We start from the raw sequence: 57,671 nt of genomic DNA on the forward strand, positions 1-57,671 counted from the left end.
TATGAAAAGATGGCAAGGTTTAGTTGAAGAGTTTAAAGAATATTTACCAGTTAACAGCGACACACCAAAGTTAACATTAAATGAAGGACATACTCCATTAATTCATTGTGAGAACTTGTCTAAGATGTTGGATATTGATTTATATGTAAAATATGAAGGTGCAAATCCTACAGGTTCTTTTAAAGATAGAGGTATGGTCATGGCAGTTACTAAAGCAAAAGAACAAGGGAAAAAAGTTGTTATCTGTGCATCTACTGGTAATACATCAGCTTCAGCAGCTGCATATGCTGCACGAGCTGGATTAAAAGCAATTGTAGTTATTCCAGAGGGTAAGATTGCACTCGGTAAATTATCGCAAGCTGTTATGTATGGTGCTGAAATTGTTTCTATTGAAGGAAACTTTGATGAGGCTTTAGAAATTGTTAAGGAAATTGCTGAAAATGATGAAGAAATTGAGTTAGTTAATTCAGTGAATCCGTATCGTATTGAAGGACAAAAAACGGGTGCATTTGAAATTGTTGAACAATTGGAACAAGCTCCAGACGTACTCGCAATTCCAGTTGGAAACGCAGGCAATATTACTGCTTATTGGAAAGGTTTTAAAGAATACCATGAGAAAAAAGGTAGTCAATTACCTCGATTATTTGGCTTCCAAGCAGAAGGTGCGTCACCAATTGTTCAAAATAAAGTGATTAAAAACCCTGAAACAATTGCTACAGCTATTCGAATTGGTAATCCAGCTAGTTGGACTAAAGCTACGAATGCGTTAGACGAATCTAATGGATTGATTGATAGCGTTACTGATGAAGAAATTTTAGAAGCTTATCAATTAATGACTTCTAAAGAAGGTGTATTTAGCGAACCAGCTAGTAACGCCTCAATTGCAGGTCTGATTAAATTACATCGAGCAGGACAATTACCTAAAGGCAAAAAAATAGTAGCTATTTTAACTGGTAATGGATTAAAAGATCCTGATACTGCTATTTCAATATTAGATAACCCTATTCAACCGCTTCCTAACGATAAATCAAGTATTATTGATTACATTAAAGGAGCTTTGTAAAAATGACTGAACAGTTGCACTTAAAGATACCAGCGTCTACTGCTAATTTAGGCGTTGGTTTCGATTCGATAGGTATGGCTATAGATAAATATTTACATCTTTATGTGAAACGAATTGAAGAGGAAGAATGGGAATTTACATATTTAAATTCTGAATTAGATTCACTTCCTAAGAACAAAGACAATTATGTTTTTAAAGTGGCTCAGCAAGTCGCATCTAAATATAATGTAAAATTACCTAGTTTAAGTGTTGAAATGCGAAGTGATATACCATTAGCTAGAGGTTTAGGCTCATCGGCGTCTGCATTGGTAGGCGCTTTATACATTGCAAATTATTTTGGCAATATTCAGCTTTCTAAATATGAATTACTTCAATTAGCTACAGAAATAGAAGGTCATCCAGATAATGTTGCGCCTACAATTTATGGTGGCTTATTAGCAGGCTTTTATAATCCAGATACAAAAGAAACGAATGTAGCACATATTGATGTGCCAGATGTTGATATAATTCTAACTATACCTCCATATGAATTAAAGACTGAAGATTCTCGTAACGTTTTACCTGATCAATTTTCTCATAAGCGCGCGGTTCAAAGTAGTGCAATAAGTAATACGATGCTGTGTGCATTAATTCAACATAATTATGGACTTGCTGGGAAAATGATGTCACAGGATGGCTTCCATGAGCCATATCGCCAACATTTAATATCTGAATTTAAAGAGGTTAAAGCTATAGCTCAACAATATGATGCATATGCGACAGTTATTAGTGGTGCAGGACCTACCATATTAACAATGAGTTCTAAGGAGAAGAGTGGTCAATTAGTTAGAGCGTTAAGAAAAGCCGTTACAACATGTCATTCAGAATTAGCAACAATCAATGAAATTGGCGTTGTTGAAGAAATTGTGTATCCTTCATAAAATTTATTGTAAAATATAAACGAGTAAATTTCGAAAGGAGTACACTTCAGATATGAGTAATTATAAAATGATCGTTATGGACATGGACGATACTTTAATTAATAGTGAGAATAAAGTAAGTAAAGAAACTAAAAATTACTTGATAGATATTCAAAACCAAGGCTATAAAGTAGTGTTAGCTTCAGGAAGACCAACTGAAGGTATGCTACCAATTGCAAAAGAATTAGAATTAGATGTTCATGATAGTTATATCATCAGTTACAACGGCGGTAAAACAATCAAAGTAGCAACAGAAGAAGTAGAAGTGAGTCAAAGTGTATCTAAGAAGAATTTTGACCTTATTGTGGATTTTTGTCGTGAACATAACTTTTTAATCCTGACATATCAAGATGGTCATATTATCCATGATGGTGATCATGAATATAGAGATATTGAATCAGAACTTACCGGGCTACCTATGAAACGTGTAAATGATATTAAAGCTTATATTAACGATAGCGTTCCAAAAGCGATGGGCGTTGATTACGCAATAAATATTGCTAAAGTACGTGATGATATGCATGGAAGTTTTAATTCAGAAATTGATGTAACAACAAGTAAACCATTCTTTTTAGAATTTATGGCAAAGGATGTTTCAAAAGGTAATGCGATTAAAGCATTATGTGAAAAATTAAATGTATCATTATCTGAAGTAATTTGTTTTGGTGATAGTTTAAATGATCAATCAATGTTTGAAGTAGTGGGTTGTGCTATCGCGATGGGAAATGCAAATGAGGAACTGAAGGCTATTGCAGACAAAATAACGTTAGATAACGATTCTAATGGTATTCCCGCAGCTTTAAAAACACTTTTGTAATACAAAATAAGGCATGAGTATACGAATGTAGTTTATTTCATCATAATTACCATGATGAATGATCCATTCGATCTCATGCCTTTTTTATTATTTAGCAGTATGTGTCCATTCGTGCTTCCCTTTTGATCGCTTTACATAAGCGTAAACTTGATCAGCAGCATAATCTAAATTTGTATACACTGTAATTGTAAATGCAGACTGGTTTTCTCTGAAAGGTTCAGTACTAAATACATCTTTTAAATGTGTAAATAAATTTTCCATTTGGTCATGTTCAAGACTAGGGTACTCTCTTAATGTACGTTTTAGTAATTGACCATTTTTTTCTTCTAGTGATTGTACTACTATAACGAAACGTTCTTCACTCTTAATGACATCATCAAATAAGTTTGTTTGACCAACCATCTTGCTTTCACCTCTAAGTCATTATCTTTACTACTATTATACTAGATAACTGTTTTTTCGAAAATATCAATATGTTGAAACAAAAAAATGCGAGTCACTAAAAAGGATTTACTATACTTTTAGTGCTCGCATTTTATTATTTAATTTTCTTTATGATAATGATGTGGTGTGATATCCATATCATTTAATTTAACGAACTTCGTTTTTCTTATTAATTTATGAGCTAAGAAAATGAGTCCTAAAATAATAATAGGTAAGATGTTAACGAAAAATTTACCTATATTACCATCGAATAAATCTCCAATTGAATTACCAAAGTATAAGAAAATTAAAGTTGCAAATACTAAAATTGGTCCAAGAGGGTACAATGGTGATTTATAAGGTAAAAGTTGATTGATATCTTGTCCTTGACGTTTAATAGCTTTACGCAATCTCACTTGTGCCCATGAACTAGCTGCCCAAACAATGATTACCAATGAACCTATAATGTTTAATAAACTAAATACAGCATTTGAATAAAAATTAGCAATAATGATAATTGCAACGATTAGAATATATGTTGTAACTAATGCTCTTAAAGGTAATTTGGATTTTTCATTAAGCTTACTTAAGAACTTTGGTGCTTGTTTTTCATCACTTAAAGAGAATAACATTCTACTAGTGGTGTAAACACCTGAATTTGTCGCAGATAATAATGATGTCAATATAACAGCGTTAATAACTGAAGCGGCAAAAGCAACACCAATTCTGTCAAATACAATTGTGAAAGGGCTTTGTGTTACTGATTCATTTTCATTTAATAATAATGGATCTGTATAAGGAATGATAGCTGCAATAACACCAATTGATAATACATAGAATAATAAAATTCTCCAAAAAACTTGTTTAACAGCTTTAGGCATTGTTTTTTCTGGATTATCAGATTCGCCAGCAGTTACTGCTACAACTTCAGTACCACCAACTGAGAATCCGGCTACTAGTAAAACGCCTAAGAAACCAGATAAACCACCTACGAATGGTGCCTCGCCTTTAGTATAGTTTTCAAAACCGTAAGTATGGCCACCTAATATACCGAAGATCATCAAGAAACCAACAATAATAAATATAATAATAGTTACTACTTTAACTAAAGATAACCAAAATTCAGTTTCCCCAAAAGCTTTTACCGTGAAGATGTTTAATAAAAATACAATTGTGATAAAGATTAAACTCCAAGTAAGTGGACTAAAGAATTTAAATATATCCCAATAATATAAAACGTTTGAAGCTACCATAACATCTACACTGGATACTAATGCCCACATGATGTAGTATAACCATCCCATAGTAAAACCTAGAGAAGGGTCTACGAATCGCGTTGCGTATGAACTGAACGATCCTGAAACAGGATAAAATGTTGCCAATTCACCAATTGACGACATTAAAAAGTAAAGCATTATGCCAATTAATAAATAAGCTAATATAGCGCCACCAGGACCGGCTTGAGCAACAACACTACCTGTTGCTACAAAGAGCCCCGTACCAATTGCGCCACCTATAGCAATCATAGATATGTGTCTTGAGTTAAGACCTCTTTTCATATTGTTATCTTCCATATGATGTCTCCTAATTCTAAATTTAAAATATACAAACCATTTTAATCCTTTTAAGGACAGTATTCAATAACTTTTCAACAAATCAGCTTAAAAATTTTAAATTTTCTGAAATTTTATAGGTTATTAAAAATGTTTTAATTATAGGGGGTATGGGTTTATTATTAGTAGATTCTACATTATAATTATTATAAATAAGTGAAAGGGGAATTAACTATGGCGAAAGATGATAAAAGATTAACTGGTTTGTTTGGGCACCCAGTTTCAGATAGAGAAAACAGTATGACAGCTGGTCCTAGAGGTCCGTTGTTAATGCAAGATGCATATTTCTTAGAACAAATGTCACATTTTGATCGTGAAGTAATTCCAGAACGACGTATGCACGCGAAAGGTTCAGGTGCATTCGGTACGTTTACAGTAACAAATGATATTACGAAATATACAAATGCTAAAATCTTTTCAGAAGTAGGAAAACAAACAGAAATGTTTGCACGTTTCTCAACAGTTGCGGGTGAACGTGGCGCTGCTGATTTAGAAAGAGATATCCGAGGATTTGCACTTAAATTCTATACTGAAGACGGTAACTGGGATTTAGTAGGTAACAACACACCTGTATTCTTCTTTAGAGATCCAAAATTATTTGTGAGCTTAAACCGTGCCGTAAAAAGAGATCCACGAACAAATATGAGAAGCCCTCAAAATAACTGGGACTTCTGGACTGGCGTACCGGAAGCACTACACCAAGTTACAATTTTAATGTCAGATAGAGGTATGCCTAAAGACTTCCGTCATATGCACGGCTTCGGTTCACATACGTATTCTATGTACAATGATGAGGGTGAACGTGTTTGGGTTAAATATCATTTTAGAACACAACAAGGCATTGAAAACTATACAGATGATGAAGCGGCTGAAATTGTAGGTCAAGATAGAGAGTCATCACAACGTGACTTATACGATGCAATCGAAAATGGCGATTATCCAAAATGGAAAATGTACATTCAAGTTATGACAGAGGAACAAGCTAAAAATCATCCAGATAATCCATTTGATTTAACTAAAGTTTGGTATAAAGGTGATTACCCATTAATTGAAGTGGGTGAATTTGAGCTAAATAGAAATCCTGAGAATTATTTCATGGATGTTGAACAAGCTGCTTTTGCTCCAACAAACATTATTCCTGGTCTAGATTTCTCACCAGATAAAATGTTACAAGGACGTCTATTCTCATATGGTGATGCGCAACGTTATAGATTAGGTGTCAATCATTGGCAAATTCCTGTTAACCAACCTAAAGGTGTTGGCATTGAAAATATGTGTCCATTTAGTCGTGATGGTCAAATGAGATTCCTTGATGGAAATCAAGGTGGTGGACCTCATTATTATCCAAATAATAAAGGTGTTTACCAATCACAACCTGAATATAAAAAACCAGCATTCCCAGTAGATGGAGACGGTTATGAGTACAATCAAAGACAAGATGATGATAATTACTTTGAACAACCTGGTAAATTGTTCCGTTTACAATCTGATGATGCTAAAGAAAGAATCTTTACTAACACAGCAAATGCAATGGATGGTGTGAGTGAAGACGTTAAACATAGACATATTCGTCATTGTTATAAAGCTGATCCAGAATATGGTAAAGGTGTTGCCAAAGCATTAGAAATCGATATTAATGATGTTGATTTAGAAGGTACTAACGACGAAACTTACGAGAATTTTTAATAGTACTAAAAAATTAGATTGCGTAGAGCATTTTAATATGGTAAAATTTTAAATCGTAAGTATTCCTATTTAAATGAGAAAGGATGTTAATTATGCGCGTTAATGTAACATTAGCTTGCACAGAATGTGGCGATCGTAATTATATTACTACTAAAAATAAACGTAATAATCCTGAGCGTATTGAAATGAAAAAATATTGCCCAAGATTAAATAAATACACGCTACACCGTGAAACTAAATAATCTCTTATCTTTTAAATACGACATTAAAGATAAACTTAGAGCTTGCCGAAGTATAATAATCTTATACTTCGGTTTTTTAATTATTTAAATGAAATTAAGTCATCAGTCTTGTAAATTTAAAATCATGTGTTATTATATAAAACGTAATAATTACGATTTAAAAAACAGGAGTGAAATATATGGCAAAAAAATCTAAAATTGCTAAAGAAATGAAAAGAGAAAAATTAGTTAATCAATATTATGAATTACGTAAAGAATTAAAAGCTAAAGGAGATTATGAAGCATTACGTAAGTTGCCACGTGATTCTTCACCAACGCGTTTAACTCGAAGATGTAAAGTAACAGGACGTCCAAGAGGTGTATTAAGAAAATTTGAAATGTCTAGAATTGCTTTTAGAGAACATGCACACAAAGGACAAATACCTGGTGTCAAAAAATCAAGTTGGTAAAATGCAAATCTAGTACTTTAGTCCATTTACAAGACAATTAAAAAATTGTAAAGTATATAAGGGTGAGAAAATGAATGATTTTTATATTTAATATACTAAACGTTCGTTTTTACTTAATAAATAAGATTGTATAGGGGCTAAAAAGTATGAAAATTTTTGATTATGAAGATATTCAATTAATTCCAAATAAATGTATAGTTGAAAGTCGTTCAGAATGTGATACAACTGTCCAATTTGGACCGAAAGCATTTAAATTACCTGTTGTTCCAGCGAATATGCAAACTGTTATGAGTGAAGAATTAGCTCATTGGTTCGCAAAAAATGATTATTTTTATATTATGCATCGATTTGACGAAGCAGCTCGTATTCCATTTATTCAAAAAATGCAAAAAGACGGATTGTTTGCTTCTATTTCTGTAGGTGTTAAAGCAAATGAATTTAAGTTTATAGAAGAATTAGCTGACAAACAATTAGTTCCTGAATATATTACGATTGATATAGCTCATGGTCATTCAGATTCAGTTATTAAAATGATTAAACACATAAAAAAATATATTCCAAAAACATTTGTAATTGCTGGAAATGTTGGTACGCCAGAAGGTGTTAGAGAACTTGAAAATGCAGGTGCAGATGCAACTAAAGTTGGTATCGGACCAGGTAGAGTTTGTATCACAAAAATAAAAACTGGTTTTGGCACTGGTGGTTGGCAATTAGCAGCATTAAATATTTGTAGTAAAGCAGCGCGTAAACCTATAATCGCTGATGGTGGCTTAAGAACACATGGCGATATTGCTAAATCAATTCGATTTGGTGCAAGCATGGTAATGATAGGATCTCTATTTGCGGCTCACGAAGAATCGCCAGGTGAAACAGTTGAATTAGACGGCAAACGTTATAAAGAGTATTTTGGTAGTGCATCTGAATTCCAAAAAGGTGAACACAAGAATGTTGAAGGTAAAAAAATGTTTGTTGAACATAAAGGATCATTAAAAGATACTTTAGTTGAAATGCAACAAGACTTACAAAGCTCGATTTCATATGCAGGTGGAAAAGATTTAAAATCATTAACAACTGTCGATTATGTTATAGTGCGAAATTCAATTTTTAATGGGGACAAGGATTAAAACTTGAGTGGTAGGTGTATGTTATTAAAAAATTTCTTTTGTTTTCTTTGGTGTTATTAGTTGTAGCTTTATTCATACCATTAAAGGAAAATCAAACACTAGTAAAATTACAGAATGACGTAAGAAGTAAAGTTCAGCAAGTTATGAATCAAGATTCGAGTTTAAAAAACAATACGCTCAAAACACCTACAGAACAGGACTTTGCTATTAATAATATTCAGATGAATATGTCTAAAGACAAAGTTGAAAATCAATTGGGGAAACCTAAAAGAGTAACATCTAATGAATATGGCGCTAAATGGTATACCTATTACAATAATGATTACGATAATTTCATAATGGTTAGCTATTTAGGAAATAAAGTCAATGCTTTATATAGTAATCAAAATGTCATTACATCTAAATCTAAGGTAAAATATAACACCCCTAAAAATGTTGTTGAGGATAGACTTGGTAAACCTTTAAAGGAAATTGTTAAAGGTAGATACCGTGTTGATATAAGTAGCGATGAGTATGATGTTTTCCATGAAGATAATATTTATACAACTGTTTTTTATGATAAACATAATGACAATGGTGTTACTGCATTACTTCAAGTTAGTGATGCCATGGAAAAAAGGTTGACTCAACATTACGGTGCGCCATCTTCAACATTAGAACAAAGCTTTGAATATCAAAATTATGATTTAGTTAATTCTGAGCGTAAACAGCATGGGTTGAATACACTTAGTTACTCAAAAGATGTCTCCAATACAGCAAGAAATCATAGTGAAGACATGGTAAAACAAAATTACTTTGATCATAACAATTTAGATGGTGAATCTCCTTTTGATCGATTAAAAGATGATGACATTGATTTCAATGTGGCAGGTGAAAATTTAGCGTATGGGCAACAAAATAGTATATTTGCTCATGAGGGGTTAATGATTTCACTTGGTCATAGAAAGAATATATTGAATACAAATTTCAGTACTCTAGGCGTAGGCGTTGATTTTAATGAAAAACGACAACCATATTGGACAGAAAATTATACGGGCTAAGTGTTTTAACGAGACTTATTAAGGGTATCTTTTTGTTGATAAGGAAGTTGATATTATGACAACTAAAGATGTTAATAAACTAGATATTCTAGATAAGGTTAAAGAAATTTTGAATAAAAAAGAAAATGAAAAGCAAAAGAACTAGCGAAGTTTACATTGTAGACTTTGCTAGTTCTTTTTATATAGAAATATATAAGAGAGAGGTTAACGTAAATTTTAGAAATTAAAACTACAGTTCTCTGTATAAACCAATAACTTTACCGATAACAGTAACGTTATCAAGATAAATAGGACTCATTGTACTATTTTCAGGTTGTAATCTATAACGTGTTTTTTCTTTATAGAAGCGTTTAACTGTTGCTTCATCATCTTCAGTCATCGCAACAATGATGTCTCCATTTTCAGCAATGGTTTGGCTTCTAACTATAACTTTATCTCCATCTAAAATACCTGCCTCAATCATACTTTCACCCACAACATTTAAAATAAAAATATCACTATTGTGAGTTGATGTTAAATGTTCTGGTAAAGGGAAATATTCCTCAATATTTTCAACTGCAGTAATCGGAATTCCGGCAGTAACTTTACCAATTACAGGAACATAAATTGTTTCCTCCATATTAACTGCATCGTTAGTTTGTTCGCTAACAATTTCAATGGCTCTCGGTTTCGTAGGGTCTCGTTTAATATATCCTTTTTCTTCCAGTCTAGATAAATGACCATGAACAGTTGAACTCGACGCTAACCCTACTGCTTCACCAATTTCTCGTACGCTTGGTGGATATCCTTTAGTTTGTACTACATGTTTAATATAATCGTATATTTCACTTTGACGTTTAGTTAATTCTCTCATATATAGGCACTCCCTAATTTTATTTAACTATATTATAGCACTGATTTTAATATTGAACAAACATTTGTTCGTTTTTATGTTGACTAAGAACAGATGTTCTGTTAAAGTATTTATACAAACAAATGTTCTAGAGGTGAAAGTAATGTTTAATAAATATAAAAATAAATTATTAACTAATATAGCTGTTGTATCAATATCTTGTGTTGTTTTTATAGTATTTTTCATGAATTTATATCATAACGCTCAAATGGAACAAACGTACGAAATAACTGACCATACTATTTCTAAAAAGGCAATTATTAAAGATGATAATAAGAACGTAAATACTACAAATGGGGAACAAAATAACTACAAAGTGTTCGCATTTGTAAGATGATTATAAATTTGAGGTCTGTCAAAGCTATTTAAATGTCAATAGCTTTTGTCCAGACCTCTTTTTTGTTATATTTTATGAAGTAAAAGAGAAAATATTAATGGGAATATAGAAAGAGTGATAGTTATGTCTAATGATAATTTAAATATAGATAGAATTAATGAGCTTGCTAAAAAGAAAAAGGAACAAGGTTTAACTGAAGCTGAAGCTAAAGAGCAATCGAAATTACGTAAGAAATACCTCGAAGCATTTAGAAAAGGGTTTAAACAACAAATTGAGAGTACAAAGGTGATAGATCCTGAAGGTAATGATGTGACACCTGAAAAATTAAAAAAGATACAAGAACAAAATAAAAATTAATAAATATTAGATTATAGTTCGTTGAGTTTAAACAATTATCAATTTCAATATTTTTAAGTTATAATATACGAAAGATGATTAAAGTCGAAGGGAAGTATTAAAGATGTTTAACGAGAAAGATCAACTAGCGATTGATACGATTAGAGCTTTAAGTATTGATGCAATCGAAGAAGCTAATTCAGGTCACCCTGGATTACCTATGGGAGCTGCACCAATGGCTTATACCTTATGGACACGCCACTTAAATTTTAATCCTCAATCTAAAGACTATTTTAATAGAGACCGTTTTGTATTGTCGGCTGGACATGGCTCTGCGCTATTATACAGCTTGTTACATGTTTCAGGCAGTCTTGAATTAGAAGAGTTGAAGCAATTTAGACAATGGGGTTCTAAAACACCTGGACACCCAGAATTCAGACATACTGATGGTGTTGAAGTTACTACTGGCCCACTTGGACAAGGCTTTGCTATGTCTGTAGGTATGGCTTTAGCTGAAGACCATTTAGCAGGTAAATTTAATAAAGATGATTTCAATATTGTTGACCATTATACTTATGTGCTAGCTTCTGATGGTGATTTAATGGAAGGTATTTCTCATGAAGCTGCTTCATTTGCTGGCCATAACCAATTAGATAAGCTAATTGTTTTATATGATTCAAACGATATTTCATTAGATGGCGAATTAAATAAAGCCTTCTCTGAAGATGTTAAGAAACGATTTGAAAGTTACGGTTGGAATCACATATTAGTAAAAGATGGTAATGATTTAGACGCTATCGATAAAGCAATAACTAAAGCCAAATCTCAAAATGGTCCAACCATGATTGAAGTTAAAACAATTATCGGTTATGGTGCTCCAAACGTGAGTGGTACTAATGGTGTTCATGGTGCACCACTAGGTTCAGATGAGAGAAAATTAACTTTTGAGGCATATGGTTTAGACCCTGAAAAACGTTTCAATGTGCCAGAAGAAGTATATGAAATTTTCCAAACAACTATGTTAAAACGTGCAAATGAGCATGAAGATGCATGGAAAGCATTACTAGAAAATTATTCTAAACAATATCCAGAATTAGCAGATGAATTTAAATTAGCTATTAGTGGTAAACTACCTAAAAACTATAGAGATGAATTACCACGCTTTGATAGCGATCATAATGCAGCAACACGTGCTGATTCAGGTGAAGTAATTCAAGCATTAAGTAAATCAGTTCCGTCATTCTTTGGTGGTTCTGCTGACTTAGCTGGTTCTAACAAATCTAACGTTAAAGAAGCGACTGATTATGATAGAAATACACCTGAAGGTAAAAATATATGGTTTGGTGTACGTGAGTTCGCAATGGGTGCAGCTGTAAATGGTATGGCAGCACATGGTGGATTACACCCTTATGGTGCAACATTCTTTGTATTTAGTGACTACTTAAAACCAGCGTTGCGTTTATCAGCTATCATGGGATTAAATTCAACATTCATCTTCACACATGATTCAATCGCTGTAGGTGAAGATGGACCTACTCATGAGCCTATTGAACAATTAGCGGGCTTAAGATCAATACCAAATATGAATGTCATTCGTCCAGCTGATGGAAATGAAACAAGAGTAGCATGGGAAGTAGCTCTTGAATCAGAACAAACACCAACTTCTTTAGTATTAACTCGTCAAAATCTACCATATTTAGATGTAGATGAAGAGACAGTTGAACAAGGTGTTCGTAAAGGTGCTTATGTTGTTTTCGAAACTGAAACTAAACCTGAGTATCTATTACTTGCTACTGGTTCAGAAGTTAGCTTAGCAATTGAAGCAGCTAAAGATTTAGATAAACAAGGTAAAGGTGTACGTGTAGTATCAATGCCTAACTGGTTTGCTTTTGAACAACAACCAGAAGAATATAAAGAGTCTGTAATTCCTAAAGAAATTACTAAACGTGTTGCAATTGAAATGGCATCACCATTAGGTTGGCACAAATATGTAGGCACTGAAGGTAAAGTGATAGGTATTGACCAATTTGGTGCAAGTGCCCCTGGCGACTTAGTCGTAGAAAAATATGGTTTCACTAAAGAAAATGTATTAAATCAAATTCGCACATTTTAATATTAGATAAGAAATTAGAGAACTGAGAAGGCTTTCATTGGAAAGTCTTCTTTAATTTGAATGAGCAATACAAAATAATTTTTAAGTTAACTAAAAATAAGTATTACATTTGTTTAAGTATTTGTTATGATAACAAATGGATGCAGAATTACTAACTAGCTCTTGAAAATAGAATAGTAATTTAGTAAAATTCAGTAGGATATAGAAAGTGGGTGAAACAATGGCAACATGGTTAGCAATTTTATTAATCATTGTAGCGCTTATCGGTGGACTAGTTGGTGGTTTCTTTTTAGCACGTAAATATATGATGGATTATTTGAAAAAAAACCCACCTATTAATGAAGAAATGTTACGTATGATGATGATGCAAATGGGTCAAAAACCATCGCAAAAGAAAATCAATCAAATGATGACAATGATGAATAAAAACATGGATCAAAACATGAAAAGTTCAAAAAAATAATTTTTAAATGGATTGTAGTACCTTTAAGGTTTACAATCCTTTATTTTTGTAGTAAAACAACTTTAGTGTTATTTAAAAAGAAAAATATTTAAAAATCTAAATAAATTACAATGAGTAATAAAGAGTAAGGGTTTATGAATATATAAGAAGGTGTAACGTTGGCGTATTTAATTTTTTCTGTTGTATTTGCTTTATTTATGGGTATAGTAGTAATTTTTATTCGAATGAAAGCTCAAAACTTTCCTGTTAATGAAAAGAAAATTATATTACCTCCATTTTTCATGGCTACAGGCGCATTGATGTATGTGATTCCGTACTTTAGATTGACTGGTACTGAAATTTTAGAGTCAATTATTCTAGGTGTCTTATTCTCATCTGTTCTTATATGGACAAGTCACTTTGAGGTACACGGTACTGAAATTTATATGAAGCGCTCAAAAGCATTTCCAATCATTTTAATTTCTTTATTAATTATACGTACTGTAATTAAAATATTTATCAGTAGTAAAATTGATCCAGGTGAAATTGGCGGCATGTTCTTCTTACTTGCGTTTAGCATGATTGTTCCTTGGAGATTAGCTATGTTATATAAATATAAAAAGTTGAAAAGAGCAACTGTCAAATAATTGAATAATGATTAAAAAATGATGTATTTTAAATTACTTTGAAAATTTTAGTATAGCCTGGGACATAAATCAATATCTCAGGCTATAATTACATATTGGAAGTAGTTGACTGAATTAAAAATACACCTGTAACTAACTTTTTTAATTCTAGTCAACCTTGCGGGGTTGAGCGGGGCCCAACAAAGAGAATTTCAAATTAGAAATTCTACAAGTGATGCAAGTTGGGGTTATTAATAGCTGCTTAATAACATAGGTGGGACAATGAATTTAAATTAATCATTGTTCCATCTTTTTTAGTTTGAACAATAGTGTGATTCAAGATATAATATACACGAACAAATGTTCTAAAGGGAGGCCATTATGAAGGTTATTCACACTGCTGATTGGCATTTAGGTAAGATTTTAAATGGTAAGCAATTTTTAGAAGATCAACATTATATATTGAACAAACTTATTGATAATTTGAAGGAAGAGAAACCAGATGTTCTGGTTATTTCGGGTGATATATATGATACGTCTTATCCTAGTAAGGAGACCATTAGACTTTTTGAAGAAACGATTAAAATTATAAATGTAAATATGAAAATTCCTACAATTATAACCAATGGGAATCATGATGGTAGAGAAAGATTAAATTATGGGTCAACATGGTTTGAGTTTTCACAATTATATATTAGAACGCAACTAGAATTAATGTCTACACCTATAACTATTAATAATATTAACTTTTACACACTTCCTTTTGCCACTATTAGTGAAATTAAGGCTTACTTCGATGATGATGATATCAAGACATATGAGCAAGCAACTCAAAAGTGTATTAACCACATTTCGAAGATTATAGACCCGAATCAAATTAATATTTTAATTGGCCATTTAACTATAAAAGGTGGTAAAACATCAGAATCTGAAAGGCCACTTACAATTGGAACAGTTGAAAGTGTAGAAAGCGCTAACTTCAATATTTTTGACAAAGTACTATTAGGACATCTTCATCATCCATTTAGTATTACAGATAATATTGTTGATTATAGTGGTTCGTTATTACAATACTCATTTTCTGAAGTGAACCAGGCCAAAGGATACAAAAAATTAATGATTAATTCAAAAGGTGACATAAATACTAAGTTTGTACAATTAAAACCTTTAAGAGAGTTAGAGGAAATTGAAGGTGACTACTCGGCTGTTATACAAGGCGACGTTCCTGTGAAAAATAAAGATAATTATTTTCACTTCAAACTTAAAAATATGTCTCATGTTACCGACCCTATCATCCACCTTAAACAGATATACCCAAATACACTTTCGCTTAGTAATATCACTTTTGAAAATCATAATAAATCAACGTACGCAGATTTTAAAACTACAGATGACCCTACAATAATTAAAAATTTCTACAAAACAATTACGGATGAAGATTTAACAAACTATCAAGAGAAGAAAATACATCAATTATTAAATCAAGTTATCAATAGGGAGGACTAAATAATTGAGACCAACTAAATTAATACTTAATAATTTTGGACCTTTCATACATGAAGTTATTGATTTTGAACAAATAAATAAAGAACAGTTATTTTTAATAAGTGGAAAAACTGGTTCGGGAAAAACTATGTTATTTGATGGCATTGTTTATGCGCTATTTGGTAAGGCTTCTACAGAAGGTAGAAATGAGGGGGAATTACGAAGTCATTTTGCAGATGGTAAATCCCCAATGAGTGTAGAATATGAATTTAAAATTAACGATAAAAAATTTAAAATATCTAGACAGGCTGGATTTATTAAAGAGGGGAATACTTCCTTAACACCTGGTAAACTTGATGTTTTTGAATTTGATGAAGAAAGTCAGCTTTACGAACTACGAGAGAGTAAAATCAGCTCTGGTAATGGTTTTATCAAAGATTTGTTAGGTATCAACGCTGAACAATTTAGACAATTATTCATATTACCTCAAGGAGAATTTAAGAAATTTTTAGTATCTAATAGTTCCGATAAACAAAGTATTTTAAGAACATTATTCAATAGTATCCGTTTTGAAGAGATGCAAAATTTATTGTTAAATCAAGTTAAAGACGAGAAGAAACAAATAGAATCACGTTATAGTCGGATTCAAATACTTTGGGAAGATATTGAAACATTTGAGAATGATGAATTAATTCAATTTAAATCTTTGAATAGTATGCAAACCAAAGACATTATTAAAGCAATACCTCAGTTTGAACTAGTAGGTCAACACTTAAATGAAGAATATGAACAATTAAAATCTGAACACAATGATGCGCTTGAAGCTATAAAAAGAAAAATTGAAGAAAACAATAAATTAATAGAATCACTTAAAGAACTCGATCGAAATAAAGATAAGAAAGTGCAACTAGAAAAAAACAAAGATAGTATTGAAAAATTAAAAGCTGAATTACGTAAAATTATTGAAATTAAACCCTTGAGTCAATTGTATAATCAAAGAAACACAAAAGAACAAAAATATGAAAATACTAAGGTTAAGCTAAATTCTATTCTTGAAGAGTTAAATGAACTTAATGTTAAATTAGAGAAATTTAAGAAAGAAAAAGAAATTTTAAATGAACAATTAGAAGATATTAACATTAAGTCTGAATATATTGATAAAACTAAACAGTTTTATTCAAACATAAATAAGTATCGTGAAGCTTTTAACGAAATTAAACAAAATGAAACATACTTAAAAGAGAATAATCAAAAGCAAGAAGAAAATAAGAATTTAATTGATAAATTAAATAATGATATAGCTAAAATAGATGTTAATAACGAGAATATTGACGAAATAACACAGGAGATATTCCAATTAACAAACACTTTTGATAAAAAAGTGACTTTGAGAGAAAACAAGAAAAAATACCAATCTTTAAGTCAAAAATACAACGAAACAGAGAATAGTATTAAAAAGACTAAAGAACAAATTTCAGATTTAAAACTTCAATTAGAAAATATAGACAAGTCAAATATAGATTTAAATGATAAACAAACATTTATTCAAGAAATTCAAAATGCACTTCATGTTGGAGATACATGTCCTATATGTGGTAATGAAATTGAGTCTCTCAATGAACATATTAAGTTTGATGAAATTGCTAAGAATCAAAATTTAATAAAAGAGGTCAATAATCAGTTAAATAAAAAAATAAATGAGTTAACTAAACTTGAAACCACTTCTGATTATATTAGTAATCAAATGAGTGAGTTAGAAATAAATGATGATGAAATTAGTGATATCAACGAAATAGAACAACAATTAAGAACTAAAAATAAGGAAAAAGAAAAACTACAAATTCAAATTAAGCAACGTGAAAAGTTAAAAAGTGCACTAGATAAGCATAAAGATATTAAACATAGCTTACAAATTAAGCATGAAAAACTTTTATCATTGAAGCATCAATTTGAAACACTAATAAATGAATTTAAAAGCTACACTAATTATGATGAAACTAATAAATTTGAACAGTGCTTTAAGCAATATGAACAAATAGTAACTGATTATGTATCTAAGAGCGAAGTATTAGAGAAAGAAATAAATCAAACAAAACAACAAATTGAAATCGAAACAAATAATTTAAACAATAATAAATTAGCTATTAAAGAACTTGAACAAGAAATTAGTGGTCATAGCGATGAAATTAATCAAGAAATGAAGCGAATTGGACTAAATTCATACAAGGATGTTGAAATTTTATTATCTAAATTAGAAAACAAAGAGCAAATTGAAATGAAAATTCAGCAATATGAGCATGATCATCAAAAACTTACTTTAGAGATTGAACGACTATCTAAACTTACAAAAGATAATAAGTCTGAATCAGTTGAAAAATTGGAAGCTACAAAAACTGAAATTGAATCCAACTATAATAAGTACGTTGAAGCGAGTGCTACAATTCAATATCAAGTACAGAAAAATAAAGACAAATTTAATAGTATAATGGATCATATAAATTATTTAGAGAAAGAATTAAAAGAACAACAAGAAATCTTTGAATTATCAGAGGTACTATCAGGAAAAAATAGTAAAAAATTGACGCTTGAAAACTATGTGCTTATTTATTACTTAGAACGAATCATCCATCAAGCAAATATTCGTTTGGAACGCATGAGTGGGGAAAGATATCAGCTAAAAAGAAGAGAATCTATATCTCATGGTTATAGTGGTTTAGAAATTGAAGTGTTTGATTTTCATTCAAATAAATCTAGACATATTAGTTCATTATCAGGTGGTGAAACGTTCCAAGCATCTCTAGCTTTAGCGCTAGGATTGAGTGAAGTAGTTCAACAAGAATCTGGAGGTATTACCCTTGAGTCAATGTTTATAGATGAAGGCTTTGGTACGTTAGATCAAGAAACATTAGAAACTGCTTTAGATACTTTGGTGAAATTAAAAACTTCAGGCAGGATGGTTGGTATCATATCTCACGTTAGTGAACTTAAACAACGCATTCCATTAATACTTGAGGTAACATCGAATCAATATCAAAGTCATACTCGATTTAAGTGGAATTAAAAAAGACCGTATGGCAAAATTAATTCAATATTGTCATACGGTCTTAAAATATGATTATTTAGCTCTTAACAAATCGCGGATTTCTGTTAATAAAACAGTATTTTCTTCGATTTCTTCTTCAGGCTCTTCTTTCTTCACTAAAGTATTTGCGATTTTAACAAATATAAATAATGCGATTGCTACAATTATAAAATCAATAATTGATTGGATAAATAGGCCATATTTAATTCCCCAGAATTCCCAATCTTTAGCAAAATCAACAGAACCGAAAATTTTACCAATTAATGGCATGATAATGTATGTAACTAATGATGTAACAATTTTATTGAATGCTGCACCCATAACTACAGCGATTGCTAAATCTAGCACATTACCTTTAAGAGCAAACTCTTTAAATTCTTTTAACATAATTCAATACCCCTCACATAAGAATAAAATATATTATACAACATATAAATATTTTAGTAAATGTTTAATTTAAAAGAAATTTGATATTGTATAAAGGCTTTGTTATCCTTTAATATAGCGTCTTAAATTACTTCATAGTTATTTCAAACTAATTTTTAAATTTATTATAGGAAAGGAGTAAGTAAATTATGAATTCTTCTTCTGAAGAAACAAAACAAAACAAGAAGTTTTCATCGGTTTTTATTTACAGTGCTATCGTAGTAGCCATTGTTGTATCAATCGGTGCATTTTTACCTGAGCAATTCGGTAAAATTACAGGCGACATCAGTAGTTGGATTACTGAAAAGCTTGGCTGGTATTACATGATTTTGACTACTGTAATAGTGTTCTTTTGTATCTTTTTAATTTTTAGTCCAATCGGTAAACTTAAACTAGGTAAACCTAATGATAAACCTGAATTTAATACTGTTTCATGGTTTGCGATGTTATTTAGTGCTGGTATGGGAATAGGTTTAGTGTTCTACGGTGCAGCTGAACCTATGGCAGATTTTGCTTCACCTCCTAATGCTGATCCTAAAACTACTGAAGCATATACAGAAGCATTACGTTCTACATTTTTCCACTGGGGATTCCATGCTTGGGCTGTATATGGTGTAGTTGCATTAGCTTTAGCTTACGCACAATTTAGAAAAAATGAACCAGGTTTAATTTCACGTACACTACGCCCTATTTTAGGTGACAAAGTGGAAGGACCTATAGGAACAATTATTGACGTTCTTTCAGTATTTGCGACTGTTGTAGGTGTAGCCGTTTCACTTGGTATGGGTGCGTTACAAATTAATGGTGGACTTCATTATTTATTTGGTGTTCCAAATAATGTATGGGTTCAATCTATTATAATTGTCGTAGTTACAATATTATTTCTTGCTAGTGCATGGTCTGGTTTAAGTAAAGGTATTCAATATTTAAGTAACCTAAATATTGGTTTAGGTACTGTTTTAATGATTATTGCTTTAATTATTGGACCTACTGTACTTATTTTAAATATGTTTACTAGTTCAACTGGTAGCTTATTAAATTCATTCTTATTCAACAGTTTTGACACTGCAGCATTAAATGGTCAAAAACGTGAATGGATGTCTTCATGGACCCTTTATTATTGGGGTTGGTGGTTAAGTTGGAGTCCATTCGTAGGTGTATTTATTGCACGTGTGTCTAAAGGACGTTCAATTCGTGAATTTATCTCAGGTGTTTTACTAGTACCAGCAATCGTAAGTTTCTTATGGTTCAGTGTATTTGGTGTGTTAGGTATTGAAACAGGTAAAAAACACCCAGAATTATTTAAAATGACACCTGAAACTCAGTTGTTCGGTGTATTCCACCACGTTCCATTAGGAATGGCATTATCACTTATAGCATTAGTACTAATTGCTTCATTCTTTATCACATCTGCCGATTCAGCTACATTTGTGTTGGGTATGCAAACAACATTTGGTTCTCTTGAACCTTCTAGTGCTGTGAAAGTAACATGGGGTGTTTCTCAATCATTAATCGCATTCATCTTATTACTAGCAGGTGGGGGAAACGGTGCTGACGCATTAAACGCTATTCAAAGTGCGGCAATTATAAGTGCGTTCCCATTCTCCTTTGTAGTTATAATGATGATGATTAGTTTCTATAAAGATGCAAACCAAGAACGTAAATTCTTAGGATTAACACTTCAACCAAACAAACATAGACTTCAAGATTATGTTAAATATCAACAACAAGATTATGAATCTGATATTTTAGAAAAGCGTGAATCAAGAAGAAACGCTGAAAAATAATATGAAGGCATCATAATAACATTATTACCCTTAAGTGCTTTTAAAAGTACTTGAGGTTTTTTTATGAATTTAAAAGAAATCATGTTATATATTAATGAAAATCATTCTCAATTAATAATATTTACTTATAGTGGTAAGCTCATATGATAAGAATAACTTATATACACTGATTATAAATGCGAAAGCTAAATCACGTGAAATGTAGGTATATACAGTTGTTTTGAAAAACATATAATTATACAATTTATTTAAAGGCATATAAATATGAATTTTAATATTCAAGGGGGATATATAAATGACTTCTAACATTAAGCAACAAGCTAAAAAGACATTTGAAGCAAATGGCCAGTCATATACGTACTATGATTTAAAAAGTTTAGAAGAACAAGGTTTAACAAAAATAAGTAAATTACCTTACTCAATTCGTGTTTTATTAGAATCAGTATTAAGACAAGAAGATGAATTTGTCATTACTGATGAACATATTAAAGCGTTGGGTAACTTTGGCAATGAAGGAAATGAAGGTGAAGTACCTTTCAAACCATCTCGTGTTATTCTGCAAGACTTCACAGGTGTTCCTGCGGTTGTTGATTTAGCATCATTACGTAAAGCAATGAACGATGTTGGTGGGGATATTAATAAAATCAACCCAGAAGTGCCAGTTGACTTAGTCATTGACCACTCTGTTCAAGTTGATAGCTATGCTAATCCAGATGCATTAGAAAGAAATATGAAATTAGAATTCGAACGTAACTATGAGCGTTATCAATTTTTAAATTGGGCGACTAAAGCATTTGATAACTATAATGCTGTTCCCCCTGCAACTGGTATTGTTCACCAAGTAAACTTAGAATATCTTGCAAATGTTGTACACGTTCGCGATGTTGATGGAGAACAGACGGCATTTCCTGACACACTTGTAGGAACTGACTCTCATACAACAATGATCAATGGTATTGGTGTATTAGGTTGGGGTGTTGGTGGTATTGAAGCCGAAGCGGGTATGCTAGGACAACCTTCTTACTTCCCAATCCCTGAAGTAATTGGTGTTCGATTAACTAATTCATTACCACAAGGTTCAACAGCTACTGATTTAGCATTACGTGTGACTCAAGAACTACGTAAAAAAGGTGTAGTTGGCAAATTTGTTGAATTCTTCGGTCCTGGTGTAACTGACTTACCATTAGCAGATCGTGCAACAATCGCTAACATGGCGCCTGAATATGGTGCAACTTGTGGTTTCTTCCCAGTTGATGAAGAATCTCTTAAATATATGAGATTAACTGGACGTAAAGAAGAGCATGTTGAATTAGTTAAAGCTTATTTAGAACAAAATAATATGTTCTTCACTGTAGATAAAGAAGACCCTGAATATACAGATGTCATCGACTTAGATTTATCTACTGTTGAAGCTTCATTATCAGGTCCAAAACGTCCACAAGATTTAATTTTCTTAAGTGATATGAAGAAAGAATTTGAAAAATCTGTTACAGCACCTGCTGGTAACCAAGGACATGGACTAGATAAAAGTGAATTTGATAAAAAAGCAAATATCAATTTTGCTGACGGTTCAACTGCAACAATGAAAACAGGTGATATTGCTATTGCAGCAATCACATCATGTACAAATACATCTAACCCTTATGTAATGTTAGGGGCAGGCTTAGTTGCTAAAAAAGCTGTTGAAAAAGGTCTTAAAGTTCCTGAATTTGTTAAAACTTCATTAGCGCCAGGTTCAAAAGTTGTAACTGGATACTTAAGAGATTCAGGTCTTCAAGAATATTTAGATGACTTAGGGTTTAACTTAGTTGGTTACGGCTGTACTACATGTATTGGTAACTCTGGTCCATTATTACCTGAAATCGAAAAAGCAGTGGCTGAAGAAGATTTACTAGTTACATCAGTATTATCTGGTAACCGTAACTTTGAAGGTCGTATCCATCCATTAGTTAAAGCAAACTATTTAGCTTCTCCTCAATTAGTAGTAGCTTATGCATTAGCTGGTACAGTTGATATTGATTTACAAAATGAGCCAATTGGTAAAGGTAAAGATGGTCAAGATGTTTACTTAAACGATATCTGGCCAACTATTCAAGAAGTTGCAGATACTGTAGATAGTGTTGTAACACCTGAACTATTCTTAGAAGAATATAAAAACGTGTATAATAACAATGAAATGTGGAATGAAATTGATGTAACAGATGCACCATTATATGACTTTGATCCTAATTCAACATATATCCAAAATCCATCATTCTTCCAAGGTTTATCAAAAGAGCCTGGTACAATTGAACCACTTAAAGATTTAAGAGTTATGGGTAAATTTGGCGATTCTGTTACGACTGACCATATTTCTCCTGCCGGTGCAATCGGTAAAGACACACCAGCTGGTAAATATTTATTAGATCATGATGTACCTATTAGAAACTTTAACTCTTACGGTTCTCGACGTGGTAACCATGAAGTAATGGTAAGAGGTACATTTGCTAATATTCGTATTAAAAACCAATTAGCCCCAGGTACTGAAGGTGGATTCACTACTTACTGGCCTACAGATGAAGTAATGCCTATATATGATGCAGCTATGAAATATAAAGAAGACGGTACTGGTTTAGCTGTTTTAGCAGGAAACGACTACGGTATGGGTTCTTCTCGTGACTGGGCTGCAAAAGGTACAAACTTATTAGGTGTGAAAACTGTTATCGCTCAAAGCTATGAACGTATTCACCGTTCTAACTTAGTTATGATGGGTGTTTTACCATTACAATTTAAAGATGGTGAATCGGCTGAATCATTAGGATTAGATGGAAAAGAAGCTATTTCTGTTGATATTGACGAAACAGTAAGTCCACGTGATACTGTGAAAGTACATGCTAAAAAAGAAAATGGTGAAGTCGTTGATTTTGAAGCAATTGTACGATTTGATTCACTAGTAGAATTAGATTACTATCGTCATGGTGGTATTTTACAAATGGTTCTAAGAAATAAATTAGCGCAATAATATATGAACTTTGAAGCCATGCTGACTTTATGTTGGCATGGCTTTTTTATGTTAATATGAAATATGAATGATTTTGGAAAAGAGGTACTTAAGAATGATATACAGTATGACTGAAATTGAAGCTAGATATCAAGAAACAGATAAAATGGGTGTGATTTATCATGGTAATTATGCTACATGGTTTGAGGTTGCACGAACAGATTACATCCGAAAGTTGGGTTTTAGTTATGCAGATATGGAAAAAGAGGGCATCATTTCTCCAGTTGTAGACCTTCAAATAAAATATAGAAAATCAATTTTTTATCCTGAAAAAGTGACAATTAAAACATGGGTTGAGCAATATTCGAGACTTAAATCAGTTTATTGTTATGAAGTATATAATGAGAATGGAGAACTTGCTACAACTGGTTCAACTCAATTAATTTGTATGAAATCAAGTAATTTTCGACCAATTAGATTAGACCGTTACTTCCCAGAATGGCATAAGGTTTATAGTCATGTAGATAAATTAAATCAAGATGGAAAAGATTTTGAAGTGACTCAATCAAGCGACCTTGAAATATAGATGATATACAAGACTTATGTGAGAGGAATGTATTCATTTTAACCCAGCTTGCTTTGCTTGAAGAATTTCAGGGCGAAATTCTCTATGTGGGGGCCGACTATCATTTACCTTACCTTTAAAATTTTTATTGTGATTTCAAGCGTTTAGATTTATCACTAATATGTATTAAAAAAACTGAGAAATGCTACATGGGAGCGTCTTCTCAGTTCTTTTATATATGCTTAGTTAAATTCAACGGTTTTTATGACTTACTTCAATTTAGAATAGGCAATTTCATCATCATGATCTACTTTTTCAACGAGGACTTCATTATCCTCAAAATACCATAGATCTTCTTCTGAAACGACTAATATCAAATCATTATAATTTTCTTCGTAACCAATTTCTACATCTTCTCTTGGTTCAACGCGAAAGGCAGGACTGAAACCTTGTTTAAGTTGAAATTCACCACCATAGCGAACGTAAAACTGTAAAACTTTGTTATTTTCAGGTAAGTCTAGTTCATCTTTAAACCATTCTACAGCTTGATCTGTTAGTTTAATTTTCATTACATTATCCTCCTACCTTATTTATCTATTACTTGGATTTTTTTAAAATGGAACTCTTAGAATTATAACATATTCATATTTTGAGATAATCCATAAAATTTCAATGAAGATATAAAAAAGCACTAAGCGAATTGATACGCTTAATGCATTATTATCGGTATTGGATTTACATCCATTTTATTTTTGGCTCTTCGCCTTTAAAAATTCTTACAATATTGGTGCGATGTCTTACTATTAAAATTATTGAAACGAGTAAGCTCATCCCAAATAATATGTAATCTTGTATGATGAGAGAGCCAATAACGCAACAAATTGCTGCAATAATACTTGAGAGTGAAACATATTTAAATATATATAATACTCCAAAGAATATAATTGCCAATATAAGTAGCAAGATAGGATTTACGCCTAAGACAACACCAGCACTTGTAGCTACAGCTTTTCCACCCTTAAATCTAAGATATATTGGATATACATGGCCAAGTATTGCGAATAAACCTACAATTAACCCATGTGTGAAGAACGTGCTAAGCGGTCCATCTGCATGCACTGGAAACCAAATAGGAAAGAACACAGTAATAAATCCTTTAAATATATCTAAAAAGGTTACAATAAATCCTGCTGGTTTACCTAGAACTCGGAAACTATTAGTTGCGCCAGTATTACCACTGCCATATTGTCTAATATCTTTTTTGAAAAAAAGCTTTCCTATAACATATCCATTAGGAATAGCACCAATGAGATAGCTTAATATGAGCATGACTACTATCATCATATAACTTTACACATCCTTTAATAACGTAGCTATATTTTACCATAATCTAATAGATAACAACGACCAATTTTAAAAATTTGTTCTTAACAGGAACTTTAAATAGATTAGTTTTTAACTCACGCTTGCAATTTAGACCAATTTATATAAGAATAACTATTGTATAGTTTTTAAAACGAACGTACGTTTGTAGGAGGCGAACGCATTGGCAACAAAAAATTCAAATCATTACTCAGATGATTCTATTCAAGTATTAGAGGGATTGGAAGCTGTAAGAAAGCGTCCAGGTATGTATATAGGATCTACTGATAAACGAGGACTACATCATTTAGTGTATGAAGTAGTAGATAACTCCGTAGATGAAGTTTTAAACGGATATGGTAATGAAATAAATGTAACAATAAATCAAGATAATAGTATTTCTATTGAAGATAATGGTCGTGGTATGCCTTCAGGAATGCATGCATCAGGTAAACCTACTGTAGAAGTTATTTTCACAGTATTGCACGCCGGTGGTAAATTCGGCCAAGGCGGATATAAAACATCAGGTGGATTGCATGGGGTTGGTGCATCTGTAGTTAACGCATTAAGCGAATGGTTAGAAGTAGAAATACATAGAGACGGGAATATTTACAAGCAAAGCTTTAAAAATGGTGGAGTGCCAGCATCTGGATTAGTTAAATCAGGTAAAACAAAAAAAACAGGAACTAAAGTTACATTTAAACCAGATCCCGAAATATTTAAAGCTACAACTACATTTAATTTTGAAACCTTAAGTGAGAGGTTACAAGAATCTGCCTTCCTATTAAAGAATCTTAAAATAACATTGAAAGATTTACGTAATGGCAAAGAACGTGAAGATGTTTATCATTACGAAGAGGGGATTAAAGAGTTTGTTAGTTATGTAAATGAAGGCAAAGAGGTTCTTCACGACGTAACTATGTTTACAGGTGCTTCAAATGGTATAGAAGTAGATGTCGCTTTTCAATATAATGATCAATATTCAGAGAGTATATTAAGCTTCGTAAATAACGTACGTACCAAAGACGGCGGAACACATGAAGTAGGATTTAAAACTGCAATGACACGTGTGTTCAACGATTACGCAAGAAGAATCAATGAATTGAAAGAAAAAGACAAAAATTTAGACGGTAATGATATCCGTGAAGGTTTAACTGCAGTTATATCAGTTCGCATACCTGAAGAATTGTTACAATTTGAAGGGCAAACTAAATCTAAATTGGGTACTTCAGAAGCTCGTAGTGCTGTTGATTCAGTAGTTTCTGATAAATTGCCATATTATTTAGAAGAAAAAGGTCAACTTTCTAAATCTCTAGTGAAGAAAGCAATTAAAGCACAACAAGCTAGGGAAGCTGCGCGTAAAGCACGTGAAGATGCACGTTCAGGTAAGAAGAATAAACGTAAAGACACTTTATTATCAGGAAAGTTAACACCTGCTCAAAGTAAAAATACTGAGAAAAATGAATTATATCTAGTCGAAGGTGACTCAGCAGGCGGTTCAGCTAAACTTGGAAGAGATAGAAAATTCCAAGCGATTTTACCTTTAAGAGGTAAAGTTATTAATACTGAAAAAGCAAGACTTGAAGATATTTTTAAAAATGAAGAAATTAATACTATCATTCATACAATTGGAGCTGGTGTTGGAAACGACTTTAAAATAGAAGACAGTAATTATAATAGAATTATTATCATGACTGATGCCGACACAGATGGTGCGCATATTCAAGTATTATTATTAACCTTCTTTTTTAAGTATATGAAACCGCTTGTACAAGCTGGTAGAGTATTTATCGCATTGCCGCCATTATATAAACTGGAAAAAGGAAAAGGTAAATCTAAGCAAGTTGAATATGCATGGACTGATGATGAACTTGAAAAACTTCAGAAGAAATTAGGAAAAGGATTTATGTTGCAACGTTATAAAGGTCTAGGTGAAATGAACCCTGAACAGTTATGGGAAACAACTATGAATCCTGAAACTAGAACATTAATTCGTGTTCAAATTGAAGATGAAATGCGTTCATCTAAACGAGTTACAACTTTAATGGGTGATAAAGTTGCGCCACGTCGTGAATGGATTGAAAGTCACGTTGAATTTGGCATGCAAGAAGATCAGAGTATATTAGATAATACTGAAGTACAAGTACTAGAAACTGAAGAATATACTGAGGAGGAAACAAATTGAGTGAGATAATTCAAGATTTATCACTTGAAGATGTGATAGGCGATCGTTTTGGAAGATATAGTAAATATATTATTCAAGAACGTGCATTACCGGATGTTCGTGATGGCTTGAAGCCAGTACAACGAAGAATTCTTTTCGCAATGCATAGTAGTGGGAATACGTATGATAAGAATTTCCGTAAGAGTGCGAAGACAGTCGGTGACGTTATTGGTCAATATCATCCTCATGGCGACTCATCAGTATATGATGCAATGGTGCGCTTAAGTCAAGATTGGAAATTACGTCATGTTTTAATTGAAATGCATGGTAATAACGGTAGTATCGATAATGATCCTCCTGCAGCCATGCGTTATACTGAAGCGAAGTTAAGCCAATTATCGGAAGAACTTGTCAGAGATATTAACAAGGAAACTGTTGCATTTGTTCCAAACTATGATGATACAACTTTAGAACCAATGGTTTTACCAGCAAGGTTTCCTAATTTATTAGTTAATGGTTCAACAGGGATTTCTTCAGGTTATGCGACTGACATCCCACCGCATAATTTAGCAGAGGTAATTCAAGCAACATTGAAATATATCGATAATCCTGATATTACTGTCACTCAACTAATGAAATATATAAAAGGTCCAGATTTCCCTACTGGCGGTATTATTCAAGGCGTGGATGGCATTAAGAAAGCTTATGAGACTGGTAAAGGTAAAATTGTTGTGCGTTCTAAAGTAGATGAAGAAACCCTTCGTAATGGTCGTCAACAACTTATCGTTACTGAGATTCCTTACGAAGTGAATAAAAGTTCACTAGTCAAAAGAATCGATGAGTTAAGAGCAGATAAAAAAGTAGATGGTATTATCGAAGTCCGTGATGAAACTGATCGCACTGGATTACGAATAGCAATCGAACTGAAAAAGGATGTAAATGCAGAAGCTATAAAAAACTATTTATTCAAAAACTCTGATTTACAAATTGCTTATAACTTTAATATGGTTGCAATTAGTGACGGTCGTCCAAAATTAATGGGTATTCGCCAAATTATTGATAGTTACTTAAATCATCAAATTGAAGTTGTGGCAAATCGTACGAAATATGATTTAGATCATGCTGAAAAACGCATGCATATTGTGGAAGGTTTAATGAAAGCACTATCAATATTGGATGAGGTTATCACGTTAATTCGTAACTCTAAAAATAAAAAAGATGCTAAAGACAATTTAGTTGCTGAATTTGAATTTACGGAAGCTCAAGCAGAGGCTATTGTTATGCTTCAACTTTATCGTTTAACTAATACAGATATCGTTGCATTGGAAAATGAACATAATGAGTTAGCTAATTTGATTAAAGAATATCGTCATATACTTGATAATCATGATGCATTGTTACAAGTAATTAAAAGTGAATTGACTGATATTAGAAAACGATTTAAATCTGAGCGTTTATCATCAATTGAAGCGGAAATCGCAGAAATCAAAATTGATAAAGAAGTTATGGTTCCAAGTGAAGATGTTGTTTTAAGTATTACACGTCAAGGATATATTAAACGGACATCTACACGTAGTTTTAATGCCAGTGGTGTCACTGAAGTAGGGCTTAAAGATGGAGACAGTTTACTCAAATATCAAACAGTTAACACGCAAGATACGGTACTTGTTTTTACAAATAAAGGAAGGTATTTATTCATTCCGGTTCATAAATTAGCAGATATCAGATGGAAAGAACTTGGACAGCATGTATCTCAAATTGTTCCCCTAGATGATTATGAAACTGTAGTTGATGTTTACAATGAACAAAGTTTTAAAGATGACGCATTTTATGTACTAGCGACTCGAAATGGAATGATTAAAAAAAGTAACGTTAGCTTATTTAAAACGACTCGTTACAATAAACCATTAGTTGCTATGAAAGTTAAAGATAATGATGAATTAATAAACGTCATTCGATTAAATGAAGATCAACTCATCAGTGTATTAACACATAAAGGTATGTCATTAACGTATTCAAGTGAAGAACTATCTGATACGGGATTACGAGCAGCTGGGGTGAAATCTATCAACTTAAAAGATGAAGATTTTGTCGTTATGACGGATGTTGTAGATAGTGATAGCTCAATTATAATGGCTACTCAAAGAGGTGCTGTAAAACGAATTAGCTATAAGATTTTACAACAAGCTAAAAGAGCACAAAGAGGTATTACATTACTTAAAGAGTTGAAGAAAAATCCGCATCGTGTTGTTGCAGGTTATGTTGTTAAAGATGAAAGTATGTATACTCTATATTCTGAAAGTCACTCTGAAGAAGGACAAATCACTGATATTCATTTATCTGAACAATACACAAATGGGTCATTTGTTGTTGATGTTAAAGAGTTTGGAGACGTCTTAGATATGACAATCGACTAATGGATTATAAAAATTATATTTTCAATTTTAAAGGAAAATGATAAAATTGAACTTGTTATTTTAACCAATTTTAATCTTTCAAGAGATTTATATTGATGTTGTATAACACTCAAACGTAATATGTACTAGTATTATTTTATTGGGTTTATTCAATACAGTATAAATCTCTTGTAGTATATCTTAGGATATTAAATTATTTTAGATGAGAGGGATTTAATGAGTGATTTCGATAATTTAATACCTGGATGGTTTAAAACAATTGTTCAGGTAGGTAATGATTTAATTTGGTCGCAATATTTAATTGGATTGCTATTAACTGTAGGGTTCTTCTTTACTATTAGTTCTAAATTCGTGCAATTACGTATGTTGCCGGAAATGTTTAGAGCTTTAACCGAGAAACCTGAAACATTAAATAGTGGTGAAAAAGGTATATCACCATTCCAAGCATTTGCAATTAGTGCTGGTTCCCGTGTAGGTACTGGTAATATTGCAGGTGTAGCTACGGCAATTGTACTAGGTGGTCCTGGTGCAGTATTTTGGATGTGGGTAATTGCTTTTATCGGTGCTGCAAGTGCATTTATGGAGGCAACTTTAGCTCAAATTTATAAAGTTCATGACAAAGAAGGTGGATTCCGAGGGGGCCCAGCATATTACATAACTAAAGGTTTGAACCAAAAATGGTTAGGTATCTTATTCTCAATATTAATTACTATAACATTTGCGTTTGTATTTAATACTGTTCAATCTAATACGATTGCAGAATCATTAAATACACAGTACAACGTAAGTCCAGTTGTAACAGGTATTATTTTAGCTGTTATTACTGCAGCAATCATTTTTGGTGGTGTCCGCAGTATCGCGACATTATCTTCATTGATTGTTCCAATCATGGCTATTATTTATATCGGTATGGTTTTAGTTATCTTATTATTAAATATCGATCAAATTGTTCCGATGATTGGCACAATCATTAAGAGTGCATTTGGTTTCGAGCAAGTTACAGGAGGCGCTGTAGGTGCAGCGATTCTTCAAGGTATTAAACGTGGTCTATTCTCTAACGAGGCTGGTATGGGTTCTGCGCCAAACGCAGCAGCAACAGCGGCAGTGCCACATCCAGTTAAACAAGGTTTAATTCAATCACTTGGTGTATTTTTCGATACAATGTTAGTTTGTACAGCCACAGCGATTATGATTCTTTTATATTCAGGATTAAAATTTGGAGAAAATGCACCTCAAGGTGTTCAAGTTACACAATCAGCATTAAATGAACATTTAGGTTCAGCTGGAGGTATCTTCTTAACAATCGCAATTACGCTATTTGCATTTTCTTCTGTTGTTGGTAACTATTATTATGGTCAATCTAACATAGAGTTCTTATCTAAAAACAAAGTAGTTATGTTTGTTTTTAGATGTTTAGTTGTCTTATTAGTATTTGTTGGATCAGTAGTAAAAACTGAAACTGTATGGAGTACTGCCGATTTATTCATGGGATTAATGGCAATTGTTAACTTGATTTCTATAATTGGTCTTTCAAATATAGCGATAGCTGTAATGAAAGATTACCAAAAACAACGTAAAGCTGGTATGAAACCTGTGTTTAAACCAGAGAATCTTGAAATTAACTTATTTGGTATTGAAACTTGGGGTAGAGAAAATCAACTACCTAAAAAATAATCACTTAAGTGATTGATTAAAATAGAATTTATTCATACTCCTTTCAATGTGTTGAAACTCTCATTCAAAACGTTGAAAGGAGTTTTTACATTAAGTTAGAAATCTTTTCATTTTTAATAAATAGATTTATAATTCATATATTACAGAGAAAGGTGATTATGATGGGTGAGTATACCATTTCTAAAGCTTTAAATAATAACGTCATCATATGCACTTATAATAATCAAGAGGTCATTCTCATTGGAAAAGGTATTGGCTTTAATAAAAAGGCTGGAATGACCCTAGATGAAAGTGCTTCAATAGAAAAGGTTTATAAATTAGAGCAAAAACAACAACAAGAATATTACAAATCTTTAGTTGAAATTGCCGATGAAGATGTTCTACAAGCGATTATTGAATCAGTCAATTTTATTACAAGTACAACTCATACTACAGATGATAAAAACCTTGTTGTTGCATTGACTGATCATATTATATTTGCATATAAAAGATTAAAACAAAATCAAATTATTAGTAATCCATTTGCTATCGAAACCAAACATTTATATAGTGATGCGTATGCTATTGCAAGTCAAGTTATTGATAAATTGAATCAACGACTAGATGTTAAGTTCCCACCTGATGAAATTGGATTTATTGCATTACACATTGCTTCAAACACAGAGGATTTAACGATACATGAGATGTCTTTGATCAATAAATTGATTAGTAAAAGTATACTTATTATTGAAAATGATTTAAATCATGAAATCGATAATCATACGGTTCAATATCAACGTTTTATAAGACATATTCAATTTTTAATTCGACGACTTAATAAAAAAGAATATATATATGCTCAAGATGTTTTTATAGATATGGTTAAAAATCATTACCCAAATGCATATAATACTGCTTTTAAAATTTCAAAAATGATTCAAAAGCACTTGAATATTCCTATCGATGATTCCGAAATTGTGTATCTTGCTTTACATATTTATCATTTTGAAAATCAAATAAGTTCATCGCATAACTAAGGAACACTTAATTATTTTTGTGTTATGATGTAAAATAGCTATAGTTTTAATAGTAAGTTAAGGTATGGTGAAAAACATGGCAATTGAAAATAAGCAAGTTGAAGAAAAAAACGCAAAAAAATTTAGTTTTACAGAAACGCGTTTTATGAAATTCTTAGGCGGTAAAGATTTATTATTTGCTTTGCTTTCATTAGTGCTCATAGGTATTGTAATATTTATATTTGATAAAATTTCTTATGTTTTTGAACCATTTATCATCATATTTAATACAATTGTAGCACCAATTATTTTATCGCTTATTTTATTCTATCTTATTAATCCAGTGATTAATTTGATGGAGAGATATAATATTCCAAGATTACTAGGAATCATTATTGTATTTTTAGCTATTGTTGGTGGAGCGACATTAATTATTAATTTATTAATTCCGCTTATTGGAGATCAAATCACACGTTTAGCTAACAACTTCCCTAAATATGTAGATAAATTTAATAACGCTATAGATCAAGTCACACATTTTTCTTTCTTATCATCATTTTATACTCAAATACAAGATTGGTTAGACTCAGTTTCCAATAAGATACCTTCTATGGTTTCGAGTTATTTTGATGGATTTGGAACTAAAATTAGAAGTTTTGCAGAAGCTATTGTTAATGTAGGTGTAGTTCTTGTCACAACACCTTTTGTATTATTCTTCATGTTAAAAGATGGTCACAAATTTAAAGAGTATTCAACGAAGATTATGCCACCTAAATTTAGAAAAGATTACCATGATTTAATGGAAAAAATGAGTGTACAAGTTGGATCATATATCCAAGGTCAAATTATTGTTTCATTTTGTATTGGTATCTTACTCTTTATAGGTTATTCAATTATTGGTCTTGATTACGGTCTTGTACTTGCTTGTATAGCTGCTGTTACAAGTGTTGTACCTTATCTAGGACCAACGATTGCTATTTCACCAGCCATCATCATAGCGATTATTACATCGCCTTTCATGTTATTGAAATTAATTGTAGTATGGACGCTTGTTCAATTTATTGAAGGACATTTCATTTCACCTAATGTTATGGGTAAAACATTGAAAATTCATCCTTTAACGATTATTTTCATCTTATTGAGTGCTGGTAATTTATTAGGTATTGTTGGTGTTATTTTAGGTATTCCTGGTTATGCAATACTTAAAGTATTAGTCTCACACCTATTCTTATTATTTAAACGTCGTTATAACAAGTATTATGGTGATGATTCAGGAGAATATGAAATTAAAAAAGAAGAAACTAAAGAATGTACTCAATCTGAATAAACTCTAAAAGAGTATTAAGTGTTAAAGCCAGTTTATCTAGCTTTCTCAGTTTTAGTTACCTAGCGGGAATGAGATAATGAATTCATTTTTGGATTCTGTCTCGTTCCCGTCTTTTTTAAGAAAGTATTTAATCTTACACACATTACAATACTGTTAGTATGAGTTATACATATTCATATGTTCATTCAAATGAAGGTATGATATATTTTTAAATAATCGTAGGTAAAGGTAGAGGTATGACATGACTGAAGAACTTAAGAATAGATTATTATCAATACTCAAATTTGTTTTTGCTGCAGTTTTATTTATAGCAGTTGTTGCAACGCTATATCATGAATTAGCACACATTAATTTTAAACAAACACTTGAAGCATTTAGCAAAATTAATCGTTGGTATCTAGTTGGCTTATTCATTTGCGGTGGTTCAGCTATGATTTTACTAAGTTTGTATGATCTTATCTTAGTAAAAGGGTTAAAACTTGATATACCACTTATTAGGGTTTTTAAAATCAGCTATATCATTAATGCACTTAATGCCATTGTTGGCTTTGGTGGATTTATAGGGGCTGGTTTTAGAGCATTTATTTATAAAAATTATACAACTGATAGAAAAAAATTAGTTCATGCCATTTCAATCATACTGATTTCTATGTTAATGGGTTTGAGTCTTTTATCAATCCTTGTCGTGTTACATATCTTTGATGCTTCCCATATAATAAATAAAGTAAGTTGGGTTCGATGGATTTTATATGTTGTTGCATTATTTTTACCTTTATTTATTGCCTATACCATGATTAACCCTATTGATCGTAACAATAAATATTTAGGTGTTTATTGCACATTAGTATCAAGTTTTGAGTGGCTGGCAGCTGCGACAGTACTCTATTTATCAACAGTTATTGTAGATATTAACATAGCATTCACGACTGTTATCGGTATATTCATCATTGCTGCTCTTTCTGGATTGGTTAGTTTCATACCAGGTGGCTTCGGTGCTTTCGATTTAGTTGTATTATTAGGTCTTAAGTCTTTAGGCGTTCCTGAAGAAAAAGTATTATTAGCGTTATTATTATATCGTTTCGCTTATTACTTTGTACCAGTTATTATTGCACTTATTTTATCTACATTTGAGTTTGGATCATCTGCGCGAAAATACTTCGAAGAATCTAAATATTTTGTACCTGCAAGAGATGTAACATCTTTTTTATTCTCTTATCAAAAAGATATTATTGCCAAGATTCCATCATTTGCCTTAGCTACGTTAGTACTAATAACAAGTTTTGTTTTCTTTATTAATAACATTACAATTGTTTATGATGGTTTATACGATGATCATCATTTCGCATATTATATTATGTTATCTGTACATACAAGTGCTTGCTTATTATTACTTATCAATGTTAGAGGTGTATTTAAACAAAGCCGACGTGCTATTTTGTTTGTAATGATTTCACTTGTTTTAATATTTAGTGCAACAATATATACTTATGCATCTTTAATTCTTTTATCATGGATTTTATTAATATTTATATTACTTATTCTCGCTTATCGTCGTTCTAAAGTGATGAAACGACCATTCAGATTAAAACGTTTAATTTTTACAATTATTTTAAGTATGCTGGTATTGTATGTTAATCATTTTATAATTTCAGAAACTTTATATGCACTTGATATTTACCACATTGAAATGGATACTTCTTTATTGAAATATTATTTCTGGTTAACTATTCTTGTCGTAGTCATACTTGTAGGTATCGTCGCATGGTTATTGGGGTCTAGATACACTAGACCACATCAATTAGAAGATTTATCGAGATGTAAATCAATTATTGAAACGTATGGTGGCAATTATTTAAGTCATTTAATCTATAGTGGAGATAAAGATGTCTTTATGCATGAAGCGCAACAAGCTTTTTTAATGTATCGCTACAAAGGTAACGCTCTTGTTGTGTTAGGAGATCCAATCGGTGATACGAAGACGTTTCAGTCTTTACTTATTGATTTTTATAACTACGGTGAAAAGTTAGGCTATGACATTATATTCTATCAAGTGTCAGATCGCTTTATGCCGCTATATCATAATTTTGGTAATCAGTTTTTCAAACTTGGTGAAGAGGCCATTATAGATTTAACTCAATTTACGACATCAGGAAAGAAACGTCGTGGTTTCCGAGCAACACTTAATAAATTTGATGATTTAAATATTCAATTTGAAATTTTAGAGCCACCTTTTTCGAAAGATCTCATTTTTCAATTAAAACAAGTTAGTAATCAATGGCTAGATGGACGTAATGAAATGCATTTTTCAGTAGGTCAATTTACAGAAGAGTATTTACAACAAGCACCTATTGGAATAATGAAGAATGAGGAAGGTAAAGTCATTGCGTTTTGCACTTTAATGCCTACTTATTATAATGAAGCTATTTCAGTAGATTTAATTCGTTGGTTACCTGATTTAGATTTACCTTTAATGGATGGCCTATATCTACATATGTTACTTTGGGGTAAAGATAAAGGCTATAAAGCATTTAACATGGGTATGGCAACTTTATCAAATGTAGGTCAATTAAATTATTCTTACCCACGAGAGCGTGTAGCTGGGCGTGTGTTTGAACACTTCAATGGTCTATATCGCTTTCAAGGACTACGTAAGTATAAAGAAAAATATAGTCCAAATTGGGAACCAAGATTTTTGGTTTATAGAAAAGATAGTTCACTATGGTATAGTATGTTAAAAGTAATGAGAGTTATTCGTCATAAATAATTGTTAAAAAAAGGCATCCAACAAGTGAATGGGTGATAATCACTTTGAAGGGTGCCTTTGATTATTTAAAACTTTAATTGGATTTATAATTTGCTCGGTCTTGTTGTTCTTGAGCATAACGCTCAGGGTTCTTTTTGTAAAAATCTTGATGATATTCTTCTGCTTTGTAAAAAGTTGAAGCGGGTAATATTTTAGTCGCTATTGCTTTTTCTGAATGAATTGTTTGCTCGAGTTGGTGAACGTATTGCTCAGCAAGTCTTTTTTGATCCTCATTCGTGTAGAATATAGCTGTTCTATATTGTGAACCTCTATCTTGAAACTGGCCACCATCATCAATGGGATCAATAACCGAGAAAAATACTTCTAATAATTTATTATAAGAAAACAATGCAACATCATATTCAATTTTTACAGTTTCATAATGTCCTGTGGTCCCACTTTTCACATCTTCATAAGTAGGGTTGTGAGTTGAACCACCCATATAGCCAGATGTTACTGTTTCTATACCATCGAATTGATCGAAAGGTTTGGTCATACACCAGAAACACCCACCAGCAAAATATGCTGTATTAATATTCATTTATGCCATCCTTTCATTGGACCTTAGTACCATTTATTTAAAAATCGCTTGATTTTTCAAAGCAACTTCTATAATTTAATTATATATAATTATAGTACATAGATATACAATTTTGAAGATTTTTACTAGACGTAAGGTAGGTAAATATGACAGAAGAGAAGGATAAGACAGTATACAGACGACAAGCAGACGCGCAGACACCTTCTAAACGACGGAATAAGAAAAAGCTACGTAAATTACCTTTTATCATTTTGATTATATTGATATTGCTAATCGCAGCTATTATCTATATTGTCCATGGTTATCGTAGTGGTGTTAATTACGCTGAGAAACATGCAAAAGATATCAAAGTACATAAGTTTAATGGACCAGTAAAAAATGACGGTAAGATTTCTGTACTTGTGTTAGGTGCTGACAAAGCTAGCGGTGGTAAGTCGCGTTCAGATTCCATCATGGTAGTTCAATATGATTATATTCATAAGAAAATGAAAATGATGTCAGTGATGCGTGATATTTATGCGGAAATACCTGGATATCAGAATTATAAAATTAATGCAGCCTATTCACTTGGCGGACCTGAACTTCTTAGAAAGACTTTAAATAAGAATTTAGGTATTAATCCTGAATATTATGCAGTCATTGATTTTACGGGCTTTGAAAAGATGATTGATGAATTAGAACCTAACGGCGTTCCTATGGACGTAGAAAAAGATATGTCTGAAAATATTGGCGTATCTCTTAAAAAAGGTCATCATCGTTTAAACGGTAAAGAATTACTTGGATATGCGAGATTTAGACATGATGAGGAAGGAGATTTTGGGCGAGTTAGACGTCAACAACAAGTTATGCAGACGTTGAAAAAAGAGTTAGTTACACCTAGCTCAGTAATAAAATTGCCTAAAGTAGCTGGTATATTAAGGGGCTATATTAATACAAGTATGCCAAATTCAGCTATCTTCCAAACAGGTATTAGTTACGGTATAAGAGGAGATAAGAACGTAGAATCTCTTACGGTTCCAATTAATAATTCGTACCAGAATATTAATACAAATAACGATGGCAGTGCCTTAGAGATTGATAAGGAGAAAAATAAAAAAGCTGTCAAAGAATTTCTAAATAACTAAAACGTAAAAGAGCGCACTCGATTGGGTGCACTCTTTTTTACGACTTTAATAAACACCATAATATTATTATGTAAACTAATTAAAGTTTTATTCTGCGTCTGATTTTCTAACTCCTGCAACGCCATAGTGATTTTTTTGCATTTCTTCAATAATCACATGAATTGCCTCTCTATTAGCTCCAGTAGTTTTTTCAACTGCATTTGTTACTTCTGTTACTAAATTTTTTAATTGTTCATCTGAGCGTCCTTCTAACAATTTAACATTGATGATTGGCATCTTATTTCCTCCTTGAATTAGTAATTTCATCCATAGTATAGCATGTTTTAGGACAGTACTCCAAAACAAAATAAAGAACATTAGTTCTTATTTTTATTGAAACAGAACAAATGTTCGTATATAATAAAAATGACTAAGGGAGGTATCTTGGCATGTATGATTATAATTTATTGGAAGAAAGAGACATATTATGTATCGATCAAAAGAGTTTTTTTGCTAGTGTATCATGTATCCAAAAGGGATTGAATCCTCTAGAAACAAAGTTAGCAGTAGTTGCAGACACTAAAAGACAAGGATCGGTTGTTTTAGCAGCTACACCTAAATTAAAAGAAATTGGTATCAAAACAGGGTCAAGACTATTCGAGATTCCGCATCGTAATGATATTTATATTATCAATCCTAGCATGAGAAAATATTTAGAAGTTTCAATAGCAATTTCTAAAATTGCGCTTAAATATGTACCGGGAGAAGATTTACATCAATACAGTATAGATGAATTCTTTTTAGATGTGACTGATAGCTATCATCGATTTAACTCTACTGTACAATCATTTGCAGAAAGATTACAAAAGGAAATAGAAGATAAAACAGGGATATATTGCACTATTGGTATAGGATCAAACATGTTATTAAGTAAGGTCGCAATGGATATTGAAGCAAAACATACATCCAACGGTATTACAGAATGGAGATATCATGATGTCCCACAAAAAATGTGGAAAATTACGCCATTACGTGATTTTTGGGGCATTAACAAGAAAACAGAAGCAAAGCTCAATAAGAAAGGGATTGTAACTGTTGGAGATTTAGCTCAATATCCATACAGATTTCTTAAAAGAGATTTTGGTGTATTAGGGATAGATATGCATTTACATGCTAATGGTATTGATCAAAGTAAATTGAGAGAAAAATATAATGTTACTAATCCATCCATATGTAAAAGCCAAATACTGATGAGAGATTATCGGTTTGAGGAATCGAAAATTGTAATGCAAGAATTGATAGAAGACGTTGCTAGTAGAATAAGAGCACGTAAACAATTGGCAAGAACAATTCACTTTTCATTTGGTTATACAGAAGGCGGTGGTGTTCATAAGCAATATACACTAACAGATGCGACAAACTTAGAACGCGACATCTATAAAGTAGTTAATTATTATGCGAATCAATTGTGTGATAAGAATGCACTGTATCGAACATTGAGCGTATCATTGACACAACTTATTAATGAGGAAGACCGCCAGCTTAACTTATTTATAGACGAATATGAAAGAAGAAGAGATGAAAAGCTAGCTAAAACCATTGATTACTTACAAAACAAATATGGTAAGGGAATCGTATCTAAAGCGATATCTTACACTGATGCTGGAACAAAGCATGGTCGCTTGGGCTTAATGGCAGGGCATAAAATGTAAAATATATCCTCCTATCAATGAAATGCGCATTTAAAAGAAATCGAGCGCACTTCATTGTATTAGGAGGACATTATTATAGAATGTATGTTTCAAAATCACTGAGCGCCTTAATGCCTCGTTCACGATCTTCAGGAGTTTTAAAGCTAATTTGCAAAGCACCTAAAATATCTTCACGAATTTCAAGGATTTTTAAGTTACTTATAGAAATATTATGTAAACTCAAAATGGAAGTTACTTTGCTAATCATACCTGATTTATCTGGAATATCTACATAGAGATCATACGCAATACTCAGTGCACCTTGTTGTTTAACGGGAAGTTGATCCCTAAACTTTTTAGCACCTGAAAAGAAACTATGGACTTCATTAGTATCATTTAAACGAATATGGGATGAAATTGAATCTAATTGTTGTTGCAACATTTCTAATAGGTGTAATATATTTTCTTGATTGCTAAACGTAATATCTCTCCACATATCTGCGTTACTACTAGCTATACGTGTGACATCTCTAAAGCCACCAGCTGCTAATTGTGTTACTAGAGTATGATTCTTTGAGTTTGTTTCACTCAAATGAACTAAGCTTGAAGCGATGATATGGGGAATATGACTCACAACTCCAGTAACATAATCGTGCTCTTGTGCTGATGTTGTTATAAATTTTGCAGATGTAGTTGATAACAATGTTTGTAACTTTTTAGCCGATTCAGCATTACGTGCATCATCATAAACGAGAATGTAATAAGCATTTTCGAATAAATGTTTTTTTGAATTTAGAACGCCAGATTTATGACTTCCAGCCATAGGATGGCCACCTACAAGATGAATGTCGTTGTTTAAGAGAAACTTTTCATAGCTTTGAATATTAGATTTAGTGCTACCAGTATCAGTTACAATTAAATGAGATTGTGTTTGATAATTAGGTAATTCTTTTAAGTATAATTCAGTTTGTTGTACTGGAGTAGCGTAAATGATAATATCTGCATTTTTTACGCCTTCACTATAGTCCTCAATTTTTTTATCAATTATTCCTATTGATAATGCTTTTTCAAGTTGATCTTTATCAGCGTCGAATGCTGATATTGTAAGATTAGGTTGATAATATTTTAAATTGCTAGCTAAACTGCCACCAATCAAACCGAGTCCTATAAATAAAATATTTTTCATGATGAATCACCTTATTTCAAAATTTTCAGAATATGTACATTGTAAGGTAGAGTGTGCAGATAAACAATAGCAAAATGAATGAATTAATAGTGATAGTTCTAAAAATACGATAAAATGTTATCAATAATTATTTTAAAAAAGGGGAGATAATGATGACGCAAAAAGTATTGAAAACAATAAAAGAACTTACAGAAATAAATAGCCCATCTGGTAATGCTACGGAAGCAATTAATTATGTTAAGAACAAAGTTGAAGCGTTAGGTTATGATACTAAGACAACAAATAAAGGTGCCTTAATTATCGAAGTTCAAGGTGAAAATGATGAACAACAAAGATGCATTACTGCCCATGTAGATACACTAGGCGCGATGGTCAAAGAAATTAAAGAAGATGGTCGATTATCTATTAGTTTAATAGGTGGATTTACATATAACGCGATTGAAGGGGAGTATTGTGAAATACAAACTGATTCAGGACAAGTATATACAGGAACGATTTGTTTGCATGAAACAAGTGTCCATGTTTACAGAAATAATCATGAAATACCTAGAGATGGCGAACATATGGAAATTCGTATCGATGAAAAAACAACGTCTGATCAAGAGACAAGAGATTTAGGGATTGAAGTGGGAGATTTTGTAAGTTTTGATCCCAGAACTGAAATTACATCATCAGGATTTATTAAATCAAGACACTTAGATGATAAAGCAAGTGTAGCAATGATACTAGAACTGCTTGAAAAACTTAAACAAGAAGAAACGCAATTGCCACATACGACTCAGTTTTATATTTCTAATAACGAAGAAATAGGATATGGTGCAAATGCATCAATATCGGATAAGATAGTAGAGTTTATTGCATTTGATATGGGAGCGCTAGGCGATGGTCAAACCTCAGATGAATATACTGTATCGATTTGTGCTAAAGATGGATCAGGTCCTTATCATAAAGAATTAAAATCTCATTTAATAAATTTATGTAAAATCAATGACATACCTTATAAAGTTGATATTTATCCTTATTATAGCTCTGATGCATCAGCAGCACTAAAAGCAGGTGCAGACATTCGTCATGGTTTATTTGGTGCTGGTATAGAGTCATCTCACGCGCTTGAAAGAACTCATATTGAGTCTATTGATGCAACTCAAAATCTTTTATACGCATATTGTTTATCTCCAATAAATTTATAATTGATCGTTGACAAATAAAATAGAGTTTTGTATTATACTGAAATATAAGAAATATCAAACAATTCTATGAATGAAGTAGATAATATGATTTGTAGCAAATAGAAAGCCAATGGGTGATGTAAATTGGCACTACATATTAATCGAATTGGGTCTAGAATTTTAAACTTTAATAAAGTAAGAGTGAACAAAGTATTGTTAACTAAGGTGGCACCACGGTAACGCGTCCTTATAGAGTAAAGCGCGTATGCTGTGGTGTTTTTATGTACAATTAAATAGGCATAAATGAAGTAGTGGTGAGTAAGGTAGTGACAGAAAGTTGATGGTAGATGCAAATCAACACCCCTTATCATGAATTTGGGTTTATGTTGAAAGACAAATCAATAAGAATGAGTGAACGCTTAATATTTTGATTATTCGGAATATTTCGTTAATTAAGGTGGTACCGCGCGTCAGCGTCCTTTACATAAGGAGGCTGACGTTTTTTAGTGAAAGGGATGAGAAAATGGAATTTTATTACGAAGTATTGAAAGCTCACATAACGCCTGAAGCTTTAGGACAGCTAAATGAACATAAAATTATATTTGAAAGCGCAAGTCAACAAAAATTAAAAGGCAGATACTCTATCGTAGCATTCGATTATTATGGCACCGTCAAATTAAATGATAATGAATTAATTATTAAGACTTTGAAAGAAGATAAAGTTATAACTACTGAGCCATATAATTATTTAAAAACATTCATCAATCAATTTGATTGTGTCATAAATGATGAAAAATTAAAGCAACTGCCATTTATTTCTGGCTTTATGGGAACGTGTAGTTTTGATTTAGTGCGACATGAATTTCCAATTTTAAAACGAGTAGCTATTAAGAGTATGAAAACAATATCAGATGTGTCTTTCTACATGATAGAGGATGTATTTGTATTTGATCATTACAAGGATGAATTATACGTGATTGCTTCTAATCAATTTTCAAAAGCAAGTAATGCAGAATTAAAATTAAGAGTGAAGCATAGAATTCAAGCATTGTCTCAAATTAAAGTTTACCAAGAGAATAATAAAATGGTGCCTAAGAGATCAGGGATAAAAGCAAATATTTCTGATAAACAATTTATCGATATTGTTACTCAAATGAAACAACGGATTACTGAAGGAGATATGTTTCAAGTAGTACCCTCTAGAATATATAGCTACCAACATCATTTCGGAGAAAATAAAAACCAATTGAGTTATCAGCTTTATCAAAATTTAAAACGTAAGAACCCTAGTCCATATATGTATTACATGAACATGGAAAATGAGATTGTAGTTGGAAGTTCACCAGAAAGCTTTGTAGCAGTTCATAACGGCGAAGTAACAACTAATCCAATTGCAGGAACGATTAGACGTGGCACTACCCCAGAGATAGATGAATGCAATGCACACCAATTAATTACAGACGAGAAAGAAATAAGCGAACATAGTATGCTTGTGGATTTAGGTAGAAATGATATTCATAGAGTAAGTATTACGGGGACATCTGAAATATCAAAACTGATGGTGATTGAAAAATATGAACATGTCATGCATATCGTTAGTGAAGTAAAAGGAAAAATTAAAAAAGATATATCTCCAATGACGACCATAGCAAGTCTTTTACCAACTGGGACAGTATCGGGAGCACCTAAACTAAGAGCTATTCAACGCATATATGAATCCTATCCATATAAAAGAGGCGTCTATAGCGGTGGCGTTGGTTATATCAATTATAATCAAAATTTAGATTTTGCATTGGCAATACGAACCATGTTGATTGATGACGACACTGTTAATGTCGAGGCAGGCTGTGGTGTTGTGTACGATTCTATACCTGAAAAGGAACTCGAAGAAACACGACTTAAAGCAAAAAGCTTATTGGAGGTAACACCATGATATTAATTATAGATAATTACGATTCGTTTACGTATAACTTGGTTGATATAGTTAGTCAAATTGATGAAGTGATTATTAAATATCCAGATGATAAAGATGTATTCAACTATTTAGAGAAAATTGATGGGGTAATCATTTCACCAGGTCCTGGTCATCCTTTAGATGGCGATGAATTGGTAAAAATTATCGATAAATATCATACTTTACCAATTTTAGGTATTTGTTTAGGTGCTCAAGCATTAACGTGTTATTACGGTGGCAAAGTTATTCAAGGAGAGAAAGTCATGCATGGAAAGGTAGATACACTTGAAGTTAAAAACGAGTCAGAACTCTATTTGACGATACCGCACCGATTCAGAATTATGAGATATCATTCACTTGTAAGTGAGATGAAGTCTTTTCCTAAGAATTTAATCATTACGGGAAGTACATCAGATTCAATACAATCCTTCGAGGACAAACAACATCTTCATTTCGGTATACAGTATCATCCAGAATCATTTGCTACTGAGTTTGGTTCACAAATTATTGAAAACTTCATTCGTATTGTAAAAGAAAGGGTGAATTTTAATGGGATTATTAAAACAATTGGATAATAACATAACTTTAACGCAATCAGAGACAACACAATTCATAACCTATCTAACAAACCCTGAAATTAATGTGGAAGACAAAGTCGACTTATTAACGCAATTTACGAAAAAGGAAATTAAACAACAAGAATTAACCTATGTCGTCAATAGCTTAATTCAAACCATGTATCCTAATCAACCAACATATGAAGGAAGTATATGTGTATGCGGTACAGGAGGGGATAAGTCAAACAGTTTCAATATTTCTACAACAGTATCGTTTATAGTAGCAAGCGCAGGTATTCCAGTCATTAAACACGGAAATAGAAGTATAACATCCCATTCAGGAAGTACTGATTTGTTAAATGAATTGGGAATAAAGACGACAAAAGTTTCAGAAGTCCCATTACAAATTGAAGAACAGGGATTGGCATTTATTAGCGCAATGGAGTCTTATCCAATAATGAAATATATTCAACCTGTTAGAAAAATGATTTCTACACCGACCATCTTTAATATAGTTGGGCCACTTATCAATCCATTTAAATTGACCTATCAAGTGTTAGGAGTGTATGACCCAAGTCGATTGTACATGATAGCACAAACATTGAAAGATTTAGGACGACGGAGGGCAATAGTGTTACATGGAGCAAATGGTATGGATGAAGCTACACTTTCAGGAAACAATGAAGTTTATGAATTAAATGAAAATGGAGACATAACGCATTATTTTATAAATGCTAAAGATTATGGTTTAAAGGTTGCAAGTAATCAAGATTTACAGGGTGGGAGTCCGAAAGAAAACAAAATGATTACATTAGATATTTTAAGTGGAGATGATAAAACTTGTAGAAGAGATGTTGTTGTATTAAATGCTGCACTTGCGTTATACGTTTCTGAAAAGGTAGATACGATAGCATCTGGAATAAGTTTAGCTACGATCTTAATTGATAGTGGTCGAGCGATGGTACAATTTATGAAAATGAGAGGTGATATCTGTGACGATATTAAGTGAAATAGTGGATTATAAAGAGCAATTATTAAAAGACGGCTATTATCATGATAAATTACAAAATTTGAAAGGGGTAAAACATAAAAATAAATCGCGATTAACGGATGCTTTAATTAAAAATGACAATTTAACATTAATTGCTGAAATTAAATCAAAGAGTCCATCTGTAAAAGCTTTTCAACAAACAAATATAATTAAACAAGTGAGTGATTATGAACGTTATGGAGCAAATGCTATCTCCGTATTAACAGACGAACGATATTTCGGTGGTAGCTTTGAAAGATTACAGCAAATATCAGAAACAACACAATTACCTGTTTTATGTAAAGATTTCATCATTGATCCGCTTCAAATTGATGTTGCACAAAAAGCAGGTGCTTCAATTATTTTACTCATTGTAAATATTCTTACCGACGAAAAGTTACGACAACTCTATCAATATGCAAGTTCTAAGGGACTAGAAGTGTTAGTAGAGGTACATGATGGTATTGAGTTACAACGTGCCTATCAGTTAAATCCACAAATCATTGGGGTAAACAATCGTGATTTAAAATCATTCAACACCGATGTTAAACATACTAATCAAATACTTAAGTGTAAGAAAGAGAACTATTTATATATTTCTGAAAGTGGAATTCATTCACAACAAGAGGTTAAGCAAATAGTAAAAAGCGGGATCGATGGTTTATTAGTTGGTGGAGCCTTAATGAATTGTAATGAGTTAGAACATTTTATACCCTCACTTAAATTAAAAAAGGTGAAACAATGATTTTAAAATTTTGCGGTATCAAAACTAAAGTAGAAGCATTAAGCATTCGACCACTCAATATAAACATGGTGGGATTTATACACTATCCCAAAAGTAAACGACATTTGGACATTGAACAAATAAATAAACTATCTAGATTGTTGCCAGACGAAATAGATAGAGTAGTCGTATTAGTTAATCCAACATTGCAATTAATAAAGAAAATTATTAATGCTACTAATATTAATGCTATCCAACTCCATGGTGATGAGACAATAGATTTTATCAAACAACTTCGTTTAAATTTTAAGAATATTAAGATAATTAAAGCTTTACCAGCTACTCAAAATATAATAAATGATATCAATCAATTCAAAGAGCATATTGACTTATTTATTATAGATACGCCATCAGAGCAATATGGTGGGACTGGACAATCTTTTGATTGGACATTGCTTAAGGGCTTAGATCAATCTATACCGTTTTTAATTGCTGGAGGTATTGACGTTGATAAGATAAAACAAATTGAAACATTGAAGTTGAATCACTTAGGTTATGACATTTCAAGCAGTATTGAAACGGATGGTATGAAAGACAAAAATAAAATGTTAACTGTGATACAACAAGTGAAGGGAGAATTATAATATGTATAATATACAAACTGAAGCAGATGAATTAGGTTTTTTCGGAGAATATGGTGGGCAATATGTTCCAGAGACATTAATGCCAGCAATTATAGAATTAAAACAAGCGTATAACAAGGCTAAACAAGATCAATCGTTTCAAGATGAATTAACTTATTATTTGAAAGAATATGTAGGGAGAGAAACCTCATTGACTTATGCAAAATCATATAGTGAAGCGTTGGGTGGAGCTCAAATATATTTAAAACGTGAGGATTTGAACCATACCGGCGCACATAAAATTAATAATGCGATAGGGCAAGCTTTATTGGCAAAACGTATGGGCAAAAATAAATTAGTTGCTGAAACGGGCGCAGGTCAGCATGGTGTTGCTAGTGCCACAGTAGCTGCATTATTTGATATGGAATTAATCGTATTTATGGGAAGAGAAGATATCAAACGTCAACAGCTTAATGTATTTCGCATGGAATTATTAGGAGCTAAAGTTGAAGCAGTGGATGAAGGTCAAGGAACACTTTCTGATGCGGTAAACAAGGCATTACAGTATTGGGTTAGTCATGTTGAAGATACTCACTATTTACTAGGTTCAGCATTAGGACCTGATCCTTTTCCAACGATGGTCAGAGATTTTCAAAGTGTTATAGGTCAAGAAATTAAAGAACAATTACTTCAAAAAACTGGTCGATTACCAGATGCAGTTGTTGCATGTATAGGTGGAGGGTCTAATGCAATAGGGACCTTTTATCCATTTATTAAAGATAAGGTCAAATTATATGGTGTAGAGGCTGCAGGACAAGGGATTGATACTGTTAAGCACGCACTTGCAATTGGAAAAGGACGTCCAGGCGTACTTCATGGTTCAAAAATGTACTTAATTCAAGATGAAAATGGACAAGTAGAATTAGCACACTCTATATCTGCAGGTTTAGATTATCCAGGTATAGGTCCTGAACATTCATATTATCACGATATTGGACGTGTGCAATATAAACATGCCACTGATACAGAAGCAATGGAGGCGCTCATCCGCTTCAGCAAAATGGAAGGAATCATACCTGCCATTGAAAGTGCACATGCACTTAGTTATGTTGAAAAGTTAGCACCTAAAATGAATAAAGATGAAATTTTAGTAGTTACTATTTCAGGTCGCGGTGACAAGGATATGGAAACAATTAGACACTATATGCAAACAAGAGGTGAGTCACATGACTAAATTATTTATTCCATACATTATGGGGAATAAGTCATTTATTAAAAATATGAAAATCTTAGATGAGAATGGTGCTGATATAATAGAAATTGGTGTACCATTCTCTGACCCAGTAGCTGATGGTCCCATAATAATGGAAGCAGGCAACCGAGCTATCAAGCAAGGCGTGACAATTAATTACATTTTTAATGAATTATCCAATAATAAAGATGAAATTAATTGCAAATATGTACTAATGACGTATTACAATATCATTGTTTCTTATGGAGAAGAAGCTTTCTTTAAAGAATGTGAAAAAGTAGGTGTTTACGGCGTGATTATTCCGGATTTGCCTTACGAATTAACTCAAAAATTAAAGCATAAAATATCCAAATTTGATGTTAAAGTGATATCTCTCATATCAATGACTGCAAATGATGACCGTATAAAAGAAATCGTTAAGCATGCTGAAGGGTTTATATACACTGTAACTATGAATGCAACAACAGGCAAAAATGGAACGTTTCATCCTCAATTAAAAGATAAATTAAAACATCTAAAAGCACATACGGATATTCCTGTAGTTGCAGGTTTTGGCATCAGAACTAAAGAACATATTAAGGATTTAGCTACTGTTGCTGACGGCGTAGTCATTGGTAGTGAAATTGTAAAACGCTTTTGTCAAGATAATAACGAGGATACGATTCACTATTTGAAACAAGTAAGAGAAACGCTAGATACGCTTTAGTTTAAAGGTGTCCCTTGATGGAAATATAATTTCCAATCATCATCATACCAAAGCCATAACGAGCTTCTTCGGCTATTTCTATTTGTGGTGTAGTTAATCAGTGTATAAACACTTAACCGACAATTATCAGATAATGATTTATATTCAAAATCGATGATTTCATAATCAAAAGTGTTCAATTCAATAAAATATAAATCATTTTTAGTAATTATATTTCCAGAATGACCAATTTCCTTGAAATCTGGATGTAAGTAGTCTAAATATGTCTTATCTAAACGATGTTTTGAATTTAAATGGACTTGTTCATAATTAAACATTCATTAACCTCCTAATTAAAACAGTACTAATTATTATTCATTATTAAGCTTATATAAGAATTCTTTTAGAGATTAAGACAATGGCAGATGTCTTAATCTCTTTTATTTATATAAAACTTGTATTTTAATAGCTCACTCAATTAGAATTACATCATATATTTTACAAAATATTTCAATCTAATAAATGGTTTGTATTTTAGTTTTGTTAATTTCTATTGTATACTTAATAAAACTGGATATATAAATTTTTGGTTGAAGATAAAGATATTATTGAAAATTATAATTTAAATTTTGAACTAAAAGTAGATAAAGATTCTTTGAAGTAGGAGCAATAAATAATGAAGTTTACAAATTTAACAGCTACAGAGTTTGGCAATTATACAGATAAGATGCCATATAGTCATTTCACACAAATGACTGAAAACTATGAGATGAAAGTTGCAAATAAAACAGAAACTCACTTAGTTGGTATAAAAAATAAAGATAATGAGGTTATTGCAGCCTGCATGTTGACAGCAGTACCAGTCATGAAATTTTTTAAGTACTTTTATTCTAACCGAGGACCTGTAATTGATTATGATAATAGAGAGCTTGTTCACTTTTTCTTTAATGAGTTAACAAAGTATTTAAAACAGCATAATTGTCTATATGTTCGAGTTGACCCTTATTTACCATATCAATATTTAAATCATGATGGTGAAATTACAGGTAATGCTGGTAATGATTGGTTCTTTGATAAGATGAAGCATCTCGGATTTGAACATGAAGGCTTTACTAAAGGTTTTGATCCGATTAAACAAATCCGATATCATTCTGTTTTAGATTTAAAAAATAAAACATCTAAAGATATATTAAATGGAATGGATAGTCTACGTAAACGTAATACTAAAAAAGTTCAAAAAAATGGTGTGAAAGTTAAGTTCTTATCAGAAGAAGAACTTCCAATCTTCCGTTCATTTATGGAAGATACAACCGAAACGAAAGAATTCCAAGATAGAGATGATAGTTTCTATTATAATCGCTATAGACATTTCAAAGATCGCGTGCTTGTACCACTAGCTTATATTAAGTTTGATGAGTACATCGAAGAATTACAAAATGAACGTGAAACTTTAAATAAAGATGTTAATAAAGCTTTAAAAGATATTGAAAAACGACCAGACAATAAAAAGGCATTTAATAAAAAAGAAAATCTTGAAAAACAATTAGATGCCAATCAACAAAAATTAGACGAGGCTAAAAAATTACAAGCCGAACATGGTAATGAATTACCAATTTCAGCAGGTTTCTTCTTTATTAATCCATTTGAAGTTGTTTATTATGCAGGTGGAACTTCTAATAAATATAGACATTTTGCAGGCAGTTATGCTATTCAATGGACAATGATTAACTATGCAATTGATCATGGTATTGATAGATACAATTTCTATGGTATTAGCGGTAATTTTAGTGAAGACGCTGAAGATGTTGGAGTCATTAAATTTAAAAAAGGTTTCAATGCAGACGTAATTGAGTATGTTGGAGACTTTGTGAAACCTATTAACAAACCTTTGTATTCAGTGTATAAGACACTCAAAAAGATTAAAAAAAGATTTAATTAAGAGGGGAATAGACGAATATGAAATTTACAGAGTTAACAGTTAAAGAATTCGAAAACTTTGTACAAAACCCATCATTAGAAAGCCATTACTTCCAAATGAAAGAGAATATTCAAACACGTGAAAATGATGGCTTTGAAGTAGTGTTACTAGGTGTAAAAGATGAAAGCAATAAAGTATTAGCTGCTAGTCTTTTCTCTAAAATACCGACCATGGGAAGTTATGTATATTACTCAAATCGAGGCCCAGTAATGGACTATTCTGATTTAGGCTTAGTTGATTTTTACTTACGCGAATTAGAAAAGTATTTACATCAACACCAATGTTTATACGTTAAAATTGATCCATACTGGATTTATCAAATTTATGATAAAGATATTAATCCACTTGAAGATAGAGAGAAAAATGATGCTATAATTAATTTGTTTAAATCACATGGATATGAACACCATGGATTTACTACTGAATATGACACATCAAGTCAAGCAAGATGGATGGGTGTTAGCTATCTAAAAGGGGAAACACCTGCTTCATTAAGAAAACAATTTGATAGCCAACGTAAAAGAAATATTAATAAAGCGATAAACTATGGGGTGAAAGTAAGATTCCTTGGTAGAGATGAGTTTCATATATTCTTAGACTTATACCGTGAAACAGAAGCAAGAACAGGTTTCGTATCAAAAACAGACGAATATTTCTATAACTTCTTTGATACTTATGGAGATAAAGTGCTTGTTCCACTTGCGTACATTGATTTAGATGAATACATAAAATCATTGCAAGACGCTTTAAATGATAAAGAAAACCGTCGTGATCAAATGATGGCAAAAGAAAACAAAAATGATAAACAACTTAGAAAAATTGCAGAATTAGATAAGCAAATTGAACACGATAAAAAAGAACTCTTACAAGCAAGCGAATTACGTCAGACAGATGGCCAAATCTTGAATTTGGCATCAGGAATTTTCTTTGCAAATTCATATGAAGTGAATTACTTCTCTGGAGGTTCATCTGAAAAATATAATAATTATATGGGACCATATATGATGCATTGGCATATGATGAACTATTGCTTCGAACACGGATATGATCGATATAATTTTTATGGTTTATCTGGTGATTTTACAGAGAACAGTGAAGATTATGGTGTTTATCGCTTTAAAAGAGGATTTAATGTTTACATTGAAGAGCTAATCGGGGACTTCTATAAACCTATAAATAAGGTTAAATATTGGTTGTTTAATACACTTAATACAATTCGCAAAAAAGTAAAAAAATAAATTGATGTTATTAAAGGCTGTGACATGGTGGATGTCGCAGCCTTTATTTATCGTAACTAGTGATAGAGACAAGTTACAATACAGTGTAGGTAAATTCTAAGTTGATTTTCATGTTGCCCCCTACAATTTAATATTACCACACGTCTAATTTTTAGCAATGATATTACAAAACAAATTTATTTTGCTAAATTTAAAATATTTGCATTATTATTCTTTAGCAAATTTAGTTAAAACTAACAATTTACATAAATAGATACCAAGATTAATACGAAAGAGTTACGATTTAATAAAATGTAATAATCAATTCTAATATCTAAAATTGAGATTATTACATTTACTTAAGTCTATAATATAAGACTTCTTGATTCCTCGTTTTATGTACATGATATTAATAATTGCTACAGTACTTAATTAGTTAGTAGTTAGCTTTGAGAAAGATTATATATATTATCATAGGATTAATATCTCTAAACGTATAGACAAATATATAACCACGAGTATTTATGGGTTTTAAATTAAGAAACTAAGGATGAACAATTTATTTAATCTAAATATTGTATGATAACAATCAATCATACGTAACAATAATAAAACATGTTCAGAAATCGTCCTGACAGCGTATTAATTTAAAGGTTTTATTGAAGATAATTATTTGTGTTTCATTTTAGTTTACATAATATATATTATAGGAAGTTATATATTGAACTCCAGGGGACCTATTCTCCTATGATTCAATCCACTTTCAGTTAGTAACATTTATGATTCCTTTCTTTATTAATATGTACGCACACTAATATAAATTAATCATACATACTATTATACATGTTAAACTAAATGCATACTTATATACAAAGGAGTTACATATGAATATCATATTAGATATTGACGATACGATATGTTTTGATGGACAACAAATTAATCAAGATATTATCGACCGTTTGATTAGTTTACATAATATAGGTCATAGAATTATTTTTGCTTCAGCAAGACCGATACGAGACTTATTGCCTGTTTTACCTTCACAATTTCATAGATTTACGCTAATCGGTGGTAATGGTTCAATCGTTTCTGATAATAATGAGATACAGACACTTGCAACTATTCAACCTGAATCATTTAATGTTATAAAACATGTCATTAATCAATATGACTTGAATTACATTGTTGATGATAAATGGAATTATGCAGCACGTGTTGATGCTACAAATACAATTTATCAACGCCTAGATCCTCATCGATTAGCACAAAAATTAACCATTAATGACATTACTTCACCTATTAAGACGATTTTATTGAACATAGATGAAAAAGACTTTGACGAAGTTGTAACATATCTAGCTACCAATGCACCTAGTCTTTCACTAATTAATCATTCAAATGAACTTAATATTGATATTACAGCTAAATATATTAATAAATTTACTGCTATTGAGCATATACTCGGTAAATATCCTACATATGTTGCATTCGGTAACGATCATAATGATATTGAAATGTTACAACATGCTAAAGTTGGTTATTTTGTAAATAATGAATCAATGGATGTTTCTATTTTAAAAAATAATAAAAATATCCGTTGTATTAATGCGAATACGGAAGCGCTATGTTTATCTTTAGATGAATTAAGCAAAGATTACTAAAATAGCTACATTTATAAGGAAATATAAATAACTTCTTATTGAAAATGATTATCAATTGCAAGTATAATGATTTTATAGGAGGTTAATTATGAAAAATTCATTTAAATTTATAGCTATACTTTTCACTATAATCGTATTATTATCTGCGTGCGGTAAGAATTCAACTTCTGAATCGTCGTCATCTTCAAAGGATACGATTACAGTTGAGAATACATACGAGTTTAAAGATAAGAATAATACACATACTAAAGGAGAAATGAAAACTGAGAAAGTTAAGGTTCCAGTTAATCCAGATAGAGTGGCTGTATTAGATTATGGTGCATTAGATATTATGAAACAGATGGGATTGGAAGATAAAATTGTGGCAATTGCGAAAGGTAAAGGTGCTGCTTTCTTACCCTCTTCCCTTTCAGAATTTAAAAATGATAAATATACTAATTTAGGTAACCCTGGACAACCTAATTATGATAATTTAGCTAAAGCAAAACCGGAAGTTATCTTCACATCATTTAGACAAGCTCATACTAAAACGCTAGATGAAATAAAAAAAGCTGCCCCTAACGCTAAAATATTATTTGTAAGTCCTAATAATGATCATTATATTGATTCTATTAAAGATAATACGACCTTGTTTGGGAAAATATTCAAACAACAAAACAAGGCTAAAATGCTAAATGAGAAACTCAATAAAAAAGTTGCTGAAACTAAAAAAGTTATTAATAACGATACGGTCTTGTTTTTAAATGTGGATGATAAAGGTGTTAAAGCATTTGGACCTACTGGTCGTTTCGGTGGATTCTTAAATAGAGATTTAGGAATAAAACATGCTGACACTGCCATGAAAGCCAATTCTGCTGGTAATTCTATTACTTATGAGTATTTAAACAAAGTAAACCCAGATAAACTATTTGTAATTGATCGTACTCAAAAAGGAAATGATAAGTCGTTACCTTCTGCATTAAATAACGACGTTATAAAAAATTTAAAAGCTATTAAGAACGATCAAGTTTATCAATTTGAATCTAACGCATGGTATTTTTCTGAGGGTGGAATTGAAACTACCATTGAACAATTAGACAAAATTGAAAAAGCTTTTAAAAAATAATTAGCACTAGATTTCAATCCCCCTCTCTTTAGAATAGTAAATAAAAGGCGTTTGAAACATATATGCAAAAAAGCATGTTAAAATGTTTCAAACGCCTTTATTTATTATCTTCTAAGACGACGTATTGTTTCGTCATCATCTTCATATTTACGAATTTCTTTTTCTAGTTGTTTCTTTTTACGTTCGCGACGCCAATTTCTAGTGAAATACCATAATAAAAAGCTGATAATTAAACTGATAATGGCTAGAAAAGCAGCATATCCTAGTAATGGTTGAAATGAGATGTCATAAAAATTAGGAATAAAAAATGCTAAGACAGCTAACGCAACAAATGTAATTACTGCGGATACAAACCATTTCTTAAGTACTAAAGCACAGAAGACAGTTAAAATTATCATTGCAACTATTGTAATCCATAAATAGTTCGGCATATCAAAAATAGTCATGTATATCTCCTATCATAATAAAAATCTTTCTTTTAAATACTATACAATAATATGTAATTAAATTATACCCCTTTGCCTATAAGCATAACTCGGCCTTGAGGCTTAATAATGAGTTTGAAAATGATATTGTGTATAATGATTGTGAAATGATTTTTAAGGGAGTGGAATTTATGACGTCAGGTTTACCATTTAGAAAAGATGTTCCAGAACTAGAAAAATGGAATTTAAATGATTTGTTTAATAGTGATGAACAATTTTATGACACTTTAGATAATGTACTAAATCAATCGAAGTCATTTAATCAACAATATAAAGGGAAAATTTCAGATGCTAAGATGATAAAAAAAGTATTATCAGAATTTGAAAATATTCTTATTCAACTTGATCGTCTTGGTAATTATGCGGAACTAAGACTAAGCGTTGATACTGCTAATACTGATGCACAAACATTAAGCGCAAAGTTATCGACAAATTATGGTAAGATTTCAAGTCAGTTATCCTTTGTAGAATCTGAAATATTAATGTTACCTGAAGAGGTTATTAAACAAGCAATAGAAGAATCTGATGTGCCTCACTACTTAGAGAAATTAATTGAAAGTAAGCCATATCAATTGTCACCTGAAGTGGAACAAGTAATGGCGAGTTTATCGCCTACTTTTCAAAGTGCTTATGAATTATATGGCACAACGAAAATGCTTGATATTGCCTTCGAATCATTTGAACATAACAATGTGACATACCCTATGGATTACGCAACATTTGAAAATGAATACGAGGATAATGCTAATCCAGAATTTAGACAAAAAAGTTTTAAAAGCTTTAGTGATGCTCTGAAAAAATATCAACATACTACTGCTGCAACTTACAATCAACATGTGCAACAAGAAAAAATTGAGGCTGATTTAAGAGGATATGATTCTGTCATAGACTATTTATTACATGATCAAGAAGTTACACGAGAAATGTATGACAGACAAATCGACGTAATTATGAGTGATTTAGCACCTGTAATGCAAAAATATGCTAAATTATTACAACGTATACACGGTTTAGATAAAATGCGCTTTGAGGATTTAAAGGTTTCTGTTGATCCAAGCTATGAACCTGAAATATCAATCGAAGATTCTAAACAATATATTCATGGTGCTTTAAATGTACTGGGTGAAGATTATATACAAATGGTTGAGCAAGCATATAGTGATCGTTGGATAGATTTTGCACAAAATAAAGGAAAAGACACAGGTGCTTACTGTGCTAGCCCTTATTATACACATTCATATGTATTTATTTCATGGACTGGAAAGATGACTGAAACGTTTGTACTAGCACACGAATTGGGACATGCAGGTCATTTTACATTGGCACAACAACATCAAAATTTATTAGATTCTGAAGCTTCAATGTACTTTGTTGAAGCACCATCTACAATGAATGAAATGTTAATGGCAAATTATCTATTCAGTAACAGTGAAGATCCTAAATTTAAACGTTGGGTAATTGGATCTATTTTATCACGCACA

Annotated in this window: 50 protein-coding genes (1 of these 50 running past the window's edge); 39 read left to right on the top strand and 11 right to left on the bottom strand. The window is 31.6% G+C overall.

Annotated elements, in window-relative coordinates; genetic code table 11:
- Position 1 precedes the first annotated feature (1 nt).
- The 3 genes from thrC to AC1RRU_RS01245 are packed head-to-tail and all read left to right on the top strand — an operon-like array spanning position 2 to position 2,839.
- Positions 2–1,063 (top strand): threonine synthase, encoded by a 1,062-nt coding sequence (thrC, locus tag AC1RRU_RS01235; protein ID WP_011275868.1) that lies wholly within the window; start codon positions 2–4, stop codon positions 1,061–1,063.
- A 2-nt stretch (positions 1,064–1,065) separates the two neighbouring features.
- Positions 1,066–1,983, top strand: coding sequence for a homoserine kinase (gene thrB, locus AC1RRU_RS01240; protein WP_016931071.1), 918 nt, complete (start codon positions 1,066–1,068; stop codon positions 1,981–1,983).
- A 52-nt stretch (positions 1,984–2,035) separates the two neighbouring features.
- The gene (locus AC1RRU_RS01245; protein ID WP_493196419.1) at positions 2,036–2,839 is read left to right on the top strand and encodes a Cof-type HAD-IIB family hydrolase; all 804 of its coding nucleotides are present in this window, start codon (positions 2,036–2,038) and stop codon (positions 2,837–2,839) included.
- Between the two features lie 87 nt (positions 2,840–2,926).
- Here AC1RRU_RS01245 and AC1RRU_RS01250 read toward each other — a convergent pair whose 3' ends face one another.
- On the bottom strand, positions 2,927–3,241 hold the full coding sequence (locus AC1RRU_RS01250; protein WP_016931073.1) for a hypothetical protein: 315 nt from the start codon (positions 3,239–3,241) through the stop codon (positions 2,927–2,929).
- Between the two features lie 140 nt (positions 3,242–3,381).
- Positions 3,382–4,836: an amino acid permease gene (locus tag AC1RRU_RS01255; RefSeq protein WP_011275864.1), complete on the bottom strand. Its 1,455-nt coding sequence runs from the start codon at positions 4,834–4,836 to the stop codon at positions 3,382–3,384.
- Between the two features lie 213 nt (positions 4,837–5,049).
- On the opposite strand from AC1RRU_RS01255, the gene AC1RRU_RS01260 reads away from it, so the two are divergent.
- From AC1RRU_RS01260 to AC1RRU_RS01280, 5 genes are all read left to right on the top strand, one after another.
- Positions 5,050–6,561, top strand: coding sequence for a catalase (locus AC1RRU_RS01260; RefSeq protein WP_016931074.1), 1,512 nt, complete (start codon positions 5,050–5,052; stop codon positions 6,559–6,561).
- Between the two features lie 92 nt (positions 6,562–6,653).
- On the top strand, positions 6,654–6,803 hold the full coding sequence (gene rpmG / locus AC1RRU_RS01265; protein ID WP_001265708.1) for a 50S ribosomal protein L33: 150 nt from the start codon (positions 6,654–6,656) through the stop codon (positions 6,801–6,803).
- A 179-nt stretch (positions 6,804–6,982) separates the two neighbouring features.
- Complete coding sequence (gene rpsN, locus AC1RRU_RS01270; RefSeq protein ID WP_011275862.1) at positions 6,983–7,252, top strand: 30S ribosomal protein S14; 270 nt, start codon at positions 6,983–6,985, stop codon at positions 7,250–7,252.
- A 146-nt stretch (positions 7,253–7,398) separates the two neighbouring features.
- A complete protein-coding gene (gene guaC / locus AC1RRU_RS01275) occupies positions 7,399–8,376 on the top strand; it encodes a GMP reductase (RefSeq protein WP_011275861.1) in 978 nt (325 codons plus the stop codon).
- A 14-nt stretch (positions 8,377–8,390) separates the two neighbouring features.
- The gene (locus AC1RRU_RS01280) at positions 8,391–9,416 is read left to right on the top strand and encodes a CAP domain-containing protein (RefSeq protein WP_011275860.1); all 1,026 of its coding nucleotides are present in this window, start codon (positions 8,391–8,393) and stop codon (positions 9,414–9,416) included.
- Positions 9,417–9,645: 229 nt separating this feature from the next.
- Here the strand turns inward: AC1RRU_RS01280 and lexA are convergent, their stop codons facing one another.
- Positions 9,646–10,269 (bottom strand): transcriptional repressor LexA, encoded by a 624-nt coding sequence (gene lexA, locus AC1RRU_RS01285; RefSeq protein WP_011275859.1) that lies wholly within the window; start codon positions 10,267–10,269, stop codon positions 9,646–9,648.
- Positions 10,270–10,411: 142 nt separating this feature from the next.
- On the opposite strand from lexA, the gene sosA reads away from it, so the two are divergent.
- The 7 genes from sosA (at position 10,412) to sbcC (ending at position 18,708) form a co-directional block, all read left to right on the top strand.
- A complete protein-coding gene (gene sosA, locus AC1RRU_RS01290) occupies positions 10,412–10,645 on the top strand; it encodes a DNA damage-induced cell division inhibitor SosA (protein WP_011275858.1) in 234 nt (77 codons plus the stop codon).
- A gap of 123 nt (positions 10,646–10,768) precedes the next feature.
- Entirely contained in the window at positions 10,769–11,002 is a 234-nt protein-coding gene (locus tag AC1RRU_RS01295; protein ID WP_016931078.1) for a DUF896 domain-containing protein, read from the top strand.
- Between the two features lie 103 nt (positions 11,003–11,105).
- Positions 11,106–13,094 (top strand): transketolase, encoded by a 1,989-nt coding sequence (gene tkt / locus AC1RRU_RS01300; RefSeq protein WP_011275856.1) that lies wholly within the window; start codon positions 11,106–11,108, stop codon positions 13,092–13,094.
- A 220-nt stretch (positions 13,095–13,314) separates the two neighbouring features.
- Positions 13,315–13,557 (top strand): YneF family protein, encoded by a 243-nt coding sequence (locus AC1RRU_RS01305; RefSeq protein WP_011275855.1) that lies wholly within the window; start codon positions 13,315–13,317, stop codon positions 13,555–13,557.
- A gap of 158 nt (positions 13,558–13,715) precedes the next feature.
- Positions 13,716–14,183, top strand: a complete 468-nt coding sequence (locus tag AC1RRU_RS01310; protein WP_011275854.1) for a CcdC family protein — start codon at positions 13,716–13,718, stop codon at positions 14,181–14,183.
- Between the two features lie 360 nt (positions 14,184–14,543).
- On the top strand, positions 14,544–15,668 hold the full coding sequence (gene sbcD / locus AC1RRU_RS01315; RefSeq protein WP_011275853.1) for an exonuclease subunit SbcD: 1,125 nt from the start codon (positions 14,544–14,546) through the stop codon (positions 15,666–15,668).
- A 4-nt stretch (positions 15,669–15,672) separates the two neighbouring features.
- On the top strand, positions 15,673–18,708 hold the full coding sequence (gene sbcC / locus AC1RRU_RS01320; RefSeq protein ID WP_016931079.1) for an exonuclease subunit SbcC: 3,036 nt from the start codon (positions 15,673–15,675) through the stop codon (positions 18,706–18,708).
- 54 nt (positions 18,709–18,762) lie between these two features.
- Here the strand turns inward: sbcC and mscL are convergent, their stop codons facing one another.
- Positions 18,763–19,116: a large conductance mechanosensitive channel protein MscL gene (gene mscL, locus AC1RRU_RS01325; protein WP_011275851.1), complete on the bottom strand. Its 354-nt coding sequence runs from the start codon at positions 19,114–19,116 to the stop codon at positions 18,763–18,765.
- Between the two features lie 188 nt (positions 19,117–19,304).
- Between mscL and AC1RRU_RS01330 the strand changes: the two genes are divergently transcribed.
- The 3 genes from AC1RRU_RS01330 (at position 19,305) to menI (ending at position 24,508) form a co-directional block, all read left to right on the top strand.
- Positions 19,305–20,942: a BCCT family transporter gene (locus tag AC1RRU_RS01330; RefSeq protein ID WP_011275850.1), complete on the top strand. Its 1,638-nt coding sequence runs from the start codon at positions 19,305–19,307 to the stop codon at positions 20,940–20,942.
- Positions 20,943–21,237: 295 nt separating this feature from the next.
- Positions 21,238–23,943, top strand: a complete 2,706-nt coding sequence (gene acnA, locus AC1RRU_RS01335; protein ID WP_011275849.1) for an aconitate hydratase AcnA — start codon at positions 21,238–21,240, stop codon at positions 23,941–23,943.
- Positions 23,944–24,037: 94 nt separating this feature from the next.
- Positions 24,038–24,508 carry a 1,4-dihydroxy-2-naphthoyl-CoA hydrolase MenI gene (gene menI / locus AC1RRU_RS01340; RefSeq protein ID WP_011275848.1) on the top strand — a complete coding sequence of 157 codons (471 nt, stop codon included), beginning with the start codon at positions 24,038–24,040 and terminating at the stop codon, positions 24,506–24,508.
- A gap of 248 nt (positions 24,509–24,756) precedes the next feature.
- Here menI and AC1RRU_RS01345 read toward each other — a convergent pair whose 3' ends face one another.
- Positions 24,757–25,056, bottom strand: a complete 300-nt coding sequence (locus AC1RRU_RS01345) for a HesB/YadR/YfhF family protein (RefSeq protein WP_011275847.1) — start codon at positions 25,054–25,056, stop codon at positions 24,757–24,759.
- Between the two features lie 166 nt (positions 25,057–25,222).
- Positions 25,223–25,831, bottom strand: coding sequence for a glycerol-3-phosphate 1-O-acyltransferase PlsY (gene plsY / locus AC1RRU_RS01350; RefSeq protein ID WP_011275846.1), 609 nt, complete (start codon positions 25,829–25,831; stop codon positions 25,223–25,225).
- A gap of 202 nt (positions 25,832–26,033) precedes the next feature.
- Here plsY and parE point away from each other — a divergent pair, with 202 nt between their 5' ends.
- The 6 genes from parE (at position 26,034) to mprF (ending at position 37,190) form a co-directional block, all read left to right on the top strand.
- The gene (gene parE, locus AC1RRU_RS01355; RefSeq protein ID WP_011275845.1) at positions 26,034–28,034 is read left to right on the top strand and encodes a DNA topoisomerase IV subunit B; all 2,001 of its coding nucleotides are present in this window, start codon (positions 26,034–26,036) and stop codon (positions 28,032–28,034) included.
- Entirely contained in the window at positions 28,031–30,430 is a 2,400-nt protein-coding gene (gene parC / locus AC1RRU_RS01360; protein ID WP_016931080.1) for a DNA topoisomerase IV subunit A, read from the top strand. The genes parE and parC overlap by 4 nt, the downstream gene beginning before the upstream one ends.
- A 216-nt stretch (positions 30,431–30,646) precedes the next feature.
- A complete protein-coding gene (gene alsT, locus AC1RRU_RS01365) occupies positions 30,647–32,104 on the top strand; it encodes a glutamine transporter AlsT (RefSeq protein WP_011275843.1) in 1,458 nt (485 codons plus the stop codon).
- Positions 32,105–32,265: 161 nt separating this feature from the next.
- Entirely contained in the window at positions 32,266–33,120 is an 855-nt protein-coding gene (glcT, locus tag AC1RRU_RS01370; protein WP_011275842.1) for a glucose PTS transporter transcription antiterminator GlcT, read from the top strand.
- 76 nt (positions 33,121–33,196) lie between these two features.
- Positions 33,197–34,426 carry an AI-2E family transporter gene (locus tag AC1RRU_RS01375; protein WP_011275841.1) on the top strand — a complete coding sequence of 410 codons (1,230 nt, stop codon included), beginning with the start codon at positions 33,197–33,199 and terminating at the stop codon, positions 34,424–34,426.
- 241 nt (positions 34,427–34,667) lie between these two features.
- Positions 34,668–37,190 (top strand): bifunctional lysylphosphatidylglycerol flippase/synthetase MprF, encoded by a 2,523-nt coding sequence (mprF, locus tag AC1RRU_RS01380; RefSeq protein ID WP_493196420.1) that lies wholly within the window; start codon positions 34,668–34,670, stop codon positions 37,188–37,190.
- Between the two features lie 73 nt (positions 37,191–37,263).
- On the opposite strand, the gene msrA is transcribed toward mprF, so the two are convergent.
- On the bottom strand, positions 37,264–37,770 hold the full coding sequence (msrA, locus tag AC1RRU_RS01385) for a peptide-methionine (S)-S-oxide reductase MsrA (protein ID WP_011275839.1): 507 nt from the start codon (positions 37,768–37,770) through the stop codon (positions 37,264–37,266).
- A 146-nt stretch (positions 37,771–37,916) separates the two neighbouring features.
- On the opposite strand from msrA, the gene AC1RRU_RS01390 reads away from it, so the two are divergent.
- Positions 37,917–38,894, top strand: a complete 978-nt coding sequence (locus tag AC1RRU_RS01390; protein ID WP_011275838.1) for an LCP family protein — start codon at positions 37,917–37,919, stop codon at positions 38,892–38,894.
- An 87-nt stretch (positions 38,895–38,981) separates the two neighbouring features.
- Here AC1RRU_RS01390 and thmT read toward each other — a convergent pair whose 3' ends face one another.
- Complete coding sequence (gene thmT / locus AC1RRU_RS01395) at positions 38,982–39,170, bottom strand: 2-hydroxymuconate tautomerase (protein ID WP_011275837.1); 189 nt, start codon at positions 39,168–39,170, stop codon at positions 38,982–38,984.
- Between the two features lie 152 nt (positions 39,171–39,322).
- Here thmT and AC1RRU_RS01400 point away from each other — a divergent pair, with 152 nt between their 5' ends.
- On the top strand, positions 39,323–40,585 hold the full coding sequence (locus tag AC1RRU_RS01400; RefSeq protein WP_011275836.1) for a Y-family DNA polymerase: 1,263 nt from the start codon (positions 39,323–39,325) through the stop codon (positions 40,583–40,585).
- A gap of 73 nt (positions 40,586–40,658) precedes the next feature.
- Here AC1RRU_RS01400 and AC1RRU_RS01405 read toward each other — a convergent pair whose 3' ends face one another.
- The gene (locus AC1RRU_RS01405; RefSeq protein ID WP_011275835.1) at positions 40,659–41,750 is read right to left on the bottom strand and encodes a prephenate dehydrogenase; all 1,092 of its coding nucleotides are present in this window, start codon (positions 41,748–41,750) and stop codon (positions 40,659–40,661) included.
- A gap of 152 nt (positions 41,751–41,902) precedes the next feature.
- Here AC1RRU_RS01405 and AC1RRU_RS01410 point away from each other — a divergent pair, with 152 nt between their 5' ends.
- The 8 genes from AC1RRU_RS01410 (at position 41,903) to trpA (ending at position 49,765) form a co-directional block, all read left to right on the top strand.
- Positions 41,903–42,940 carry a M42 family metallopeptidase gene (locus AC1RRU_RS01410; protein WP_011275834.1) on the top strand — a complete coding sequence of 346 codons (1,038 nt, stop codon included), beginning with the start codon at positions 41,903–41,905 and terminating at the stop codon, positions 42,938–42,940.
- A gap of 502 nt (positions 42,941–43,442) precedes the next feature.
- Positions 43,443–44,852 carry an anthranilate synthase component I gene (locus AC1RRU_RS01415; protein ID WP_016931082.1) on the top strand — a complete coding sequence of 470 codons (1,410 nt, stop codon included), beginning with the start codon at positions 43,443–43,445 and terminating at the stop codon, positions 44,850–44,852.
- Entirely contained in the window at positions 44,849–45,448 is a 600-nt protein-coding gene (locus AC1RRU_RS01420) for an anthranilate synthase component II (RefSeq protein WP_016931083.1), read from the top strand. The genes AC1RRU_RS01415 and AC1RRU_RS01420 overlap by 4 nt, the downstream gene beginning before the upstream one ends.
- On the top strand, positions 45,423–46,439 hold the full coding sequence (trpD, locus tag AC1RRU_RS01425) for an anthranilate phosphoribosyltransferase (protein ID WP_016931084.1): 1,017 nt from the start codon (positions 45,423–45,425) through the stop codon (positions 46,437–46,439). Before AC1RRU_RS01420 ends, trpD begins: the two co-directional genes overlap by 26 nt.
- Positions 46,423–47,205, top strand: coding sequence for an indole-3-glycerol phosphate synthase TrpC (trpC, locus tag AC1RRU_RS01430; RefSeq protein ID WP_011275830.1), 783 nt, complete (start codon positions 46,423–46,425; stop codon positions 47,203–47,205). Before trpD ends, trpC begins: the two co-directional genes overlap by 17 nt.
- Entirely contained in the window at positions 47,202–47,828 is a 627-nt protein-coding gene (locus AC1RRU_RS01435; protein ID WP_011275829.1) for a phosphoribosylanthranilate isomerase, read from the top strand. The genes trpC and AC1RRU_RS01435 overlap by 4 nt, the downstream gene beginning before the upstream one ends.
- 1 nt (position 47,829) lies before the next feature.
- A complete protein-coding gene (trpB, locus tag AC1RRU_RS01440) occupies positions 47,830–49,041 on the top strand; it encodes a tryptophan synthase subunit beta (RefSeq protein WP_011275828.1) in 1,212 nt (403 codons plus the stop codon).
- Positions 49,034–49,765 (top strand): tryptophan synthase subunit alpha, encoded by a 732-nt coding sequence (gene trpA, locus AC1RRU_RS01445; protein ID WP_011275827.1) that lies wholly within the window; start codon positions 49,034–49,036, stop codon positions 49,763–49,765. The genes trpB and trpA overlap by 8 nt, the downstream gene beginning before the upstream one ends.
- Here trpA and AC1RRU_RS01450 read toward each other — a convergent pair.
- On the bottom strand, positions 49,762–50,082 hold the full coding sequence (locus AC1RRU_RS01450; RefSeq protein ID WP_016931085.1) for a nuclear transport factor 2 family protein: 321 nt from the start codon (positions 50,080–50,082) through the stop codon (positions 49,762–49,764). The two genes, trpA and AC1RRU_RS01450, sit on opposite strands and share 4 nt — an antisense overlap.
- Positions 50,083–50,420: 338 nt before the next feature.
- On the opposite strand from AC1RRU_RS01450, the gene AC1RRU_RS01455 reads away from it, so the two are divergent.
- The 4 genes from AC1RRU_RS01455 (at position 50,421) to AC1RRU_RS01470 (ending at position 55,705) form a co-directional block, all read left to right on the top strand.
- On the top strand, positions 50,421–51,683 hold the full coding sequence (locus AC1RRU_RS01455) for an aminoacyltransferase (protein ID WP_016931086.1): 1,263 nt from the start codon (positions 50,421–50,423) through the stop codon (positions 51,681–51,683).
- A 17-nt stretch (positions 51,684–51,700) separates the two neighbouring features.
- Positions 51,701–52,960, top strand: a complete 1,260-nt coding sequence (locus tag AC1RRU_RS01460; RefSeq protein WP_016931087.1) for an aminoacyltransferase — start codon at positions 51,701–51,703, stop codon at positions 52,958–52,960.
- An 863-nt stretch (positions 52,961–53,823) separates the two neighbouring features.
- A complete protein-coding gene (locus AC1RRU_RS01465) occupies positions 53,824–54,600 on the top strand; it encodes an HAD-IIB family hydrolase (protein ID WP_016931088.1) in 777 nt (258 codons plus the stop codon).
- A gap of 88 nt (positions 54,601–54,688) precedes the next feature.
- Positions 54,689–55,705: a siderophore ABC transporter substrate-binding protein gene (locus AC1RRU_RS01470; protein WP_011275821.1), complete on the top strand. Its 1,017-nt coding sequence runs from the start codon at positions 54,689–54,691 to the stop codon at positions 55,703–55,705.
- A gap of 104 nt (positions 55,706–55,809) precedes the next feature.
- Here the strand turns inward: AC1RRU_RS01470 and AC1RRU_RS01475 are convergent, their stop codons facing one another.
- A complete protein-coding gene (locus AC1RRU_RS01475) occupies positions 55,810–56,151 on the bottom strand; it encodes a membrane protein (protein ID WP_011275820.1) in 342 nt (113 codons plus the stop codon).
- Positions 56,152–56,321: 170 nt separating this feature from the next.
- Between AC1RRU_RS01475 and pepF the strand changes: the two genes are divergently transcribed.
- Positions 56,322–57,671, top strand: the 5' portion of a protein-coding gene (gene pepF, locus AC1RRU_RS01480; protein WP_016931089.1) for an oligoendopeptidase F. It continues 462 nt past the right edge of the window; the window shows 1,350 of its 1,812 coding nt (coding positions 1–1,350); its start codon is at positions 56,322–56,324; its stop codon lies beyond the right edge, outside the window.

This window comes from Staphylococcus sp. GW821-FHT11H10, assembly GCF_058807855.1.

Coding starts and splice junctions, on each gene's coding strand:
- AC1RRU_RS01455 (WP_016931086.1), top strand. CDS start 50,421: ATGAAGTTTACAAATTTAACAGCTACAGAGTTTGGCAATTATACAGAT.
- trpA (WP_011275827.1), top strand. CDS start 49,034: ATGACTAAATTATTTATTCCATACATTATGGGGAATAAGTCATTTATT.
- AC1RRU_RS01475 (WP_011275820.1), bottom strand. CDS start 56,151: ATGACTATTTTTGATATGCCGAACTATTTATGGATTACAATAGTTGCA.
- AC1RRU_RS01250 (WP_016931073.1), bottom strand. CDS start 3,241: ATGGTTGGTCAAACAAACTTATTTGATGATGTCATTAAGAGTGAAGAA.
- AC1RRU_RS01460 (WP_016931087.1), top strand. CDS start 51,701: ATGAAATTTACAGAGTTAACAGTTAAAGAATTCGAAAACTTTGTACAA.
- alsT (WP_011275843.1), top strand. CDS start 30,647: ATGAGTGATTTCGATAATTTAATACCTGGATGGTTTAAAACAATTGTT.
- AC1RRU_RS01295 (WP_016931078.1), top strand. CDS start 10,769: ATGTCTAATGATAATTTAAATATAGATAGAATTAATGAGCTTGCTAAA.
- plsY (WP_011275846.1), bottom strand. CDS start 25,831: ATGATGATAGTAGTCATGCTCATATTAAGCTATCTCATTGGTGCTATT.
- AC1RRU_RS01390 (WP_011275838.1), top strand. CDS start 37,917: ATGACAGAAGAGAAGGATAAGACAGTATACAGACGACAAGCAGACGCG.
- acnA (WP_011275849.1), top strand. CDS start 21,238: ATGACTTCTAACATTAAGCAACAAGCTAAAAAGACATTTGAAGCAAAT.
- AC1RRU_RS01400 (WP_011275836.1), top strand. CDS start 39,323: ATGTATGATTATAATTTATTGGAAGAAAGAGACATATTATGTATCGAT.
- AC1RRU_RS01435 (WP_011275829.1), top strand. CDS start 47,202: ATGATTTTAAAATTTTGCGGTATCAAAACTAAAGTAGAAGCATTAAGC.
- mprF (WP_493196420.1), top strand. CDS start 34,668: ATGACTGAAGAACTTAAGAATAGATTATTATCAATACTCAAATTTGTT.
- thmT (WP_011275837.1), bottom strand. CDS start 39,170: ATGCCAATCATCAATGTTAAATTGTTAGAAGGACGCTCAGATGAACAA.
- rpsN (WP_011275862.1), top strand. CDS start 6,983: ATGGCAAAAAAATCTAAAATTGCTAAAGAAATGAAAAGAGAAAAATTA.
- AC1RRU_RS01375 (WP_011275841.1), top strand. CDS start 33,197: ATGGCAATTGAAAATAAGCAAGTTGAAGAAAAAAACGCAAAAAAATTT.
- trpB (WP_011275828.1), top strand. CDS start 47,830: ATGTATAATATACAAACTGAAGCAGATGAATTAGGTTTTTTCGGAGAA.
- AC1RRU_RS01330 (WP_011275850.1), top strand. CDS start 19,305: ATGAATTCTTCTTCTGAAGAAACAAAACAAAACAAGAAGTTTTCATCG.
- sosA (WP_011275858.1), top strand. CDS start 10,412: ATGTTTAATAAATATAAAAATAAATTATTAACTAATATAGCTGTTGTA.
- tkt (WP_011275856.1), top strand. CDS start 11,106: ATGTTTAACGAGAAAGATCAACTAGCGATTGATACGATTAGAGCTTTA.
- AC1RRU_RS01420 (WP_016931083.1), top strand. CDS start 44,849: ATGATATTAATTATAGATAATTACGATTCGTTTACGTATAACTTGGTT.
- AC1RRU_RS01410 (WP_011275834.1), top strand. CDS start 41,903: ATGACGCAAAAAGTATTGAAAACAATAAAAGAACTTACAGAAATAAAT.
- AC1RRU_RS01245 (WP_493196419.1), top strand. CDS start 2,036: ATGAGTAATTATAAAATGATCGTTATGGACATGGACGATACTTTAATT.
- thrC (WP_011275868.1), top strand. CDS start 2: ATGAAAAGATGGCAAGGTTTAGTTGAAGAGTTTAAAGAATATTTACCA.
- mscL (WP_011275851.1), bottom strand. CDS start 19,116: ATGTTAAAAGAATTTAAAGAGTTTGCTCTTAAAGGTAATGTGCTAGAT.
- AC1RRU_RS01305 (WP_011275855.1), top strand. CDS start 13,315: ATGGCAACATGGTTAGCAATTTTATTAATCATTGTAGCGCTTATCGGT.
- AC1RRU_RS01405 (WP_011275835.1), bottom strand. CDS start 41,750: ATGAAAAATATTTTATTTATAGGACTCGGTTTGATTGGTGGCAGTTTA.
- AC1RRU_RS01345 (WP_011275847.1), bottom strand. CDS start 25,056: ATGAAAATTAAACTAACAGATCAAGCTGTAGAATGGTTTAAAGATGAA.
- sbcD (WP_011275853.1), top strand. CDS start 14,544: ATGAAGGTTATTCACACTGCTGATTGGCATTTAGGTAAGATTTTAAAT.
- guaC (WP_011275861.1), top strand. CDS start 7,399: ATGAAAATTTTTGATTATGAAGATATTCAATTAATTCCAAATAAATGT.
- AC1RRU_RS01465 (WP_016931088.1), top strand. CDS start 53,824: ATGAATATCATATTAGATATTGACGATACGATATGTTTTGATGGACAA.
- trpD (WP_016931084.1), top strand. CDS start 45,423: ATGGGATTATTAAAACAATTGGATAATAACATAACTTTAACGCAATCA.
- AC1RRU_RS01450 (WP_016931085.1), bottom strand. CDS start 50,082: ATGTTTAATTATGAACAAGTCCATTTAAATTCAAAACATCGTTTAGAT.
- AC1RRU_RS01470 (WP_011275821.1), top strand. CDS start 54,689: ATGAAAAATTCATTTAAATTTATAGCTATACTTTTCACTATAATCGTA.
- AC1RRU_RS01255 (WP_011275864.1), bottom strand. CDS start 4,836: ATGGAAGATAACAATATGAAAAGAGGTCTTAACTCAAGACACATATCT.
- msrA (WP_011275839.1), bottom strand. CDS start 37,770: ATGAATATTAATACAGCATATTTTGCTGGTGGGTGTTTCTGGTGTATG.
- menI (WP_011275848.1), top strand. CDS start 24,038: ATGATATACAGTATGACTGAAATTGAAGCTAGATATCAAGAAACAGAT.
- rpmG (WP_001265708.1), top strand. CDS start 6,654: ATGCGCGTTAATGTAACATTAGCTTGCACAGAATGTGGCGATCGTAAT.
- glcT (WP_011275842.1), top strand. CDS start 32,266: ATGGGTGAGTATACCATTTCTAAAGCTTTAAATAATAACGTCATCATA.
- AC1RRU_RS01260 (WP_016931074.1), top strand. CDS start 5,050: ATGGCGAAAGATGATAAAAGATTAACTGGTTTGTTTGGGCACCCAGTT.
- lexA (WP_011275859.1), bottom strand. CDS start 10,269: ATGAGAGAATTAACTAAACGTCAAAGTGAAATATACGATTATATTAAA.
- thrB (WP_016931071.1), top strand. CDS start 1,066: ATGACTGAACAGTTGCACTTAAAGATACCAGCGTCTACTGCTAATTTA.
- AC1RRU_RS01415 (WP_016931082.1), top strand. CDS start 43,443: ATGGAATTTTATTACGAAGTATTGAAAGCTCACATAACGCCTGAAGCT.